Raw genomic sequence first — 57,671 nt, 5'->3', positions numbered from 1 at the left:
CGGCAGATGAAAACCGGACGTTGTATCCGGATGTGATGGTCATCGCTATTGACTCCATTTATACGCCTATTCGCAATGTGAAATATACCGTTGAGAATTTCCGCGTGGAGCAAAAGACCGACTACGAGAAACTGATTCTGGAAATCACGACCGACGGCTCTATTCATCCTAAAGAAGCATTGAAAGAAGCTGCGAAGATTTTGATTCATCATTTCCTCTTATTCTCTGACGAGAAAATTGCAGCCGAGACTGTGGATGTGGAAGGAAATGAAGAATTTGATGAAGAGGTGCTTCACATGCGTCAATTACTTAAAAGTAAGTTGTCCGATATGGATCTTTCCGTTCGTGCATTAAACTGCCTGAAGGCAGCAGATGTCGAAACCTTGGGCGAGCTTGTTAAATTCAACAAGAACGATCTGTTGAAGTTCCGTAATTTTGGTAAAAAATCTCTGACGGAATTGGATGAGTTACTGGAGAGTTTGAACCTTTCATTTGGGATGGATATAACAAAATATAAATTAGATAAAGAGTAAGTATAGCGATGAGACATAATAAGAAAATAAATCATTTAGGTCGTACAAACACTCACCGTGATGCGATGTTGTCGAATATGGCCTCTTCTTTGATCAAACATAAGCGGATTTTTACAACAACGGCGAAAGCAAAAGCGCTTCGTAAGTTTGTAGAACCTATTATCACGAAGTCAAAAGAAGATACCACTCATTCCAGACGTCTCGCGTTTAAAGTTTTACAGAATAAATATGCTGTGACGGAATTGTTTAACGACATTGCGCAAAAAGTAGCGGATCGTCCGGGAGGTTACACGCGTATTATCAAAACGGGAGCTCGTTTAGGTGATAATGCAGCCATGTGCTTCATCGAATTAGTGGATTATGATGAAAACATGTTGAAGACAGCTACTTCAAAGAACGCTCCCAAGACAAGACGTTCACGCAGGAAGTCTTCGCCTTCGGAGGCACAACCGGCGACGGCGGCCCCTGCAGAGGCAGTAGCGGCGCCAGTACCGGAGGCTGCTCCGGAAGTTTCAACACCCGAAACTGAAGCGCCGGCTGTAGAACCTAAAGCAACGGAAGAAGAAAACAAGAGTGCGGAATAAGAACGCATGATGTGTAAGAACCTGAATACCTTTGTGTTCAGGTTTTTTTATGCGGTTTCGTGAAGAAAACTTTCTCTTTTCCCGAAAAGGAATCGTTTTTAGTGTTTTTTGGGGTGGGCGCCCTTTTTCTGTGATGAAAAAAAGTGTACCTTTAGGCGCCTTTAATAGAAAGGGATTAATGGGCTTTACAGAGCCTTTTCCTGTGTTTTTATTTATAATAGGTAAAGTTCTTTTAGTAATAACATATTTATAAAATTGTTTAGTATGGAAATTGCAAAGATTGTAGGAAGAGAAGTTTTGGATTCTCGTGGTAATCCGACAGTTGAAGTAGACGTGTATTTGGAATCCGGCGCTTTTGGTAGGGCAGCAGTCCCCTCCGGAGCATCAACAGGTGAAAATGAAGCCATCGAACTGCGTGACGGCGATAAAAAACGTTATGGCGGTAAAGGAGTTTTGAAAGCGGTTGAAAATGTGAATAAGATCATCGCTCCGGCCCTTATCGGCGTGAGCGCGTTGAATCAAAGAGGCGTTGATAAAATATTACTTTCATTGGACGGGACAAAAACGAAATCCAATTTAGGAGCCAATGCTATCTTGGGAGTCTCTCTTGCCGTTGCAAAAGCGGGAGCCGATTACCTGGGCATTCCTTTGTATCGTTATATCGGCGGAACCAATACCTATGTTTTGCCGGTTCCGATGATGAATATCATTAACGGCGGATCTCACTCGGACGCTCCGATTGCTTTTCAGGAATTTATGATTCGCCCCGTAGGAGCTCCTTCTTTTAAAGAAGGCTTGCGTTATGGAGCTGAAGTATTCCATGCACTGAAAAAAGTACTTCATGACCGTGGCTTAAGTACGGCTGTCGGTGACGAAGGTGGTTTCGCTCCTACGTTGAAAGGTACCGAAGATGCTCTGGAATCTATTATCAAGGCGATCGAAATTGCCGGATATAAACCGGGCGTAGACATTAAAATCGGTTTGGATTGCGCATCTTCCGAATTCTATAAGGACGGTATCTATGACTATTCCAAATTTGAAGGCCCTACGGGAGTCAAACGTACTTCTGCACAACAAGCCGACTATTTGGCTGAACTTATCTCCAAATATCCGATTGACTCTATCGAAGACGGTATGAGCGAAAACGATTGGGATGGTTGGAAACTGTTGACCGATAAGATCGGAAGCAAATGCCAGTTGGTAGGTGATGACTTGTTCGTTACCAACGTGGAGTACCTGAAGAAAGGTATTGAATTGGGCTGCGCCAACTCTATCCTGATCAAAGTAAACCAGATCGGTACGTTGAGCGAAACATTGGATGCAATTGAAATGGCGCACCGCCACGGATATACTTCCGTTACTTCCCACCGTTCAGGCGAAACGGAAGATGCAACGATTGCCGACATTGCCGTTGCTACCAACTCAGGCCAGATCAAAACCGGTTCATTGAGCCGTTCCGACCGTATGGCTAAATACAACCAATTACTCCGTATCGAGGAAGAACTTGGCGATTTAGCTGTCTATGGCTACAAAAGAGTAAAATAAGATTCTTTTATAGAATAACTAAAAGGCGGGTTTTGCAAGAAAACCTGCCTTTTTTATTACTAGTTGCGCTATTCTTCCGTTTTACGGATTAAAACGGAGACCGATCGAGAGGTCTATCTTGTTTCTAAAATCCTTCCCTACAAAAAATCAACACCAGGATAATTGAGTTGCATCGACTTTCGGAGGAGCAAAATAACCAATAATCATAAATCTATTTCGATCCATTGGTATTTCTCATACTTATTATATGATTCCAATTTCCTGTATGGAACAGGATAAATACGGATCATGGAGCCATCTTCTCTAAAGCCTGCGGTACAAACTAATTCTGTATAGGTTTTGGATAGTGATGGGTAGGTTTTGATTGTGACTAATACTTTGGTTAACATTTTTCATATATTTGTTAGCGGTAGGTCGTTAAGAAGCGTGGTTACGGCTTGGGCTACTCGACTTCGATGACACATACACGGCGATTTTTCAAAGCAGGTTAAGGCAACTCTTTTATTGGAGGCAAGAAGATCTATGATAATATGTAAGTAACTCCAATGGGCTTTTAAGGCTGTTTTCTCGTATGTCTCGAATAGTTTGTCATAATCGGCCTGGCAATGTAAATCTTGCCGCTCTTCCGACTCTATTCCTAATTCCGGTATATGGACATATTTGATCCCGACTCCTTTGCACGCATTAGATAATATAGCTTTCGAAAAACCGAATTTTCGACTGTAGGCATTTTTTCTAACATCACAAAGAACACGTACATTGTTCAAAATCAGTTTAACCAAATAGGCCTCTAAGCTTAGTCCTTCATACCCAATGGTAAATAGCATCGTTTCAGTTTTAGCTGCCAATTTCTTCTTCTGTTCAATTATTTTTTTTGGCTTCCTCGCTTGTGATTATATTAGGTGCAATAACGCTATTGATGGCAAAAAAGGGATAATTGATATAGGTATAACGAATTAATTGTTCTTGGGTATAACCTGAAAAGTCTCTCTTAATATCGAATAATTTTTGCCTGTCGAACAGTTCTATTTGGTCTAATAGATGAACTTCCGGATTTAACATGAATCCATTATGCCCGTCTATTTCTATTTCCTGAATCATTCCCTTCTGGCTTAAAACAGCAAGATCCTGTGCCGCTTGGAAAGAGTAACAACCATATTTATAAGGTACAAAATCAAAAGTGTTAGTTGTACTTCCTCGCGTAACTAAAAAGAGGTATTTTTGAATCATTCTTGAGGGGAGCTTCCTTTCAAACACCTCTAATACAGCCAAAAGTAACTTCCGTCTATAATATAACATAATACAAATATAATATGAAAAAAGAATTGTGTGTTTCGTTTTCCGCTTTTTAAGATGAATTTATTTACCCGTAAAAGTAAATCGAGTAGAAATCCAAAAGCAAACCCGGGGGGTATCCACCTCCCGGCCTTTTCAAACCCAATCCGCCGACCACCTTATTTCCACCCTCGCCTTTCAACTTACTGTTGTCGATATCGTCATTAATATGTAGTTGAAAAAATGACTCGGTAAATAGCGAGGCTAAAAATCATTCAATAATCTGATATATTTATCCTCTTCAAAAATATTCTTTTTGGCATCTTCAAGGATTTGTTTGTAAATAGTTGCCATTTTAAAAGCATTTCCTTTGGGCATATGAATATTCAACGACCACAACTCGTCGCCAACCACCGTACGGAAAGACACCGAATAACCATCAAAAATTAACGGGATAGCGCCTTTTGCTTTAAAATTGTCAATAAAGGATACCGTTTTATTGTATAATTTCTCCGCAAACTGATCACTAACGGCAAAAGAGAGGCCCTTAACATTATAAAGCCTGATCCTCTCCTCTTTATTATTTTTAAACCGTTCTTTTCCTTGTTTTTCCAACAGCTTCTTTTCGTCTGAAGTTAGAGGTTTCTCTCCCGGTTTCGAGCCAAAGGTAGAAGTAGGAGGGCCACTCAATGGATATTTCATTCCCGCTACTTCTTCCGCTTCTTTAAAATTAGTAATATATTTGACTTCCAAAATATATGACTTTTTTATTGAATCCATCAATAGGCGAAAACCGGAAGGTCCGTCATAACAATTACAATATTCAACAGTGGGATCATACAAAAATTCAACCGGAGCATTGTACCTCCCATAAAAAAGTTGTTCAACATCCTCTTTGTTTTCGATGTTGTACCCGTTTTCTATCCAACCCGTTCTATTGTACTCGATTGTTTTTAGAAAACGACCTCCGTTTATATGATCACCTTCCTGAGAAAATATTCCCTCTGCGAACAATGTATAAATAAAAACGATCAACAATTTTTCCATAATGATAAATTATAAAATGATTATCCGCATAGTGTCTGTTAAATATTTAACATTATGCAAATGAATTTATATAAATTCGTATTTTGCTGAATTACAATATATTTATAGTGTAAAATCAAAAAGAAACATTATGAATATTCTGATTTCATGCAACGTTTCCCTAATGAAGCTTCTTGTATAGATTATCTGAATGAACAGAGGGAACAATCCGGTATTGTCTTCAATCAATGTGGTCGTAAGGAGGGAGCATATCTGAGGACCCTACCAAACTAAATACTGCTATAGTGTACTCTCATCAACAAAATTCATTAATTCTGAATATGAAATAACAGACATCGTTCTGGCCAATTCATCTAAATTTTTCTTTGTGATTTTTTATTTGTTTATTTTTTTATAGGTTAATAAATAGCTTTATTTAAAATCTCTTTTTCTTATTTTTTATTTTGAAATTACAACAACACTCAATATAAATAAAACGAATATAGTTAATAATATACAAATAACCAATTATTAATAAGGAATTACACAGAAAAACAAAAAGTGAATTATTTTTTTATGTTTTGCAAAACCATTAAACTGAGTTTTAGATAATATATCAAAAAATATTTTTCACCGGATTATTTATGAGTGGATGAAATGAAATTGAGTTCAGGCAATTAGAAACTTCTTTTTATGGAGATGGAAGGCATCATCGGAATCAGGATAAATGCTTTATATTTTCCATTTTTCCGGTATACGGCATACGGATTTTCCCTGTTTGTTACGTTCAACAATGAAAACTGCCAGGTAAGGCTTCCGTGTTTGAGTTCCTTTTCAGTGGTATAATTGGCATCCAAACGGAAATAGTCGTTCAACCGGATATTGGGATATTGGGGAATATAATCGACGGAAAAGATCTGATCCGCCTCGCTGTAGCCGCTGGGAAGAGTCGGTAGTCCCATCCCCGGATACGTAATTTCCGGCACATAATACGGATATCCGGTATTGTATTGAAGTTGTATAGAAAATGTATGGCGATTCTTCGGCTTTTTACGAACTATATAACCGGCAAAAACAGACAGGTCATGCGGAGTATCATATTTAAAAGGATAGGTTTTACTCCCAAATGAACGCCTCGACTTGGATAATGTGTAGGATGCCCATGCTGAGATCCTATTCCCTGAATATTCCGCCATTAACTCCATGCCGGCCGAACTTCCCTTACCCTGTTCGTAGTCCGTGTGTGAATCCAGATAGTATTCCAAATCTTTTATCAAGAGAAGATTCCACATAGATTTATAATAGCCTTCGAGCGAAAAGCTGAAATTGGAGTTTGTATAATTTTTCCAGCCGATGGAGAATTGGTCGGATCGAGGTAAAATATTCTCTTGAAAAGGAATCCAGTAATCCGTTTTTGAATTGTAATCCATTTCATTCACTGTATGTATGGGCTGGAACATGCGGTCATAAGCCAACATGAGTTTGTTTTTTTCATTTACAAACGTGTTTGCTTTTATCCGTGGCTCCCAAACGAATTTACGAACTTCCCGGTTATCATATAGAGAAGCACGAAAACCCAAGCTGAAAAGCCATTGTTTGTATTTTAACTCATCATAAAGATAAGCGGATGCCTTGAATAGTTTTAAACGATCCGTATTATATTCAATTTGTTTCCTATCAACCAACCGAAACGTGTAGTCCGGCGTATAAAGCTGATAGGCTCCTTCCGTTCCATAATAAACTGTNCGATTGTTTTTAGAAAACGACCTCCGTTTATATGATCACCTTCCTGAGAAAATATTCCCTCTGCGAACAATGTATAAATAAAAACGATCAACAATTTTTCCATAATGATAAATTATAAAATGATTATCCGCATAGTGTCTGTTAAATATTTAACATTATGCAAATGAATTTATATAAATTCGTATTTTGCTGAATTACAATATATTTATAGTGTAAAATCAAAAAGAAACATTATGAATATTCTGATTTCATGCAACGTTTCCCTAATGAAGCTTCTTGTATAGATTATCTGAATGAACAGAGGGAACAATCCGGTATTGTCTTCAATCAATGTGGTCGTAAGGAGGGAGCATATCTGAGGACCCTACCAAACTAAATACTGCTATAGTGTACTCTCATCAACAAAATTCATTAATTCTGAATATGAAATAACAGACATCGTTCTGGCCAATTCATCTAAATTTTTCTTTGTGATTTTTTATTTGTTTATTTTTTTATAGGTTAATAAATAGCTTTATTTAAAATCTCTTTTTCTTATTTTTTATTTTGAAATTACAACAACACTCAATATAAATAAAACGAATATAGTTAATAATATACAAATAACCAATTATTAATAAGGAATTACACAGAAAAACAAAAAGTGAATTATTTTTTTATGTTTTGCAAAACCATTAAACTGAGTTTTAGATAATATATCAAAAAATATTTTTCACCGGATTATTTATGAGTGGATGAAATGAAATTGAGTTCAGGCAATTAGAAACTTCTTTTTATGGAGATGGAAGGCATCATCGGAATCAGGATAAATGCTTTATATTTTCCATTTTTCCGGTATACGGCATACGGATTTTCCCTGTTTGTTACGTTCAACAATGAAAACTGCCAGGTAAGGCTTCCGTGTTTGAGTTCCTTTTCAGTGGTATAATTGGCATCCAAACGGAAATAGTCGTTCAACCGGATATTGGGATATTGGGGAATATAATCGACGGAAAAGATCTGATCCGCCTCGCTGTAGCCGCTGGGAAGAGTTGGTAGTCCCATCCCCGGATACGTATTTCCGGCACATAATACGGATATCCGGTATTGTATTGAAGTTGCATAGAAAATGTATGGCGATTCTTCGGCTTTTCACGAACTATATAACCGGCAAAAACAGACAGGTCATGCGGAGCATCATATTTAAAAGGATAGGTTTTACTCCCAAATGAACGCCTCGACTTGGATAATGTGTAGGATGCCCATGCTGAGATCCTGTTCCCTGAATATTCCGCCATTAACTCCATGCCGGCCGAACTTCCCTTATTCTTTTTGTTACAAATCGACTCTAAAATAGCTGTCGTCCGGGAACAAAGATCCTGTCCTGAAGTCAGGCTAAAGGAATCAACCTGTTTCGGAACGGAATGTCTTAAAATTTATATTCCAAAGTTAGGCCGTAGGTCTGATTCTTCAAATAGTCTCCGAGAGTTGGTTTCAATCCCCATTCTCCGATTGATCCCAAGATGGGAGCAAATGCATAAAAACAGGGCAAACAAATAACGAAATTGTCTTTCTTAAAATGCTTTCGGAAAATTTAAACAGTTACTTATTATCCGAACTGCTTATCATAGTCGAAATCGAAGCGCTCGATACGGGTGACGCTAATACTACCATTCTTTTCTATTTCGAAAGTATAGGTAATATCGGTGGTACCAGCAGCGAATCGGTAAAACGAGGGAATGATTTTCCCGTTTTTCTTATCTTCGATCACTTTATAAGCCGCATTCCGGTCTTTTTGGAAAGCTTCCAGAAATTCATCCTGTAGTTTAGAATTATCTTTTACAAAAAAGGTCACAGTTGTCATATTCCTTGTCGGCTTTTTGGTCTTCGGATTTTTTTCGAAGAGGGCTTCTACATTCACATTTTGTGCCGTTTCACATTTTTTCATCAGAGCATTCAGATTTTCCTGTGCTTTTAAGCTGCCTACTACGCCTGCCATTGAGAGTGATAGGACGATAGCTAAAATAATACGTTTTGTTTTCATCATTCTGTCTGTTTTAATTTGTCCATGTATTTTTTTTCTATTTGATTGATATGTTGTTCCAGTTTTTCCATCTCTATCTCTTTTCCCAGTCGTTTTTCCGTAATATCACGAAGCTGCCGGCTGTTGTAATTGGCGATACGTTCTTCGTATAATTGGCGGGCAATCTTTTCTGGAATCTCCGTACGTACTCCATTCCTGACCCTATAGCTGCCGGCATATGGGTTAAAATCGTCCGATTTCATTTCCCCTCGGTTATTCAAAACCAGAATCAATAATAGGGAAGCGGCGATCACAAGACCTGCAATCAGATAATATTGGGCAGAAAAGATTTTACGTACGGGCTTAACTTTCCCCATACCGGTTGTTTCACAGGCAATGCCTGTTTCGAAATAGTCGAAAAGGGGTCGGTAGGGTTTCCAATATTCCGGCAAATTCTTACGCGCAAAGAATTTGTACAATTCCTGTTCTTCCGCGTTAGATGTTTCTCCTTCGAAGAAACGTTCCAATAGTTTTTCTATTTGTTGACAGTCATTTGATTGCATCTTGTTATATTTTTAAGAACAGTTCTTTCACTTTCTTCCGGGCCCGTGAAAGATTGACCCGTACATTTTCCGGCGTACTGCCGGTTAATTCGGCAATTTCCCTTATTTCCAAACCGTCTACATGTTTCATCCGGAGAATGACTTGCTGGAGTCCGGAAAGTTTTCCCATGATATGCTCCAGATGGTTTATTTCATCTTTTTTCTCTAATATCATGTATGGATTTTCTTCGCAACTCAACTGGGAAACCGAGTTGGAAAGCGGCACTTCCCCATGCAACCGGGATGCGTTTAATCGATTTAAACATACGTTTCTGGTCATTCGGATGGCAAGCGCCTCCACGCTATGGTAACGATCCAGTTCTCTCCGGATATTCCATAATTTAAGGAATACCTCCTGAATCGCATCTTCCACATCCTGCGGATTATCCAGCAGTCGACGGGCATAACCCGCCAACTTTTTCTGTAACGGCGACACCTCTGTCTTAAAACGCTCCTTTTCCATCCTATAAATTAAGACAAATGAAACCGGAAAACATAACATGAAATGACGAGTTAAGTCCCTGATATTGCTTAATAATATTTAAAACCTCTTTCACTTCGTAAGCCCCCGCTCAAGTACATATATGTATTTTGGATTATCAGTGTTATAACTCTCAACTATAACGGTTCTATTTTATAATATGAGTGCAATTGTTAGCGTGCCGTCATACGTATAGGTACGGGTCAAAGGACCGGTGGATACTTGGGTCGGTCGCCCGAAAGCGTTCTCCGCTTCTAACTTTCATATGGAAGTTTGGTATGACAAGCCGGAAGATTCTGTTCTGGCCACCTTTATCTCCGTCAGGTACCCGTTCTGATACGTATAATTCTCCAACGCCCATTGTAAGTGTAAGACTTGGCCAACCTTAAAACTTATATCCTATATTCAAGCCGTAAGTCTGATTCTTCAAATAGTCTCCGAGAGTTGGTTTCAATCCCCATTCTCCGATTAATCCTAAGGTATATTTGTTGTTGTATTCCAAAGTAGTGCCCGCAGCAATACCTGTATCAAACCTTTCCGGGCCATCTCCAGAATAAAAAGTATTTGTTTTGGTCTTTCTTGTTATCCCATCTTTAAATAAAGTATTGTCTTCTTTAAGTTTCCCGCCGATTCCATAACCGGCATATCCTCCTCCGCTTAAGTAGTGACGCATTAATATTTTTATTTTGTCTGTAATTAATTGATTATTAGATTTATTTAGTTGCTGTCTATGGCTACAAAAGAGTAAAATAAGATTCTTTTATAGAATAACTAAAAGGCGGGTTTTGCAAGAAAACCTGCCTTTTTTATTACTGGTTGTGCTATTCTTCCGTTTTACGGATTAAAACGGAGACCGATCGAGAGGTCTATCCGGGATAGGTTTTCTCTTTCGTCATCCGGCAAGGTGACTTTTTGTGAATAGCCCTGTTCTTCGAAAGTATAGCTCGAGAACGTTCCGACTACGGCCGATAGTTGGAAAAGGATCGCCAGATTTTCCGACAGGCCTGCCTCATAGCCCAAATCCATAACCAAGCCGAATGTGCCGGCCGTCAGTTTCCCGGACCTGCCGCTGCTGCTTCCTTTATCCAGGTATGATAGGTATCCAGCCGAATAATTCATGATAAAAGCGTTTTTCTTTGAAAAACTGAGGAATCGCATGGCGAAAGTAGGGCCGATAAACTGGGTCGTCGTCTTATCTTCCATTTGCGTACCCATAACCCTTCCGTTGGCTGATGCCCGGAAAAGGGCGTATTTCAAACCAATCCCGAAGAGGTCGTTAAAGTAATAGTCGAAGTCCGCGCTTAGCTGAAAACCGGATTTTAAGCCTTTCAGGTAATCTTTCTGCTCCGGATTATCACTCACTAACTTCCCCGTCCTGTAGCCCCATCCACCGGCTAAACCCAATTTTACCGGTTTAAATACTTTTGCTTTCACCTTTTCTATTTCTTCCGCAGATAAGTCGGGTTGCGCAAAATACGCCCGTTGGTAAGACACAACATCCTTCCGGGTGATCAGCGTTTCTTTTGGTTCTCCTTCCTGCTTAAAACTGAAATAAAGATACTGGTCATCTTCCTTGGTTATTTTACAATTCAGGGAGTCTCCCCCGGTAGTCACCAATAAATCCTGGGCGTTTGCTAATCCGATGGATAGCAGGCATAAAACGCCGAATAGTAAGCCTATTCTCATTTTTTCTTTTTCTTTAAAATAATTGCGTCAAATTCCTGTTTCCCATATTCGCGTCCAACCTGTTCGATTGAAGGGCGGCCGACAAGCACTCCCAATGAAAGGCCGCACCGGATATAATATTCATTCCCCTTCTTTATTTCAATCGGAAGCTCCTCTCTGGCTTCAGTCGATGCCCAGAGGGTTGTTTTCCCCTCTTGGGTGATCCGGATCGTATCGGCCGAATTCGTTTTTACCCGGCAGATGGTGGAGTCTCCCAGATGTAGGTCATAGCTGATTAACGCCCCGGTTCCGCCATACCGGTAGACATAGAGCAGGGCATAGTCGGCTCCTTCGATCGTTGAGGCATTCCTGTTTTTGATAAAAGCGGAGTCTATCTCCGTTTTCAGAAGCCTGGCGACAATCCGATGGCAGCTACTCGCAAAGCCGGGCAACTTATGTTCCGTGATAACCAATGTATTTCCTCCCGCCTTACGGGCTTCAATCTTTGCACGTTCGAGTACCTGCTCATAAGAGCATTGAGTCGTAAAGCCGGAATCCGAGATTTTGATTTCGCCAAGTTCCTGTATAATAGGAGGGAGGGAATCTTCTTTTTCAAATACGTAGACCTCTTCATTAAAAGGAAGAGCTGAATAATTCGCTGTTTGTGCAAGGCTTGTACGAACCTTCGGCGCACAGGAAATCAGGGATAGAATGGTAATGGATAAAAGCAGGGTGAGTAACGTTTTCATGTCGTTTTTATTCATAACGGACTAATAAATGATTTAACAGGTTTTATTTATTAACTACAATAGTCTTTCACCTTTCGCCCAGTCTATAATTACAAATTCATACAAAATACCGGCGATGTATCGATCAAAGACCGCTATAAAAGTATAGTAATTTTTTATGTCGGACAACTTTTCAATGTGGACAAAATCGCCTGCTCGGATTTTTTTATTTCACTTATAACAAGAATGTTAACTCCTTCAGGTGCTGTCGGCAAGTGGACAAACTTACTTTCGGAGCCGAATAAGCGTCTCCTCCGAAGTAAAGCCTTGCCTTTTCTCCCGCCGGAGTCAGGTCGACTTCATAACTGCCGTTTAAGTAATAACGGAGAAGTTGGCTATTATTGTATTGCTTGATCTCCATATTTGTTCTTTCTCCCGAACCGTTATAGGTAAAGGAGGCGGCGTAGTTGTTCTCCGTTAGGGTTGCCGGCCGTTCAAAGGACGTATAGGTTGCCTGCTGTAGTTGGGTCGGAATGGCGTTCCCGCTCAAGTCGATCCCTGTCACAGCATACGGCTTGGCTCCCCCATAAGAGAAGGTTCCCGCATCGCTCCGGGAAGCCAAGTTCCCGTTGGCATGGTAACTATATGTGCTTGACGGATCCGATGCAGCGCCGGAAGTCAACGAAGTGGCTGCATAGACGTCGGTAAGCCGGTTTAATTCGTCATAGCGGAGCTGCTCGAACTTGCCGTACTTATTGTCTCCCCGGGCTTTCAGATTGCCCGTTGCCGGATCGAACAGCGTTCCGAAATCCTGTATTACCGTCCCGGAGGAAGTGACCGCCTTGCGGCCCGTAGGAAGTCCGTAGCCATCATATGATAAGTACGGGTTATATGGGGAGTAATAATAAATCCGGAGTAGACCAGTGTCGGTTGCCCGAAAGCATTCTCCGCCTGTAACTTCCATGGAAGTTTGGTATGACAAGCCGGAAGATTCTGTTCTGGCCACCTTTATCTCCGTCAGGTATCCGTTCTGATACGTATAATTCTCCAACGCCCATTGTAAGTGTAAGACTTGGCCAACCTTAAAACTTATATCCTATATTCAAGCCGTAAGTCTGATTCTTCAAATAGTCTCCGAGAGTTGATTTCAATCCCCATTCTCCGATTAATCCTAAGGTATATTTGTTGTTGTATTCCAAAGTAGTGCCTGCAGCAATACCTGTATCAAACCTTTCCGGGCCACCTCCAGAATAAAAAGTATTTGTTTTGGTCTTTCTTGTTATTCCATCTTTAAATAAAGTATCATCTTCTTTAAGTTTCCCACCGATTCCATAACCGGCATATCCGCCTCCACTTATTACCAATTTTATATTATTAGAAATATTGAAGCGGTAGGTAAGCATAACAGGTATTTCAAAGTAAATACGGTTTTCCGTCATTTTGTAGCTTGCATAAGGTTCAAAATCAATATTCTCTGGCTGTTCTCCATATTCAACATGGCCATTTACAATATAACGGATTCCCGATGCTTTGTAACCCTTACTAATCAACATCAATGACGGCTGTAATCCCCAGTGATCATTAAAATAATGATCCAAGCCTACTCCGAATTGGTATCCCGGTTTCAGATCGGAATTTTTCCAACCGCTAACCCGGCTGAAATTCATACCGGCTTTTGCATGCCAGGATACCTGGCTATAACCGGGTAATGCGGGAAATAAAAATAATAGAAAAACAAAGACTCTTTTATTCATAATATTTATTTAGTAGTGATACATTAATATTTTTATTTTGTCTGTAATTAATTGATAATTAGATTTATTTAGCTCAAGTTTTTAACGCATCAGCAGTAATATCTATTCAACAAAATATGTAAAAGGGAGTGTACATGACCATCTAATAATGGAAGATCCATCAGGAGTGTCAAAGGCTCTATAAAAAGTACTAAAACTTGCATCTATGGCGTTTGTATAAAAAAGACGATGACCATCTGTTGCGTATTGTCCTGAAAATCCCCAAGGGAGAGAATTTGCATCCATCCAGTCATGGGAAGAAGCACCTTCTTCATTATGGATGTATACATACGTTTTACCCTCGATTATAAATTGCATATTAGTTTTTGTTTCGCTGGAATAATTAACCCATCCAAGCCACGTTTTCTTTCTGAATGAAATTTCCAGTTTTAAATTCATCTTAAAATTAAATCCCGGTGTACCATATGGGTTCGAAAAATCTGGTGGTATCGGATTTATATTTCCTTTATTGCTTTTGCGACCAATTTTAAATCTTAACTTTCTATCGCCGTCTTTATCCTTAAACCACCCAGAATCAATTTCCTCTCCTATAAAGTCACTATTAATACTACCATAAGCAGTTGCTCTCGTTGATATCATTTTTCCTGGAGTATAATATGCTTGTCCAGTTATCTGTAAATCTGAATAAGATGTGATATTTTTCAGATTCTTCACTTCGTCACCTATAATAATTAATCCGTCAGCATTTGCAATAATCGCTTTTTCTTGCTCAATCATAGGTATATAAAATCCCATATCCTCCTTATACATGGGAAAATAAAGATATCGATCATATTTCTCCTTAAAGGTCATATAGGATACTTCCGTTTCATCAACATTCTCAATATCTTTCATCGCCTGTTCATAGATTTTTTGAAGAGAATTAAATTCCTCCAAGTTCGTTCCCCAAATCAATCGTTCTTTTTTAGACATTTTTTGTAGTTCTCCAATAACTTTTTCATAAGCAGCTTCATCTTTAAACCTAAGAACAAATTGCTCTTGTTGAACGGCTGTCTTAAGAGTTGATTTCGTACCCGTAAAATCTTTTAAATTCACCAATTCAAAATCCTTAATTTGTTGTATATCTGGTTTTACGAACTCGTTTTCATTATTACAAGATAAAAATGAAATTAATGCAACAAATAGTACAAATTTAAATGTTTTTTCCATAATCTGAATTTTTAAGTTAATTATTAAAATTCTATTTTACAACAACTAATTCTTTAAGTAAACATTAGCTTTCCTATTGAACGAGATAAATAATTAAGTTATTCGATAGTGAAAGATCCCCTTAGGTAATCTCCCCACTGATTTTCCAATTCTAATTGATAATTACCTGATCCATTTTGGCTCAGATCGATGATAATTAGTTGAGTCTCCGTTCTTGGAACGGTTTCTTCATAAATGACCGAAGCCTCTTTAGAGATACGTACCGTTATATCCGACCGTTGGGTATTACTTTGAATAAAAAGTTGAGAACCATTTATCCAAGCTCGTAGAGGGTAGGTGAAAAGAGAAGAACGCGACTGATGGTCTTCACTCCAGGAGCCTTTTTCAAATTCCACATCTTTGGAGTCCATTGTCCTTGCCGACAGACTCTGATTTATTACTCCACAAAAACTAAGTAGGGAGATGAAGCCTACCCATAGAAAATGTTGAATAGTACTTTTCATATGCATATATATTTATAAGTGAATAAAGCAATATGTATTTTACCTTATTAACAGGTAAATGATACGAGATAAAAATATAGACAATTTTTATTTCTTATTCATTTTTCAGGTGGACAAAAAGTGGACAAATTTCAAAGAGTTTGAAATATTAATAAGCTAATTACAAAATGTTTAATTAAAAACAGACCTGCCTGCAAGTGGACAACCATTTTACCAGGCCGTCCAAAATGTGCATTTGAAAGGATTAAAATTCCCAGAGGAAAGTTTCGACCGATCGTTTGTCCGCAAGAAAATGGAAAGATTGTTCGTTGATATGGTCACGGATCCGTTGTTTCCTTTTGGTCACGGAGGCGGGAGCTACCGACATCAGGGTAGCAATGACCGACAAAGGTAATCGCAACTTGATCAGGCAGCAGTATTGTATATCAACCGGAGAAAGCGTGGGAAACGCTACCTGTAACCGTTCGGTAAAATTATCATATAATAGATTGACCGACTTTATGATCTCCACCCATTGCTCTTCTTCTATCCGGTGGATTCCAGACCTAAGGTCCTTTAAGGCTTCTAATCTTTCTTCCAACAGGCTGGTTAGCTGTTTTTCACGACGTAAGAATGTAGTTGTCCGTGCCGCTACAGATTCCATGATCTTTGCATTATCGGCCTCCTTGATTTGTAAGGAATGAAGATGCGCCTGTATCTTTTCTTGTAATTCCTTGTTCTCCTGTTGCAACCGATCGTTTTTTCGCTGCATTTCCGCTATCTCTATCCAATGTTCGTCCGCTTCAGATCCTTCTTCCTGTTGGAAGGAAAGAGATTCTATCAGTTCCTTGTTATGCTGGATAATCATTTCATTTTTATATACCTCAGCGGAATAGTCTTGTATTTTCTTTTCAATCCGACGGATATATTGCTCTTTCCTGAATAATTTACGCTGGTAGAACGCAAAGAGGCAGATCGCAAAGAGAAAGACAAGCAATGTTCCTTTTGTCAATTTATCTTTTTCCATTATCAATTGATTATTGACATTGAGTAACTTCTCATGATCGTATTTTTTCTGTATCTCCAACAATTCCTTTTGGTGTGTAATGTGTTGAATAGAATCGGCATAAGTGAGATATAGCTCATTGTAATCGATTGCCGCCTTGTAATCTTTCCTCATTTTTTCCAGATTATATAAATACCAATAAGCCGACCAAAGAGTGTAGATATTATCCGCTTCTAATGCTTTCTTTAAATAGTAGACTGCCGAATCATTGTTTCCTATACGCCGGTAAATATCCCCCAAGGATAAATCCGCTTGGGCCAGATGCCCTAAATTGTATTTGATGCGAACCGTTTTTGCTTCTTGCAGGGATTCAATCGCTTGCCTGGATTTTCCCAAACGTATGTAAGCTCGTGAAATTTCCCCTTTCGCAATCGCATATTCCCGGTAATTTTGACTCTCTGCCGCTATCTTCATTGCTTCCTGATAAAAATAGGCCACACTGTCCCATTCTTCATACTGTCCATAGACACGTCCCAAATCCGATAAGCAGCGGGAGATCGAAGAACTATCTTTCGATTGGACCGCATAGTTATAAGCCTCTTTTAACCATGGTTTTGCCTGATCTTTTAATTCGGAACGATAAGCATAGTTCATTCCCAAATTAGAACAAATCTGTGAGAGAAAATGATAATCAGTTGTCTCAGTAAATTCCCTGGCCTGGAGATAATAGGAGACGGCTTTCTCCGGTTGATTCAAATCGGTGTATACCTGGCCGGCATAGAACAGGGCTTTCGCCTTCCTTTCAGGATCTTTTTGTTTTTCAAAATAGGAAAGTGCCCGGATGATTAAAGAGTCGGAAGTATGTTTGATGTAATTTTTGTCTTCGGCTTGGGTGACCAGTAAACACCAGGTGGCGTAGTTCTCTTTCGAGAGTTTTTCGGGGGAGGGAATCCGTTTCAGAAGGCGTAAAGCGCTGTCCGGATGAAGATCCATAATCTTTTCCGCCTGTACCAATCCGGATGGCTTTTCCGGACTTTCACGGCAAGAAAAGGTGTAAAAACCAAGTAAACACAGAAAAAACAAATCATATAGAAATGTTTTCAGTCCCATTTGTAGCTAATAAGCAGTCAATTTATGACGCAAGATAGTAAATTATTCGTGACATCCTAAAACAATACTCTTGGTAAATAATTAATTTAAAGAATCAGCACAATTTTAAAGGTGGACAAATTTTGGATTTCTAAAAACGTAATTCATGTGATATTAGCGATTTAAGCGAAATAAACTCGTCCGTAAGTGGACAAGCATTTTACCTTTATTCAAAAAAAGACTTTTAACCGGATTATTTATAAGTGGATGGAATGAAATTGAGTTCGGGCAATTTCCTCCTCCTTGCTTGATATGATTTTTTTGTTGCAACTGAATTAAAAAAGGGTTGATGCTTTTGATTCCCTTATTAGAATGAGTATGCAATTAGAAACTTCTTTTTATGGAGATGGAAGGCATCATCGGAATCAGGATAAATGCTTTATATTTTCCATTTTTCCGGTATACGGCATACGGATTTTCCCTGTTTGTTACGTTCAACAATGAAAACTGCCAGGTAAGGCTTCCGTGTTTGAGTTCCTTTTCAATGGTATAATTGGCATCCAAACGGAAATAGTCGTTCAACCGGATATTGGGATATTGGGGAATATAATCGACGGAAAAGATCTGATCCGCCTCGCTGTAGCCGCTGGGAAGAGTCGGTAGTCCCATCCCCGGATACGTAATTTCCGGCACATAATACGGATATCCGGTATTGTATTGAAGTTGTATAGAAAATGTATGGCGATTCTTCGGCTTTTTACGAACTATATAACCGGCAAAAACAGACAGGTCATGCGGAGTATCATATTTAAAAGGATAGGTTTTACTCCCAAATGAACGCCTCGACTTGGATAATGTGTAGGATGCCCATGCTGAGATCCTATTCCCTGAATATTCCGCCATTAACTCCATGCCGGCCGAACTTCCCTTACCCTGTTCGTAGTCCGTGTGTGAATCCAGATAGTATTCCAAATCTTTTATCAAGAGAAGATTCCACATAGATTTATAATAGCCTTCGAGCGAAAAGCTGAAATTGGAGTTTGTATAATTTTTCCAGCCGATGGAGAATTGGTCGGATCGAGGTAAAATATTCTCTTGAAAAGGAATCCAGTAATCCGTTTTTGAATTGTAATCCATTTCATTCACTGTATGTATGGGCTGGAACATGCGGTCATAAGCCAACATGAGTTTGTTTTTTTCATTTACAAACGTGTTTGCTTTTATCCGTGGCTCCCAAACGAATTTACGAACTTCCCGGTTATCATATAGAGAAGCACGAAAACCCAAGCTGAAAAGCCATTGTTTGTATTTTAACTCATCATAAAGATAAGCGGATGCCTTGAATAGTTTTAAACGATCCGTATTATATTCAATTTGTTTCCTATCAACCAACCGAAACGTGTAGTCCGGCGTATAAAGCTGATAGGCTCCTTCCGTTCCATAATAAACTGTATGATCGTGTTTTATTTGATGCGTAAAAGATATTCCTCCGCCGATTTCAGTTAGTAAGGAAGAATTTCCATTTTCCATTTTTTGGCTGAATCCCGGGNCGATTGTTTTTAGAAAACGACCTCCGTTTATATGATCACCTTCCTGAGAAAATATTCCCTCTGCGAACAATGTATAAATAAAAACGATCAACAATTTTTCCATAATGATAAATTATAAAATGATTATCCGCATAGTGTCTGTTAAATATTTAACATTATGCAAATGAATTTATATAAATTCGTATTTTGCTGAATTACAATATATTTATAGTGTAAAATCAAAAAGAAACATTATGAATATTCTGATTTCATGCAACGTTTCCCTAATGAAGCTTCTTGTATAGATTATCTGAATGAACAGAGGGAACAATCCGGTATTGTCTTCAATCAATGTGGTCGTAAGGAGGGAGCATATCTGAGGACCCTACCAAACTAAATACTGCTATAGTGTACTCTCATCAACAAAATTCATTAATTCTGAATATGAAATAACAGACATCGTTCTGGCCAATTCATCTAAATTTTTCTTTGTGATTTTTTATTTGTTTATTTTTTTATAGGTTAATAAATAGCTTTATTTAAAATCTCTTTTTCTTATTTTTTATTTTGAAATTACAACAACACTCAATATAAATAAAACGAATATAGTTAATAATATACAAATAACCAATTATTAATAAGGAATTACACAGAAAAACAAAAAGTGAATTATTTTTTTATGTTTTGCAAAACCATTAAACTGAGTTTTAGATAATATATCAAAAAATATTTTTCACCGGATTATTTATGAGTGGATGAAATGAAATTGAGTTCAGGCAATTAGAAACTTCTTTTTATGGAGATGGAAGGCATCATCGGAATCAGGATAAATGCTTTATATTTTCCATTTTTCCGGTATACGGCATACGGATTTTCCCTGTTTGTTACGTTCAACAATGAAAACTGCCAGGTAAGGCTTCCGTGTTTGAGTTCCTTTTCAATGGTATAATTGGCATCCAAACGGAAATAGTCGTTCAACCGGATATTGGGATATTGGGGAATATAATCGACGGAAAAGATCTGATCCGCCTCGCTGTAGCCGCTGGGAAGAGTCGGTAGTCCCATCCCCGGATACGTAATTTCCGGCACATAATACGGATATCCGGTATTGTATTGAAGTTGTATAGAAAATGTATGGCGATTCTTCGGCTTTTTACGAACTATATAACCGGCAAAAACAGACAGGTCATGCGGAGTATCATATTTAAAAGGATAGGTTTTACTCCCAAATGAACGCCTCGACTTGGATAATGTGTAGGATGCCCATGCTGAGATCCTATTCCCTGAATATTCCGCCATTAACTCCATGCCGGCCGAACTTCCCTTACCCTGTTCGTAGTCCGTGTGTGAATCCAGATAGTATTCCAAATCTTTTATCAAGAGAAGATTCCACATAGATTTATAATAGCCTTCGAGCGAAAAGCTGAAATTGGAGTTTGTATAATTTTTCCAGCCGATGGAGAATTGGTCGGATCGAGGTAAAATATTCTCTTGAAAAGGAATCCAGTAATCCGTTTTTGAATTGTAATCCATTTCATTCACTGTATGTATGGGCTGGAACATGCGGTCATAAGCCAACATGAGTTTGTTTTTTTCATTTACAAACGTGTTTGCTTTTATCCGTGGCTCCCAAACGAATTTACGAACTTCCCGGTTATCATATAGAGAAGCACGAAAACCCAAGCTGAAAAGCCATTGTTTGTATTTTAACTCATCATAAAGATAAGCGGATGCCTTGAATAGTTTTAAACGATCCGTATTATATTCAATTTGTTTCCTATCAACCAACCGAAACGTGTAGTCCGGCGTATAAAGCTGATAGGCTCCTTCCGTTCCATAATAAACTGTATGATCGTGTTTTATTTGATGCGTAAAAGATATTCCTCCGCCGATTTCAGTTAGTAAGGAAGAATTTCCATTTTCCATTTTTTGGCTGAATCCCGGGGCTTCCTGTTTATTCCTGTAATAATTGAAATTATTCAGGCTTGTATAATAAATCTTACCTGATAAGGATAGGTTGGCGCTTAATTGAGATTTACTTCGGAGTGAGGTCATGAATGTATTCCATCCATAACCATATTTCTCCTTATACTTTTCTTTTGTAAAATCATCCTTCTCATGATTCATCCCGTATAAATCGTCATAGCCGGAATAAAGTTGCCAAGTCAAATTGTTTTTATCGTTTATTTTCCAAGCCAGTTTCCCGTTTAAATCATAAAAGGAGATCATGGCATTTCCTCCGCTTCCTTCACCGGAAAGTTCCATAAAGCCATTGTACAGCAAATCGAGGAAAGAACGCCTCCCGGTAATGAGATAACTTAACCGGTCTTCGACGATAGGGCCTTCGGAAGCAATACTGCCTGCCAGAATACCCAGGGATGCCGAATGATGATACTTTTTGAAATCGCCTTCTTTCAAATCGACGGAGACTACGCCGGAAAGTTTGTCTCCATACGGGGCAGGAATGCCTCCCTTGTATAAATCTACGGAACGGAGGGCGTCAGAATTAAAAATGGAGAACAATCCGAATGTGTGGTTTTGGTTATATACCGGGACATCGTCCATCAGATAAAGTGTTTGGTCGTTCGTTCCTCCCCGGATATTTAATCGGGAAGAGCCTTCCATTCCTGCTGATACGCCGGGAAGAAATTGTAGTGTTTTTATGACATCCCGCTCCCCGAAAAATAAAGGAGAGAGTTGCAATTGCCTGATATTAATCCGCATGTTTCCCAGGCCGCGACTGTCGATATTCTTACTTCTTGCTTTTACCACGACTTCTTCCAGAAGTATCGGCTCTTTGAAGGCTGAATCACGAACCGTCAGTTGGGCAGAGACGGACAGGCTTGTGAGGCAAAACAGCGTAAACAAATTTCCCTTCATCTTCTCAATGATCATCTACAGGCAACCCGAACACAAAGTTTACTTCATTCATACCGGCAAATATGCCTAACCCGTTCTCCACATTCGTGTAAACTCCGTTCGGCTGGTAGAATACCGATGAAATATCTTCATCATACACAATCCTGTATTTTTGCTCATACAGGCTTTTATTGTATTTATCATACTCGGAGCTTGCCGTCATCAATTTGATCCGGATTCCGTTTTGCGAACCTTCCGGGTTATAATTACTCCCGTCCGCCACATAATTAGGCGTTAAAAGAAGTTCGGTAAGATGTGGGATGTTCTTGTTCTTGATCCGGAGGAATCCGTTGTAATAGATGGAACCCACGGTTTCATTCTTAGCTCCCATACCCGCTACACTATTTAATTTATCCACCAATACATTATTCGTGTACAGTTCATTATACTGGACGACCTTTCCGTTTTCAAACAACTGATAGGCCGTTATCCAAAGATACGTTCCTTCATTTTGAGGCCACTCGAAAGAGTCCAGCTTAACAATGTATTGGGATGTATCCCAATATTCCTTCCCGGAAAAAAAGCTCGCCCGGCAATGGATTGCATCCGGGATGCCGGTCTGTGCTTTTACCGTCTGCAATCCTTCATGGATAACCTCAATGGAATAAGTGGCCCCTGCTTGGGGATTGTACTGCATTACAAAAATGGAATCCGGACAGATAGCATCAAACAGGATTATGCCGTTTTCCCTGAGTACAACATGTGAACCGGTTAATCCTTTAACGATATAACTGCCTCCAGAATCCATTAATTCATACAAATGGATTTGAATGGGCTTACCGGGACTTAAATAACCGTTGACAACAATACGCTGTTGCTCTTTTACGAAAGATTCTCCTATTTCATAATCCACAGAACATGAGATAAAAAAAAGAAAGATAAAGCAGTATCCGAAAAATTCCAATCTCATTTGGTTGACAAGTTAGAACGGAATCCATATCGACAATTGCCAATCCCGGAATTTTCCTGATTTAATATAGTCTGTCTTTATTGTATTCATCAGGCCGTACTTATAGCTTATACCAAGCTCGAAAAGCTTGAAATGATAGGCCAGTTTACCGACAAGCGGTACGTCAAATTCATTATTACTGCTTTCACCGTCCTGTTTAAAATAGTAAGTAGGTTCTATGCCTGCACCGATGCTCCATGCTTTATAGATAGGATAATTGGCTGTCCCGCCGGCGGAGAGGAAATAATATTGTGAAGAAGCTTCGTAAAGAGGAGGTTCAGACAATGAATTACTGTAGGAAGAGTGCCATGATTTGATTCCCAGATTCGCATCTAAGTCGACGAATAAAGGAAGCACTTCAGCCGGACGGATACGAAAACGGTAACCAATAGAAAAATTAGATTTATAATCGACCTCGCTAAATTTTATTTTTTCTTGGGTTGACGGATTTATATCCGTATTCAGGCTACCTAGCCCCACACCGACGACAAGGCCGGACTCGATCTGGCCCTGCACATGTAATGACAAAGCACAGAAAACCGTAAGTAAAACCAATAATTTCTTTCTCATATTTTTAACTGTTTTCCATATTATTATAGACTTATAAAAAAATTCCATACCTTTATCGATCGTTTTTCAAAGGCTTTCATTCGCCTGCAAACTGTAAGAACACGTATTGGGCTAAATAAATCAAGCGAATATACAAAAATAGATTGCATAAAAGAGGATAGACAAACCTAAATCTACCCCCTTATTCTTTTTGTTACAAATCGACTCTAAAATAATATTTAGTAGCACCACACTCGGCACCGAAACCTTGGAATTGCACATACATCAAACCAGTAAATGGAACTGGTACCCCATTATCATATATTCTCGCCCACAAATAATCATGCGAAGAATAACCCGATTTATGGTAAGTTGCACCAGGTTCCCATCCCAATATAGTTTCAGAACTGTAATTATACCATGCGCCTAAAAATCCTTTTTTTCTGAAACAAACCTCAATCTGGATCTCCTGTAAGACTCCTGGAGAAGTACCTGGACGCACATGGGTATTTACCCAAAGTTTACGATCATTACATCTTACTTCTGGAAGCTTATTTAGTGGATAATCCGTAGTTGCTTTGGTTGTAAGAGTTGTATAATTTTCCTCAATTGGAGCTATTCCTAAATCTATTAATTGCTTATAAGAGTGGATATCTGTAAGATTAACGACTTTCCCATTAATTATAACTTCTCCTTTTGAATTTAATAGCTTCGCAATATTCTTATTGCTAACAGGCAAATATGCTGAATAATCGTCTCCTTCTTCAGGAAAATAAAGCATTGAATATTTCTTCTTAAATTCCTCATAACCACCGGGACTATCATAATACTCCTCAGCTTCATTCATCGCATTTACAAAATCATCATAGATGGAATGAAATCCATCGTCTTTTAAAGTTATATCTTCAGCAGAATCTATAATGTCATTATATACATTTACATTGTCACTTGTATATGGCATTAACTTCAACTTGCTTATGTTTACTTCTTGGTAGGAGGCCAATTTTGTGACGGCATCCTTAAACGCCGCCTCATTTTCAAAAGTTAAAACATCATTAACTTTCGTTACCTGAAGATTTAACTCCGAATTAAATACTGTAATTTCCTTTGAGTTCTCCACGTTTGTACCCAAAACGTCCAGGTCTGATTCACTGGAACATGCACCCAAGATCAGACACAATACAGGGATAATAATCTTTTTCATATTAGTTTAATATTAGGCCTTCTTATAGCTTCAGGCATTGCTTATATTTAACATCATTTTTAAATCCATTGGTATTCTTTATTAAAACATTTAATGTATAACAAATTAACAAATAACGTCTTTGCATAAAAGTGCTATCCCTTTATCACAAAGAAATCATAAAATATCCGCTCAAGTAATCTCCCCATTGATTTTCCAATTCCAACCGATAATCTCCTGCCCCGAATTGACTCAAATCAATTATAATCAATTTGGTTTCCGATCTTGGAACAGTTTCTTCATAAATAATAAAGCCATCTTTAGATATACGAATGGTTATGTCCGAACGTTGGGTTGTACTCTGTATAAAGAGCTGCGTACCGTCGATCCAAGCTCGTAGAGAAATGGTGGGAAAAGAAGATTTACTACCTTCTCTCCACTCTCCTTTGTCAAATTCCACATCTTCGGAATCCATTGTTTTTGCGGATAAATTCTGATTGATAACTCCACAAAAGCCAAGTAGGGAAATGAAACCTACCCATAGAAAATTTTGAATAGTACTTTTCATATGCATATATTATATTTATAAGTGAATAAAGTGATATGTATTTTACCTTATTGACAAGTAAATGATACGAGATAAAAATATAGACAATTTTTATTTCTTATTCATTTTTCAGGTGGACAAATAGTGGACAAATTTCAAGAAAACGAAAGTGACAATATATTGATAATAATGTGTTTGATAAAAAATAGACCCACTTAGAAGTGGACAAGCATTTTACCTTGCCTTCCGTAAGTAGCGTATCGGGGAGAGATCCGGAAGAAAATTACTTAAAATTCCCAGAGGAAAGTTTCAATCGATTGCTTATTTTCAAGAAGAGAGGGTGAGCACCTGCTAATCCGTTCACGAAGCCGCTGCTTCCGTTTGGTGACGGAGGCAGGCGAGACCATCATCAAAGAGGCAATAATAGAAAGAGGAAAACGCAATTTTATCAGGCAACAATATTGTATGTCATTAGAAGAAAGAGCCGGAATGACGGCTTGTAGTCGCTCCGTGAAGTTATCATAAATCAGGTCGACGGCTTTTATTATCTCCGGCCACTGTTCATCTTCTATCCGGTGAATTCCGGAGCGGAGGTCCTTTATGGCCTCTAATCGTTCTTCCAACAGGCAGGTTAGCTGCTTTTCACGACGCAAGAGTGTAGTGATCTGTGCAGCTATAGTTTCCATGGCCTTTACATTATCCGTCTCCTTGATCTGCAAGGAGCGAAGATACATCTGTATTTTTTCCTGCATTTCGTTATTTTCCTGTTGCAACCGCTCGTTTTTCCGCTGTATCTCCGCTATCTCTGTCCGGCGTTCATCCGCCTCATGTCCTTCTTCCAGTTGAAAAGAAAGAGATTCTATCAGTTCCTGATTACGCCGGATAATCGCTTCATTTTTATATAAATCGGTGGAATAATCCTGTATCTTCTTTTCAATCCGATGGATATATTGCTCTTTTCGGAACAATTTACGCTGGTAGAACGCAAAGAGAAGAATGGCAAAGAGCAAAATAAGCAATACCCCCTTGGTCAATTTATCTTTTTCTATTTTCAATTCGTTGTTGGCATTGAGCAACTTCTCATGATTGTACTTTCCCAGTATCTCCAACAATTCTTTCTGATGGGAAATCTGTTGGATGGAATCGGCATAAGCAATATAAAGCTCATTATAATCGATTGCCGCCTTGTAATTCTTCTTCTTCTTTTCCAAATTATATAAATACCGGTAGGCAGCCCGCAAGGTGTAAATATTATCCGTTTGAAGAGATTTTTTTAAATAATAGATTGCCGAATCGGACTTTCCCATTTGCCGGAAGGTATTTCCTAAAGATAAATTCGTTTGGGGTAGATATCCCAAATTATATTTGATGCGTATTGTTTTTTCTTCACGTAAGGACCTAATTGCTTGTTCCTGCTTTCCCAGATGTAGAAAGGCTTTTGATATTTCCCCTTTCGCTATGGCATATTCCCTCCAATTATGGCTTTCGGCTGCAATCCGCATGGCCTCCTGATAAAAATAAGCAACGCTGTCCCATTTCTCGTATTGTCCGTAAATGCGTCCCAATTCCGATAAACTATGGGCAATGTATGAACTGTCGTCTGCTTTGATTGCATAGTCATGCGCTTCTTTTAACCAGAATGTAGCCTGGTCTTCCATATCAGGACGATAGGCATAGTTCATGCCCAAATTGGAACAAACCAAGTAGAGAAGTGTATAATCGATCGACCTCGACAGAACCTTTTTCGCCTGGAGATAATAGGAGACAGCTTTCTCCGGTTGATTCAAATCGGTGTATACCTGACCGGCATAGAACAGGGCTTTCGCCTTCCGTTCAGGATCTTTTTGTTTTTCAAAATAAGAAAGTGCCCGGATGATCAAAGAATCAGAAGTATGTTTGATGTAATTCTTGTCTTCGGCTTGGGTGACCAGTAAACACCAGGCGGCGTAGTCCTCTTTCGAGAGTTTTTCGGGGGAGGGAATCCGTTTCAGAAGGCGTAAAGCGCTGTCCGGATGAAGATTCATAATCTTCTCCGCCTGTTCCAGTCCGGATAGTTTTTCCGGGGCATTACCACAGGAAAAACTACACAGGAAAAGTAAACAGAAACAAAATATATCGGTAAGAAAAGCCTTCCGTCTCATTGGTATCTCATAATGGAGTTGGTTTACGACGCAATATAATCATTTTTCAGCTACCTGCATAGCAACTTTGTCGCTCTCTTTGCGGAAGGTGTTCCTATCTATCCTTTTTTTCTTTCGTTTCTTGATGAACAGGTATAATCGGTTATGGGAAGGCTCGCGCCGAATAGGGTGGCGAAAAAGGCCAGAACTCTACCGGGCAAACCTAAGATATTATGTAAGTTGAATATTTTCTGCCGGATGCCCGTATGTTTCGGTCAATGGAAACGAATGCGTTTTTTAATCGCTTTACCCTGACTTTAATTTGAGGAGATTTATACCGGACGGATGAGGCCGATATCTTTATTTCCCCGGGAGAAACAGATATGGAGTATTTCTATTCTAAGGTAATACTGCCGGTAATACCTATTTCCTCGACGAAACTGCTGTCGTGGGAGATGACCAACAGGCTGCCACGGTAATTTTTGATGGTCCGGCTCAGTACTTCCAGACTGGAGAGGTCGAGGTTGTTGGTGGGCTCGTCCAGGATAATCAGGTCGGGCGTTTGATTGCTGATCATGAGACAACAAAGGTACAGTCTCATTTTTTCCCCGCCGCTCAACCGGTTGCACGGCTTGTCTATACTGTTGGCTGGAAACAGGAAGCGGTGCAGCCTCAGGCGGACTTCATGTTCGGGCAGGTGCTGGCGGTTATGCCTTCCGGCAAGTTCCGCGACCGTAAGATCTACGTCGACCTCCGAATAATTCTGGTCGAGATAAATCCGGTTGAAGTCCGTCCGGTAGATTTTGCCGGAGGTAGGGCAGAGGTCGCCTGTGAGGAGTCGGATGAGCGTTGTTTTGCCTGTGCCGTTATCGCCTAAGATATGGATCCTGTCGTTGCTGGACAGACGGAAATCGAGTGGCGATTTCCATAATTCCTTTTCCGCTTGATAGGCAAAGTTGATCTGTTTGGCCTCGACAAGCAGTTTGCCGGTGTGGAGAGACGCATTGTCGAAGTCTATTTTCAGTTCCTTCAGGATACCCCGTTGTTGTCTTAGTTCCGCTATTTTTGTTTGGTTGCCGTCTATGATTTCTTCCTGTTTCTTCTGAAGCCTGGAGGCTGTATTTTCAGACGAATTGGTCAGTGTCTTCTTGAAGATGCGAGGTACTTCCGATTTGTTTTTCTGTCCTTTGGCCAGTCGTTTCTCTTGGCGTTGTTTGACTTCCTGCGCTTTTTTGCGCGCTAACCGGAGTCTTTTCTCCTCCGAATCGATCGTTGCATCTAACGCATTCTCTTCAATTTCCTTCTGTTCTTTATAAAAAAAATAATTTCCTCCGTACGCTTTCATGCCCTGTCCGGACAGTTCATAAGTGAAGTGTAGCAGGTTGAGTAGCGTTATATCGTGGCTGACAACTACCAGGGTAGCCTTACTCTCCTCGATGTATTGATATAGGAGCTTCCTTCCCGTATGGTCGAGATGGTTGGAGGGTTCGTCCAACAGGATGATTTCCGGATGATGGATGGTTAAGCCGGCCAGGAAAACTTTTGTCTTTTCTCCGCCGCTCAAGGTATCCATCGGCGTATCAAAGCCGATGGTTGACAATTGCCAGTAAGACAAAGCCGCCCGGCATCTGGCCTCGATGTCCCAGTTGTCAGCCAGCGTATCATAATCGGCCGGATCCAGGCTTCCTTGGGTAATCGCTTCCAATGCGGTCAGTTCCCGGTTCACCCGTAACGCTTCTGCGACAGATTGGTTGAGGGTTCCGGTGTGTTGCGGAATGTAATAAGGTCGGGAAGGCGAATAAACGCTTCCTTCCGCCGGTTGCAGGATGCCGGCCATAAGGCGGAGCAAGGTCGATTTACCTACGCCGTTATCACCGACGACGGCGATTTTATCTTCTTTTCCTACGGCGAAATTAAGATGGCTGAACAACGGGGCTTGGTTTGGATAGTGATAAGTCAAATCACTGATAATAATACTCATAATTTACAATTAATAGAGCCTGCGCATACAGGCGGTTAAACCGAATAGATTTCAAGCGGCGAAAGGTGTCGGTTTGATAAACCAACTATTAATTGTTCATTCTCATTGGAGTATTTTTAAATTCAACGGCAAAGATAAGGAAAAAAAATAAAACTGCACGTGGAAATCATTCCCAATGCAGTTTTAAGCTAAGAGCCTGTCTTTTCTATTCGATGAAGGACGGTTCGCCCTGTATCCTGGATACGATGTCGAGGACTTTATCCACTTCGAGGGAATCTCCGTAGATTGCCAGCGATTTGCCTCCTTCACGGCCGGCAATGCCGCCGGACGCGAAAGGAACGACCTTAACGTCGCCGAACAGCTTGATCGCTTCTATCTCCGTGAATATCTCCGCATTTTTGTGAACGACAATTTTCGGAATGAAGTTCACTTTCTTTACATCCTGCGAAAGGATGGCCTCGTATTCCTTCAGGTCTCCGCCCACTTCTTTTTCCAAGCCGATCGGGACGATCAGATGGCCTTGCCCTTCTCCGGAAGTATAAGGTTGCAGTTTGCCGACCGTTCCGCCATCCTTGGCGGCGGCGGTGACTGCAGCCTGCTTTTTCTCATAATTCAACAGGTTACCGCCCTTAAACACGATATCGTCCTTCTTCAGGGCCGCTAATGCATCCGGGTAGCTCATTTCAACCTGCTTGCCATTTACGAGTATGATTTCGGGCACTTTATCGGCCCCGAAGTCCACTTGTTTCCCTTTCGCCGGAGTCATATTGCCCGTTACGAAACTGCCGTGGGACGTTTTTAAGCGGGCTAACTCTTCGGCAATATAGGTATTGGTCGTCCCCCGGGTAATGATAATGATACCTGAGTCCAACTTCTGTTTGACCAGAGGATGGCGGGCGATGCCTTTCGCTATCAGTCTTTTTCCTTCGGATACAGTCAGGTTTATACCCGCCATGACCTCGTTGGGCTTTAAGGAGAAGTCCGACGGGCTACTTGTTTCTTCTTTCATTTCAGTTTCTGTTGTTTTATGGCCTCCACATGCCGTGAGCAATGCAATCACCGCTATTGCCAGTATATTTCTTTTCATTTTTTAATCCAGACATTCGTTATATCTCCAAAAACAATTTTATGATACGCTCCGACTTCTTTATAAGCCTCTGTAAAAAAGTTTTTATTCTTTTCGCTGTAACATTCTTCCGGATCAACAGTTAGGGTCTGAGCAAGCGTACACTCGATAATAAGTTTCGCCTCTTTATACGATATTTTTCCTGAAGGCGTCTCTACCGGAGTCAAGGTCGATTCTTTCATTTTATTCGAATCACGACCTGATTTCTGTCCGAAAATCATATATTGGTCCCTATATTTTTCCTCAAAATAGGTCATGGTATAGGTTTTCTCTTTCAAGATGATTTCCAGAGTGTATCTGCTGGCTCGTAATCCGCAGAAAGTAACAGGTTTACCCATCAATAATCCGACACCTCCGTCACTGGCCACCATCGAATTGAAATGAGTTGCCGTTCCTGATGTAATCACCGTATTGTCTTTACCGACCAGTTTAAAAATACTTTCGGGAATTTGTTCGGGCGTTATCTCCCTGAACAAATCCTCGAAGGTTTTATCTTTTATATTTACATCCGTTGTGAGTACGCTGTCGGATGTTGTTTTATCGGAAGTTTCCTGGGCCGTTTTTCCTGCGTTGTTACAGGAGGCGAAGAGAACAATGAAGGATAAGAACCAGATTTTTTTCATTGTTATGTCCGATTAATAGCTAATTTATGTACTTGATTTTGGAAGCATCCCGAGGTTTGGCTTCCGGCGTTTCGTTTTTGTATCCTAATGAAATGGCAAGAATAACTTCATAATCCTCGGGCAATTCCAGGGAGTCGGTTATCTCCTTCGCTTCGGGAGTCGTGAGTAATCGTCCCAGGCCTCCCAAGGGACAAGTCCCTAAGTCCATCGATTCGGCTGCCAGCATGATGGTTTGGCTCAATATGCCGCAATCCAAGTCGGCAGAGGGATTGTTTTTATCTTTGGCAATGACGATTACAGTCGGGGAATTGTGAAAAATGCCGGCATTCAATGCCTTTATTTTATCCAGGATTTCCACCTTCTGGATTACCCGTATTTCCCATGGTTGCTTGTTGTTGGCGCTTGGTGCATTGATAGCCGTTCGGAGCAGGGTATCGATTACCTCCTGCGGAACCTGTTCCGGTTTGAAGGAACGGATGCTGTGTCTATTCAATATGGTTTCTGCCACTATTTGCTTTTTGTCGGCTTCTTTCGCTACAGGAGATTCTCCCTCCGGTGATTTTGGAGTACAGGAAGCTAATATTATAGCTGCTGTAAGAAATAAAAAATTCAGTTTCATAAATCTTTAATTATTTGTTGAATACTAAGGATGGGAGTAATCGGCAAAGAACCGATTACCTTCATAGGCAAAAATAAGAAAAACAAGGGTATATCAAAAGAAATCTACTTTTTTTTAGGTAAGTTAAGAAAATAAAATGACCTGTCCGGAGGATTTGGGAAAACTACCCGAGCGAACATAAATCTAAAAGTTTGCCCTGTTTAAACTCTTTAATTGGTTATGTATTTTTGCTTTTTTTGTATTTTTAGTTCTTTGCTTTTCGATGTTTTTTCGATAAGAGAGCGGATTGATGCCTGTTTTGCTTTTGAAAAAATAAGAAAAATAATCAGCCGATTCAAAGTTGAGTTTGATTGCAATGTCCTGAATTGACAGTTCGGTACTGCTTAATAAATCTTTTATTTTGCTAAGCTTCAATTGTAGCATGTATTGGTGAGGAGCAATACCTGTATATTCTTTGAAAAGTTTGCGAAAACTAGAATAGCTCATATTAATAGATCGGGCAACGTCCTCGGGGGTGAACTTATCATAGATATTCTCTCTCATCAGAACACAAGCCTCCTGAATTTTTTGCATATGTACCGATGCATAGTCCTGATTCTTGTTAATCGAATAAATCAAACCGATTGTGTGCATAATGATTCCTGCCAAAACCGATTGAAAGCCGGCTTTCTGTCCTCTGGCACATTCGATCATTTCAGTGAAATTATTGACTATTTGTTCATTAATGCCTATATGAAAGATGGGATTCGTTTTATTTACGATATTATTTAACAAAGTTTCGAAATAATCACCTTTAAATGTCGTCCAATATTCATCCCATCCAGTATTGCTATACGGTTTATAAGTATGCCATTGCCTGGGAAAGAGGAAAAAAGCATCGCCTTTTGCTATCTTCTTCTCCGGGCAGGAGGTCGAAAAAAAGATTCCCTCTCCTTCTATGATATAGACTAACGCAAATTCGTCAATAATTCTTCCGCGATCAGGATTAAAAGTATATCCGATGGGATGTCCTTTGAGGGGGTAGGAATCTTTTTTGTCAATAGATTGAAATCCTACGCCGCTGATAGACATTTTCCATATATTTTCATCGCCGTTTGTTGGCAAATATTTTATAGCATTATGTTTACTTCGGTTAAAAATCGTTTGACTCATGTTTCCGATGTATTTAAGTAATGTTCTTCTTTGTTTATTAATTAGGTTAGCGTTATTATCACCACTTTTCTCTTTTAGGAATTGTACATGTGGCTTTCACCGCATACAACAATATTTCGGAAATTTAAATTCTCTCTATTAAAACCGGCGCAAGCCAGATCTGTCGCCTTTACTGCAAAGATATGGAAAAAGTATTTATCAAAAAGCAATAAAAAAATATCATTTTCTCCGGATGTTAGAAGATATAAAAAGATACGTTTGTGAATAAACATTACTTAACCTAATAAATGTGTATCTTATGAAGAGACTAATTTTATTATTCTTTTGTTCCCTATCTGTGGGTTTACAAGCATTTGGCCAGTTTTCTGTTTCAGGGAAGGTGGTGGAGGCCAGTGGTATTGAATTACCCGGAGTAAACGTTACAGTGAAAGGCCAGACGGCTATTGGTACAATAACTGGTGCAGATGGAGCATTTACTTTAAATGTTCCGAATGGTGGCAGCAATACCGTATTGCTTTTTTCTTTTGTCGGGTACATGACCCAAGAAGTAAGGGTGGGCAACCAGACGTTTTTGAATGTTCAATTGGCGGAAGATACCGAACAGTTGGAAGAAGTGGTAGTGGTAGCTTATGGTACGCAGAAGAAGAAAGATTTGACTGGCGCTATGACGGCGGTTGATTCAAAAATAATAGGGGTACAAAATACTTCTTCTGCATCTAAGGCTTTGGAAGGACAAGTTCCCGGTTTACAAATTTCTACTGTAGATGGGCAACCGGGTTTGGATGCAGCGATCCGGGTTCGTGGCGTTGGATCTGCTAACTTAAATAGTTCGGCTGCTTTAATTGTTATTGATGGAGTTCCCGCACAAACGGATAACCCTTTGGCTAATATCAATCAGCAGGATATTCAGAGCATTTCTGTGTTAAAAGATGCTGCTTCCACAGCCTTGTATGGTTCACGTGGTGCCAATGGCGTTGTTTTGATTACCACAAAATCAGGAGTGAAAGGAAAGACAAAGATCTCTTTTGAAGGGCGCTGGGGATTCAATCAGGCCGGACCGTTTAATATTGATAAAATAGATGATGCCGGTGAGTTTTATGAATATGCATGGAAATCCATCTATAACTCTGTTCGTTATGGAGTAAGCGGTTCAGGGTTACCTCAGAATTTCCAAACAAATGTACAAAGTCCGAATATGTCTCATGAAGAAGCCGCTCAGTTTGCAAGTGCTCACTTATTTGACTATTCAAATTCAATGACGAACTTTCAACGGAATACATTGGGAAACTGGATGCTATATGATGTACCAGGCGCTATTTATACTCCGACCGGAAGCGGAACAACTGCTAGCTCTACTATGTCCGGAGCTTACTTAGTGGGAACGGATGGGAAATTAAATCCAAATGCCCGTAAATTGTTTGATGCTAATGAATATACGGATGCTCTTTTGAAAAATCGGTTCCGGCAGGAATATAATGTTTCTGCTACTGGAGGGAGTGATAGAGTCGATTACTTCATGTCATTAGGCTATTTGGAGAATCCATCGTATATTTCTAATTCGGAGTTTAAGCGTTATAGTGGTCGTTCTAATGTGAATGCAATATTATACGATTGGTTTAAAGTTGGGGCAAATGTCGGTTACACGCGTACTGTAACACAATCTATGGCAACTACATATGGGACTGGACGTAATGCAGGTTCTAATGCAGGGAATGTCTTTCGTACGATTAATGGACAAAATCCATTAAAAGGATTGTATGCCCGTGACGAAAATGGTAATATAAAATTAAATGCGGATGGATCCAAAATGGTTCATGTGCAAGCGGGCGATACGTATTCTCCATTAGGTCCTACGGTTGGTCAAATATACGGAATGAATTTATTGGAGGCTATGGAGAAAGATTTGGCACAGGTTGAAATGGATAACTGGACCGCCAGGACTTATGCGGATTTGAGGTTTTTGAAAGACTTTAATTTTAGGATTAATTTTTCCTTGGATAAATCCAATAAGATGCTCACTAAATATAAAAATAGTGATACTGGCATAGGAGAAGGGGTAGGAGGTATGAGTAAAATTGCCACTTCTTATATGGTTTTAAACGCACAAGAATTATTGACGTATAATCGTGAATTTGATAAATTCATCATAGATGTCTTGATCGGACATGAATATAATAACTATCAAGATGAGAATGTAAATTGGGGGTCAGGTTATGAATTAATACCAGGATTTCTTTCTTCTTCAAATTTTGTAAGTCGGTATGTGAATGTAACTGGAATGGATAATCCTGGTTATGGAAAGAACATAGTACGTATGGAAAGTTATTTTGCAAGAGCGAATTATATATATAATGATAAATACTATCTATCAGGATCTCTCCGTAGAGACGGATCTTCCAAGTTTAAATATTCAGAGGATCGCTGGGGTACATTTTGGTCCGTAGGTGGAGGCTGGAGAATTTCATCCGAATCTTTTATGGAACCGGTAAAAGAGTGGTTGGATAATATGAAATTACGTGCAAGTTATGGTGTTATTGGTAATCAGAGTGGCATCGGAAATTATAGTGGTTACCGTACTTGGGGCTATGGGGCAAAATATACTTCGACAACAAATGGTACAGGTACGCCTGATACCTATACATTATCTGTGGGAGGTTTCGTAAACGACCGTTTAACGTGGGAAAATACAAAAACATTTGATATTGGCGTTGATTTTTCTCTATTTAATCGAGTAAATGGAACAATCGATTATTATAATCGTTTAACAGATAACTCCTTTTGGAATGTTCCGGTTTCTTATCTGGCAACCGGTCAGGCTACAATTCAGCAAAATTCAGCTTCTGTTCGAAACAGAGGTATAGAAGTTGAATTAGGTATTGACATCCTGAAAACAAAAGACTTTAAATGGAACCTGTCTTTAAACGGAACTCATTATAATGCTGTTCTGGCAGATATACCAGAAGGTTCGGTGGCTTTGGATGAAAATGGCGGCTGGGAGGCAAGTTTTGAAGGATGGAGTGCTACCGGCACTTCAAGCGGTAGCTATGTAAGTTATTATCGTGGGGTTGGAAAAGATCTGTATAATATGTATTTGTATAAGTATGCAGGTGTAGATCAAAGTACCGGTTTACCGTTGTTTTATCACCGTGTGACTGCTGCCGAAGCCGCAAATAATACATACCCGGGCTACACAAAAGGACAAAGTGTTGCGGTTACAAATTATAATTTAGCAGATCGTTATGAGGTCGGAGATGCAATTCCCGATTGGATTGGAGGCCTATCAACAACCTTTGCCTATAAAAACTTTGATTTAACCGCAGTAGTCAGTTATCAATTAGGTGGTAAGTACCTGAGTGTTGAATATGCTAATGGTTTGTATATTTCGCAAAGCCTCGGAAACAATTCGTTAGCTCATGATTTGGTAGGGAACACTTGGAGTCCGGAAAATACGAATGCCAAATATCCGATGCAATGGTATGGTACGTCTACTTCCTATACGGATGGAGCAACGTTCGGTAGTTGGAAATATACCGACATGGCATTATTCAATGCAAGTTATTTGAAAATGAAAAATATTACATTGGGGTATACTGTACCAACCAATTTTTTGAGTAGGTGGAATGTCAGTAGACTTCGCGTATTCGCCTCAGTGGATAATTTGTTTATGATGTCAGCAGCACCAGGCATTGATCCCAGTATGTCTTTGACCGGTGGTATGGAGGTAGGGTCTTATACTTATCCGGATATGCGTACATTTATTTTAGGTGTAAATTTGGATTTCTAATTTGATAAATCAATAAAAAAGAGATGAATATGAAAAAATATATTTTTAGTCTATTTGCAGGGGTGCTATTGTCGTCTTGTGCAAATCAACTAGAGGTTACTCCTCCTAATCAGATTATAGACGAACAGATTAAAGAAATTCTTGCTTCGGGAGATGAAGAAAAAATTAAATTAGTGATGAAAGCCTTGGCGGAGAATCTTCCAACAAATCTAATAAGTAATAGTTCTGTTTATTCGGGTGGTTTTGCCAGTAGCATAGAAAATCACAATGTCGGGCAAGACATATTGAGAAATGTAAGAGGAAATGACATCGTATACACAGATAAGTTAATGTCAGGTTCGGTAGGTAATGCATACAATTTACAAGATTTCTGGGAGGCAAATCTTACAACTGAGAACTATTGCTATTGGTTGTTGGGGGCGACAGTTATTAATAATGCAAATAAGATCTTGGGTTACCTGGATGAGAAAACGATCGGGGACAATAATACGTTGAAGGATTATCGGGCACGTTGTTTGATTGTACGGGCTTATGGCTATAATTATCTGATGGAAAACTATCAAGATGCTTATTTACTGGGAGGTTCAGAAAAACTGGGCTTGTCTATTTATGATACGTATGGTTATAATGATCCGGTTGCTCGTTCTACATCTAAAGAAACATATGAATTTATCAAGAAAGATTTGAACGAAGCAATTACTTTGTTTAAGCAAGCTGTAGCAAATGATGGTTATACAGATGCTAAAGATGATTTGGATTGTGGAATTGCTCAATTTTTACTTGCCCGTGTTTCTGCCTGGACGGGAGATTGGGCAACTGTAATTACAGCATGTGATGACCTCTTGAAACATTATCCGGATTTGATTGCTAAAGAAAACTATGGCGTACAGAACGCAGTCGTACGTGAAGTAGAAGAGAGAAATGTAGATGGTACGCCTGTAAGAGAATTTCGGGCTGATGATAATGCCTTTTTTAATATTACAGTAAATCCGGAATGCTTTTTCGGATTCGTAGATGGAACAAATGCTCAAACATACCAATTTGCTTATTTCAATACATTCTGCGAATCGAGCGGCGGAATGGGACTTGGTTTTATGCGTATTGATGAACGGTTGTATAATAAGTTAGATAATAATGACCTTCGTAAAGGATTGTTCATGACAGATACTTTGACATTCACCTATATGGATGAGAAAGCAACAAAGGCTACAATTCCGGCTTATACGAACTTGAAATATGCGGCTACAATTGCTCGTAATAACTCCGAAAGGAAAACCGGACGTGTAAACACGGACCAACCGGTATTCCGTACTTCTGAAGTTCTTTTAATGAAAGCTGAAGCTTTGGCTCAACAGAATGATGAATCAGCAGCAAAAACTGTTCTTAATCAATTATTGGCTGCGCGGACAAAAGCTAATTCTACTCCGTTAACCTGTGATACCTATTCATCGATGAAAGGAATGAGTGTTTTACAGATGGTTCAATTTCAGACTCGCATTGAACTGTGGGGTGAAGGAGGGCGTGAATTCTATAATAATAAGCGGTGGGCTATTCCGGTAGACCGTAGTAATTCTGCTAATCATGTAAATACTGGTTCTATTTCCGTAGAACACATGACTTTGGAAATACCTTCGCAGGAGCTAAGTACTAATCCTTTGTGTGTCCAAAATTGATTATAAAGTCATGTTAAAAGTCATTCGCTTATTAACTAAAAAATGATAACTATGAATAAACGCAGTCATAACTATGAACGAATGGATTCATAACTATGAATGCGCGCATTCATAGTTATGAAATTTTTACAGGATTTTCTTTTGATACAGCCCTTTCTCCATCAGAATAAATTTATATCTGTCATTCCAAAATCTATAAAAGCTGTACAATGTCTGTTTGATACTTTTTTAAAGAAAGAAGATAAGTCCTGTCAGAATTTTAATAATTAATATCAAAAGCTTAAGGCTGTATTGAGAGATCGTGAATAAATTTGTTCATACATAGTAATTTTATCCCGTTAACCCCATGCAAAGAAGATCTTTTATTAAACAAAGTATATTCATTACCGTTGGTTCTACTATTGCTTCGGATCTGTTTCTATTTGCCAACAATACGGAAGCTCCACAAGTTAAGAAAACGCTACGTAACGCTTTCGAATCTTTTCGTAATCCGGCATCCTGCTATCGTCCGTTTGTACGTTGGTGGTGGAACGGAGATAAGGTAGAGGCTAAAGAATTGGTACGTGAACTGCATCTGTTGAAGGATGCAGGTATTGGAGGAGTAGAGATTAACCCGATCGCTTTCCCTACGACAGGTGATGATCTGGGTAAAAAGTCTCTTTATTGGCTAAGCGACGAATGGATAGAGATGCTTCAAGTCGTTTTCGATGAAGCGAAAAGGCTGGATATGACTTGTGATCTGATTGTCGGTTCCGGATGGCCGTTTGGCTCCGAGTCGCTTGAGAGGAATGAGCGGGCGCAGGTGATGATTCTATATGCTGAACCGGTCGAAGGAAAAACTGTTTTTGAAACATCACAATTCAATATATTTAAAGAAATTGATCCCGGAGTTACTGTCCCGAATCCTTCACGTACTTGTTCGCTGGTTTCTTTAAAACTGGTGCCGGATCCGATGAGTAGTCTGGATCAGGTAGTCGATTTGTCCTCTCAGTGTAAAGACGAAGTGATTCGTGTAGATATACCGGAGGGTAAATATGTTTTTTACGCGTTGGTGAAATTCGATTCGTTTGCCAGTGTGATTAATGGAGCGCCCGGAGCTGCCGGTCCCATTTTGAACCATATGGACGAGAAAGCTGTGTACAAGTATCTGAAGCATATGTCTGGTACGATAGAGCAAAAAACCGGGCCGTTGTCCCGATATCTTCGCGCTTTCTTTACCGATAGTATGGAGCTGGAAGGGTGCAACTGGACGACCGATTTGGCCGAAGAGTTCCGTAAACGGAGAGGTTACGACCTAATGCCTTGGTTACCCTTCACAATGTTTAAGGTAGGACGATTAGGCGCAGTAGTGGATGATAAATACGGTGCGGCGAAAACTCCGGAGTTTGAAGAAGAGGTGAAACGCGTCCGGTTTGATTTCGAACTGACTAAGGCGGAATTGCTTTATGAGCGTTTTACCCAAACCTATTTGCGTTGGTGCCGTGAATTGAACGTTAAATCGCGAGCACAGGCATACGGCCGTGGTTTCTTCCCTTTGGAAAGTAGTCTCGGTTATGATATTCCGGAGGGAGAATCGTGGACAACCAACTGGTTGAAACATCGTTTGGGAGAAGAAATGGGTGATGAAGACTATCGTCGCGGACGGGGATATACGATGATTAATAAATATGTCTCCTCGGCTGCGCATCTGACCGGTAAAAGGGTTGTTAGCGCGGAAGAGATGACGAATACCTATATTGTTTTTAATGAGACCTTGGAATTGTTGAAGATCGGCTCGGACATGAGCGCCATTTCCGGAACGACTCATTCCGTCTGGCATGGCTTCAATTATTCTCCACCCGAAGCTCCCTTCCCGGGATGGGTCCAATATGGCTCTTATTACAATGAAAACAGTACCTGGTGGCCCTATTTTAAATACCTGAATGACTACCGCGCCCGTTTGGCCTCACAACTGCAACAAGCGGATATGTGCACCGATATAGCCTTACTCCCGGCTAATTATGATATGTGGGGGGAAATGGGGGTACAGACTGATCCGTTCCCGGAGAAGCTGAATATCCCTTACACCTCTCTTATTTGGGAAGCCATCCATAAGAACGGTGGTGGAGCCGATTATGTAACCGAAATCATTTTGAAGGAGGCCACGGTTGAAAAGGGCAAACTTTGTTACGGGAAAAAGAAATATGAAACTTTATTCCTGATAGAAGTTACCAGTACTTATCCCGGTACATTAGACAAACTTTATGATTTTGTCTCTACCGGCGGCCGGGTTTTCTGTATCGGAAAATTTCCTGATAAATCCCTTGGATTGAAAGATTACCGGCAAAGAGATCAGGAGATTCGCGAAAAAGTGAGCCGGTTGAAGTTATTTACCGACCGTTTCGTCTTACTCGAAAAGCCGGTAGATAATAAATATCTGGAATGGTATACAGAGGTAATGGCTAAATATAGCATACCTCATTATGTGACAGTCAGCAAACCCGATCGATTCTTATTACAAAACTGTTATCAGACGGATGATAAAAACCATTTCTTTTTATTTGTCAATGCACATATGCATGAGGAAAGACAGACGGAACTAACTTTTCCAGGGGAGCTCACCAAAGGCCGGCACGGCTGGATTTGGGATCCTGTAACCGGAGATAAATACCGGATCAATCTGAAGAACGGGCGTTTCCTGTTGGATTTAGGACCGGCCCAAACCTTGTTGATCGTATTTAACAAAGAAGGAAAAGGCAGGGATTGGAATCCGTTACCTCGTTCGGGAAAAAATTCCTTGTCGGTGGACCATTGGGATGTCGAATTGCAACATGGACGTGAAAACCGGACGGAAACCATCCATATGGATACATTGAAGGATTTGAAAGATACGGAATATGTCAATTTTATGGGAAAAGCGATCTATCGTACCAAGATTCAGGTAAAAGATACAAACCGGAAAATACTGAATTTAGGGAAGGTCTGGGGACTAAATGAACTGTTTGTAAACGGCAAGTCTTGTGGAGTGAAATGGTTTGGTTACCGTATTTATGATCTCACGGATTTTCTAATAAAAGGAGAGAATGAGATCGAAGTACATGTGATTACAACAATGGGGAATTATATGAAAACCTTAAAAGACAATCAAACCGCTCAGAAATTCACAATCCTTAAAAGCAAGGATCAGCCGATCCAATCCATGGGATTAATCGGACCTGTCGCTATTTATTAACCCGACCTGTAAAAACGTTATGAATATGAATAAATACAAGTTTTTTCTCCTATCCTTGGCTTTAGGCTGTCTGGGGCCCTTGGCTGCCAAAGATTATCCAGCTTCTCTTTTTGGTGTTAAGTCGAACGGAACGACTTTAAATACAACAGCTATCCAAAAGGGCATAGATTACATTCACGCTCAAGGCGGCGGACGATTGGTCTTCTATGTGGGACGTTATCTGACCGGCACGATTCAATTGAAATCGAACGTGACGATTGTGTTGAATGAAGGAGCTGTATGGGTCGGTTCCCTGAATCCTTATGATTACAATTTGGAAGATCCCCATTCTTGTAGCCTTATCTATGCTGATGGACAGGATAACATTGGTATTATTGGTAAAGGCGTGATAGATGGACGGGGCCGTGAAGTTTCTTATAATATTATCGACCAGGTGCAAAAAGGAATATTGGATGATTCTTTGAAACTGGATCGACCTGCCAGGAGAAGACCGAAGGGAATTTACCTATATAATTGCAAAAACATCCAAATAAAAGAAATAATGGTAAAGAACGCAGGTGAGTGGGTACAGTTTTACGACCATTGTGAAAACCTGGCGATCGATAGTATTACGGTAGACAGTAAAGCCTATTGGAATAACGATGGGCTGGATATAGGGGATTGTAAGCATGTTCGGATTACGAATTGTTTCATCGATGCTACGGATGATGGCATTTGTCTAAAATCGCACGATCGGAAATCATTTAATGAGGATATTGAGATACGCAATTGTGTAATTCGTTCGAGTGCCAACGGCATTAAATTCGGAACCGTTTCGGCGGGTGGTTATAAAAATATACGTATTATCAATAATAAGGTGTATGACACCTTCCGTTCTGCTATTACCATTGCTACGCCTGACGGAGGTTTTGTAGAAGATATACTGGTAGACAGCCTTTACGCTTATAATACCGGTAATGCTATTTATCTCCGGATTGGCGCCCGTTGGAACAAAGGGGATATCGGTAAGATGAACAATATAACCATCCGGAACCTATATGCAGAAATTCCGGCTGGTAAACCGGATGCCGGCTATACGTATGAGGGCCCTGTAGAAGATAATCCTCGTAATATTTCACCGGCCAGTATCATCGGATTGGAAGGAGGGCATGACATTACCGATGTGATCCTGCAGAATGTCGAAATAGTATACCCCGGAGGAGGAAATCCCCATTATGCTTATAGAGGGCTTACACCTGCAGACCTGGACAGTATTCCTGAAATGGCTAAATCTTATCCTGAATTTTCCCAGTTTAAAGAACTTCCCGCGTGGGGATTCTATATTCGTCATGCGCGCAATATCCTGTTTGATAATGTTACCTTAAAAGCGCTGAAACCGGACTATCGGCCGGCGATTGTCGTGCAGGAAGCGGAAAATATTACGTTGAAAAAGGTAAAATACAAAGAACCCGGAGGCAAAAAGAAACAAGTGTTTGTTTATAAATCCAAGGGAGTAAAAGAATAAGAAATAAACGATTCAATCTAAAAGAGAGTATGATAATGAAAATAAAAGTAGTCTTGTTCATTTGTCTGTTTCAAGGCATATTATCCTTGTCTGCCAAAGATTACTACGTTACTGATTTTGGCGTAAAGGCGGATGGCATTACCTTGAATTCCAATTCTATCCAGAAGGCCATTGATTTTGTGAATGAACAAGGGGGAGGGCGTTTGGTTTTTACTTCCGGCAACTATCTGACAGGAACGATCTATCTGAAATCGAATGTGACCCTGCATTTAGAAACCGGAGCGACTTTGCTGGGTTCTACTAATCCCTGGGATTATGTAAAAGACCCGTATATCAAATGGATGTCTATGATATTTGCCGTCAAACAGCAGAACATCGGAATAACCGGAAAGGGTACGATTAACGGGCGGGGTTTTGAAACAGCCAATAATATGGTCTCTTATATTCATCGTGGCCTATTGGTTGATCCGTTAAAATTAGATCGCCCGAATGAAACGAACCGTCCGCAAAATATCTATTTCCGCGAATGCGAGAATGTAACGATCAAAGACATTACCTTGCGTGATCCGGCCAGTTGGAATCAGACCTACGATCAATGTAAAAATTTATTGGTGGATGGTATCTATGTGGATAGTAAATCCTATTGGAACAATGACGGCATTGATGTAGTGGATTGTGACGGGGTCGTTCTTCGAAATGCTGTAATAGATGCTGCCGACGATGCTTTTTGCTTTAAGTCACACGATGTAAATCATATTTGTCAAAATGTGGTGATGGAAAACTGCGTAGGACGTTCCAGTGCGAACGGCCTTAAATTCGGAACCGTTTCCCGGGGAGGATTTCGTAATTTCAAAGTGAAGAATATGACTATTTACGATACATATCGTTCGGCTATCACGTTTGCTGCGGTCGATGGCGGGTTGATTGAGAACATAGAAGTGGATAGTGTCCGTTCCATTCATACGGGCAATGTGATTTTTTTGCGTATCGGCGACCGGTGGAGCAATGGGAAACAACCGATGATGAAAGATATTGTGATTAAAAATGTTTATGCGGAGATCCCTATGGATAAACCGGATGCGGGATACAATTATGAAGGTCCTATTGAAGACCTTCCCCGTAATATTTCTCCGGCCGGTATCGTGGGTTTGCCGGATCATAAGATACAGAATGTAACTCTGCAAAATATCGAGATTGTTTCGGTTGGAGGTGGCAATCCTTACTATGCTTACCGGGGACTTACTCCTGCAGAACTGGATAGCATACCCGAAATGCGGACTGCTTATCCTGAATTCTCCCAATTCAAAGAGTTACCGGCGTGGGGTTTTTATATTCGTCATGCCGAAGGAATTACGTTCGATAACGTTACTTTCAAAGCCTTGAATAAGGATTATCGTCCGGCGGTTGTCCTGGACGATGTGCAAGGTGCGAAGTTTAAAAAGATGAGGTTTGAAGAACCGGAAAGCGTAGGGAAAAAGCAAATCTTCCCATATAAATCGAAAAATGTAGTGATTGAATAAGTAAAAACTATAGAGCGATGTATAAAAATAAATTTTTGATAAGTGTAATAGGTTTATTTATAATTGTTTCCGTCCTTTCCGCAAAGGATTATCAGGCCTCTATGTTCGGAATTAAATCGGACGGAATGACGTTGAATACCCGCTCGATCCAGCAGGCAATCGATTTTATCAGCGAACAGGGTGGAGGAAGGCTGGTTTTCTATGTGGGCCGTTATCTGACGGGCTCCGTCGAATTGAAATCCAATGTTGTTATCCGGATAGAAGAGGGGGCTGTTTTAGTAGCTGTTCCGTCTGTCTACGATTTTAAAGGCGTTGAAGGTCATACGGCGTTGATTTATGCGGAAAAGCAACAGAATACAGGTATCGGAGGCAAGGGAGTCATCGAAGGGAACGGGGATGCCGTTAAGGCAAGTGTGGACGAGCAGATGCAAAAAGGATATCTGAAAGGAGATGTATCAGCGTATGTGCCTTCCCTGATTTATTTGAAGGACTGTGAAAACGTTCAGATGGAACAATTGATTTTGCAGCATGCGGGTAATACGTCGATCGTTTATGAGAATTGCCGGAACGTGAGCCTTTCCGATTTGATTGTGAATAATCAAACGACCGGAAAGAAAGCCGTATCCGTTTCCGGTTGTGAAAACTTGAAAATGACAAACTGTTATTTTGATACTACAGTTACTCCTCTTGAAAGTACCGGCGATTCCCAAAACCTAACCTTTATTAAATGTATTACTCCGGATGGGAATCCGGTCTCCTGTGATAAATAAGCGATGGAGGATGTACACCTCATTCAGAGTAACCTATAGATAAACAGCATTCAATTTATGAAGCGATTACATTCCATTCAGAAATATCCGTATGTCTCTACGTTGCCGTATTTGAGTGCTATCTCCGTGCGGATCACATTGACCTGTTCTTCTTCCAATGATTTGAATTCTATTTGGTTATAGCCATGTTTGAGTATATTAGCCGGTAGAAGGAATGCATATTCTTTCTGATCTCCTTCCAATCCTCTTTCCCTGTCATACAGTTTGGTATAGGAAGTTTTTTCCTGATTAACTCGTTTGCCGTTGATCGTTAGCAGAAGAGAAGCCGGCCGGCTGGTACGGAAGAAGAGGATGGCTTCTTCCGGATACAGTTCTTCTACTTGGTCGCCGATATAAATAGCCGCCGATTTCCTTTCTTTGTTCATAATCCGGAGAGGGAGCGGAGTGTTTTGTTTGATTTGATATTGAATGACTCCGTCGGAAAGCGCATAGATCTTGTTTCTTCCTTTTAACGTTTCTAAAGATCCTAATTCCTGCAACATCTGGGGCATCATGACGCGGCAGACTTGGCCGCCTTCTTCAAGATGCAACTTTCCGTCATATACGGAATTGTATTCGCCGAAATAATAGTTGAAAAGGTAAATACCGTCGGCTCCCTGTGACAGAATATACGAACACATACCCCGGTGCATCCCTTGCGACCAAAATTCACGCGGTTTATAACCTCCGTCGTCGATCGAACAATAGAACGGGATATTCAGATCGTTCCCTAAATCCTTTCGGAATTTGGCAACCGGCATGGCCGGATCCCCGCGCCAGTGAATGCCGATGCTGATAAAGTCTAATAACCCTTCTTTCAACCATGTCCGTATATCCAGCCCTTTCATCATATTCTCCTCTACGGTAGGTGCCACACGGGCGGAAAGTAAGATTTTCTTTCCACGGCGCTTGGAGACCTCATCCGCCTTTTTGCGGATATCCCTGATCAACTGCGTCATCAACGGTGCATTCTGCGGTCCGGTACCTGATTTGAAATAAACGATAAAACGCATGAAATCCAAATCGTAACCGTCGATCATATCATATCTGTCCAATTGCTCGGAAATAATGGCGAGTTTCCGGTCGCGTACTTCTTTGATGGCAAAGTTCAGAGCTCCGCCGCTATTATACCCTTGTGTCGTGTCATTCAACCAATATTCCGGATGTTTAATCCAAAATTCGGAATACAAGATCGGACAGCGGGTCGTCGTGTCGTTAAAATGAAGGTCGTTCATCCGGTAAGTGATAAAAGCTTCCATCCCTTTTGCTTTGGCTCGGGTCAATGTTGCCTTGATCAGATCGGTACCTGCGATTTTAAGATTCAGATGATTTCGGTAATATTTGAGAAAATCGCGATATTGAGCCGTATCACAACCGCAATCTAAAGTACCGTTCAGATCATTTCCCATTACATGTCCGTATCTTGAGTCCACGTAAAAGAAATCGCTTCCCGAACACATCATATAGGTTGTAACCTGCGAATTGGCAACCATATCGACACATGAATCCAGGTCGGCTATCGATAATGGGCGGTGTTTAAACCATTGGTTGCGGAGTAAATCCGAACCATCGTTGTTATGGATAATCCGGTAAGTACGTTTTGCTTTAGTAGTAGGTATACAGGCCGCGAAAGCCTGCATACCTGTAAGAAAAAACAGTAAACAAATAAAAGTGTGTTTATTGTGTCTCATGAAATTATTCCAGTTTGATAGTGAATAGGGGTGTTTGTCTTTAGGCATCATTTTTTTGTTCTTTTGGAATGCTTAAAGTTAACGAATGCATTGCAGATGCAAATGTGTTTTTTGTCGGAATTATATAGATATTTGACTAAATAAAACGGTTTTTTTACCTCAAAAATCACTCTTTGTTACTGGGATATGATTGGTGTAGTGAATAGATCCTCCCATATAGTTAGAGATGAGAGGGTAAATAATAGGGATACTCTTGGCGAGTACCCTATTAAAATGAAGTAGAGCAAGTGTTTATGAAAAAATGTTTCTGTAACCGACTGCCGAAAAGACCATCTCCTGGGTATTCAAGTTGTAATCTTTGGTCTTTTCGTTCCACATGCCATAAACAGAGTGAATAAGGATTGACCTGTTGTTTTCCCTGCAATTCCAAGGCACTTCGTCTCATAGCCGTAGAAACAACGATTGCTAGCTAAGGATCCGGTCTATCAGGGCAATTTCATCGACCGTAAACCGGCTGTTGTTCGTGGCCTGTATATTGTCCATTAACTGAGATACTGAACTGGCACCAATTAAAACACTGGCCACACGAGGATCTTTCAATAGCCAGGATAACGACATTTCCGCCAATGTCTGTCCACGTTCTTTTGCTACTTCATTCAATTGCCTTACCTTATCGATTACTTTGTCCGTTACTTGTTCACGCTGTAAATGACCTGTATTTTTCGCCGCTCTTGAATCATCGGGTATCCCATTCAAATATTTGTTTGTCAGCAGTCCTTGTGCAAGAGGAGAAAAGGCAATCAATCCTATTCCTTCCTTTTCCAGCAAAGGAAGTAAGGAGGGTTCCACCCAACGGTCCAACAGAGAATAGCGATCCTGGTGGATTAGGCACGGAACTTTATGTTCTTTAAGGACGGCAAGCGCCTTGGATGTCCGCTCGTCATTATAATTGGAAATTCCTACATACAACGCCTTTCCCTGGCGGACAATATCAGCCAAAGCGCCCATTGTTTCTTCCACCGGAGTTTCCGGATCGGGGCGATGGGAATAAAAGATATCCACATAATCCAGGCCCATCCTTTTGAGACTCTGATCCAGACTGGCCATTAGGTATTTACGACTGCCCCATTCCCCATAAGGCCCCGGCCACATGTCATAACCGGCTTTTGTGGATATGATCAGTTCATCCCGATAAACGCCAAGACTCTTTTTCAGGATATGGCCGAAATTCTCTTCCGCCGAACCATACACCGGCCCGTAATTATTCGCCAAGTCGAAATGAGTGATACCATGATCAAAAGCCGCATGGGCAATCTTGATGAAATTTTCAAACACATCCACACTCCCGAAGTTATGCCATAACCCAAGTGATATCTCAGGCAATAAAATTCCACTCTTTCCACAACGACGATACGGCATTTCTTTGTAACGATTTTCTGCTGCTTTATAGTTTTCCATGATTCGGTCTTTCTATAGGTTTGATGAACAAAAATACAATAAAAATTAAAAATCGGATGCAATAAGTTACGACAATGGTTTCTTTTCATAAAACTCCGATCTTAAATGTTTGAATCTCATTAAACTACTCTTTTTTAGTATCTTTGCGGTCATGAAAACGATTGAAACGACACAGATATTATCGAATCTGGGCATTGAAGCCCTGAATGAGATGCAGGTTGCGGCCAATGCGGCTATCCTGAAAGCGGAGAATACGATTCTGTTATCACCTACCGGCTCGGGTAAAACCCTGGCTTATTTATTGCCGATCCTGCGGTCGATGGCAGACAGTTTGCGCGTGCAGTGCCTGGTTATCGTACCTTCCCGTGAACTGGCCTTGCAGATCGAGCAGGTGTGGAAGAAAATGGGAACCGGTTATAAGGTGAATGTTTGTTATGGCGGGCATTCGATTGAGACGGAATTGAATAACCTGAGCAATCCTCCGGCTTTATTGATCGGTACGCCCGGACGCTTAGTCGATCACCTGGAGCGACAGTCGTTCGATCCGTCCGGTATCCGTACGCTTGTGCTGGATGAATTCGATAAGTCGTTGCAGTTAGGTTTCCAAGAGGAGATGCAGAAGATCATCGGGCGATTGACCGGTTTGCGGAAGCGCGTCCTGCTTTCGGCGACTTCGGAGGTGGAGATCCCGGACTTTACGGAAGTGACTTATCCTGAAATACTCGACTTTACGCAGGAAGAAGAGAATGATAAGTTGTCGCTCCGAAAGGTACTTTCGCCTGACAAAGATAAGATCGGAACGCTGTTTGAACTGCTTTGTTCGTTCCGCTCCGAACCGGCGCTGATCTTTTGCAACCATCGTGAGGCGGCGGAGCGCATCAGTGACTTGCTGACGGAAAAGGGAATCCAAACCGGATATTATCACGGCGGAATGGAACAGGACGACCGCGAACGGGTATTGATCCAATTTCGGAACGGCAGTCTGAACTATCTGGTTACGACCGATCTGGCGGCGCGCGGGCTGGATATTCCGGAAATGAAACATGTGGTTCATTATCATCTGCCGTCCAAAGAGACCGACTTTACCCACCGGAACGGGCGGACAGCCCGTATGCATGCGTCCGGTACCGCTTATATCCTTTGGTATGCCGGCGATCCGTTGCCGGAGTATATACCGGAAACGGTGGAGCGACTCGAAGTGGCTGCCGGACAGCCGCTGCCGGAACGCCCCGAATTTAAAACCGTTTATATTAGCGGAGGCAAGAAAGATAAGATCAATAAAGGCGACATCGTCGGCTTCCTGATTCAAAAAGGAGGCCTCTCTTCCGCCGATTTAGGGCTTATCGAGGTGAAAGACTTTAGTTCCTTTGCCGCCGTACGTGCCTCGAAAGTCCGGTCGTTGCTGACGGCGATTGAAAACGAGAAGATGAAGGGGAAGAAGTACAAAATACAGGTAGCCCGTCCGGTAATCCGTCCCGAAGATAAATGATAAATGAACCACTGTCTTTATTATTCTTTTGTTCCCTACCCGTGGGTCTACAAGCATTTGCCCGGTTTTCTGTTTCAGGAAAGGTCGTTGCGTTGATGCCAGTGGAGTTGAATTGCCTGGAGTAGCAATTTAAACTATGAAGATTCAGATGGAGATCAGGATGTCGATCGAAAGTTGAATTGCCTGGAGTAGCAATTTAAACTCCTGTTATGTTCGGCGGAAGCAGATGACGGAAGGATGGTTCTTATCTCTTTCAATCAATTTAAACACCTGTTATGTTCGGCGGAAGCTCCCGCTTCCGTCGGTGATAAAAGCGAGGCTCCCGCCTCGCAATGATTCTCTTTTTTAAAGGATAGGCAAAGCAGTATCTTTTCTTCTTCATTAAATTGTCTTTTCTTTTTCTTTAAGAGGAGTCAAAACGAATAATTATATGATATATGTATATGTGTTTTTTTCCTGATTTCTATAGATTTTTGACTAAAAAAGGGAAGAGGCTTTTCCTCAACTTATTTATTGTTTCGGGTAGGCCTCTTCCTATCAAATCTCGTTATTGTTTATTGGATGATTCCATATAAACCCCAAAATGGGTGACAATTTATTTTGCCGGTAATGAAATAACTCTATTTTTTACTTTCGAAATGATAAGTCCCGGAACCTATCTCGAGTTCAAGATATGAGTCTGTTTCTTTTATTTTTCCTGCTAATTTAGTTGTATCTATTTGGAATTCTTTTGGAATTCTAACTAAAGCTGAAGTATTTCCCGGGAGAGTAATGTCCCAGCTAAATATTCCGTTTTTCTTTTTCCATGCACTCTTAATCTTTCCATACATCGAATCATAAGAGGCAGATACATAATCGAGGCCTTCCGGAAAGACCGGACTCATCAGTAACTTTTTATACCCCACGGATGAAGGATCATTCTTTATACCGGCTAAGTCTTCATAAAACCAAATAAGTAAATCTCCAAGCAACATCACATGATTACCGGAGTTCATAGCAGGGTCGGCGGTATCTCCGTTCCATAACTCCCAAATAGTGGTAGCTCCTTTTTGAATCATATACCCCCAACTCGGATAAGTTATATTTGTTGCGATCTTATAAGCTAAATCGGTACGTCCGTATTCGGTGAGACCGCGCATCAAGTGCTGGATACCAAGGACACCTGTACTTACATGTCCGCCAAAATCCTTTTCCGTTTTTTCGACGATATTGTTAAAAACTTTACTTTCGTATCCTTCCGGAACCAAACCTAAACGCAAAGACAAAATATTGGCCGTAACTGTATTATTATCATATTGAGCCGTCTCCTCATTGAAGAATTTCTTATTATAAGCTTCTTTCAATTTCGCTGCGAGTTCCTGATAATGGGGTATATCCTCTTCTTTGCCTGCCAGCTTGGCAAATTCGGCCATCCGGTTAAGAAGACTATAATAAACAGTGGTACTTAAAACTTCGCCATTTGTCTTTCTGGCAGGATCTTTCGAATGGATTAATTCTTGTGACTCCGGCGGCATACACCAATCCCCATAAGTGTCTTTCACAATTAAATTGTCTTTCAACGCCACTTCTTCCATATGTTCCATCCAGTGTTTCATGGCCGGATAGTGCTTTGTAATACCTTCCATATCTCCAAAATGATGATATAACATATGTGCGACATAGAAAAAAGCGGAAGGCCAGGTCACGTCATCATTATATGCCGTCCAGTATTTAGGTGAGATAACCGAAATGCTTCCTTCCTCATTCTGAGAGTCTTCAATATCCTGCAGCCATTTTTTATATAACAAAAGGTTATCAAAAACAAATGCTTCTCCATAGGCGCCTGTAGCACGGTCACCCAACCAACCAAGACGTTCGTCACGTTGTGGGCAGTCGGTCGGCATGCCTCTGTAATTTCCACGAATACCCCAATAGGCATTTTTATGTATTTGATTGATAATCTTATTGGAAGTTTCGAAATTACCCGTTGTCTTCATTTGATCATAAATAACCTGTCCGGTGAAAGCGGATAATTCCGGTTTATAATCAATTCCGGAAATTTCCACATAGCGAAATCCGTGATAAACAAAAGAAGGATGCCAAGAGAAGGATCCGTCTTTCGCCGGTATGTAAGTATCTTTTGCTTCCGCCGACCGGAGATTAGCTACGTAAAGCGTACTATCGGGATTTAATGTTTCGGCAAATCTCATGACAATCGGTTGGTCTTTCTTTCCTTTAAGATCAATCTTCAACCAGCCTACCATGTTTTGTCCCATATCAAGTATATATTTATGATCGGAACGTTCGGAAATTGAAATGGGTTTAACCTCGTCTTGTATGCGGATATTCGGATTTTGCTGTGCCGTTAACTCACCTCCGGGATTAGGCATAAGATCGGCTTGCTTCCAGGCGGAATCATCATATCCGTTTGTATTCCATCCGGTTAATTCCAAGGCGGCATTATATTCTTCTCCGTCGAACTCATTGTTCGCTACAATAGGGCCTTTGGACGTGACCTTCCAAGTCGCATCACTCAATATGACGGTTGTAGAGCCATCGGTGTGTTCGATTTCCAACTGTGCCAACAAGCTCGGTAGTCCAAACGTCTTCATACCTGGGATTCGCATGGAAAAGAAGCGTCCGTTCCCTACGATGACTCCGAGTGTATTTTCCTTGTTTTGAATAAATTTAGTTACATCATATACATTATAATAAATGCGATCCGTATAAAGAGAGGGCATTGGTGCGAAAACATCTTCGCTGATTCTTTTTCCGTTCAGATAGGTTTCGTATGAGCCTAAACCACTGATATATAAAACGGCTCTTTTTACTTTTTGTCCCACGGAAAATTCTTTACGTAAGTAGCGGGCGGCGAGTCGTGTCTTTTCTTTGTCCGTTTCTCCCGGATTTGTGAGTCCTTTTTCTCCAATCCAGTTCGCCTTCCATTCCGAAGAATCCAGGAAAGCCATCGACCACTGCTGAATTTCGCTCCAATTACTTTCCCCCTGATTAGTGCCTACTTTGACACGCCAGTAATATAATCCTTTGGACTTTAGCGGACTACCGGAATAGGGCACAAGTACCGATTGGTCGCTTTTAATGACACCTGAGTTCCAGATTAAATTCTGTTCCGTGTTTAATTGTTCCGGAGATTCCGATACTTGGATTTGATAAGAAGTTTGTATCAGGTTCTCTTTGGAGGAAGCTATTTGCCATGTAAACCGGGGATGGGGGATACTGATTCCTTCCGGGTTTTCCTGATTCTCCACTTGGAGATTTTTTACACCGACCGTTTGGGGAGGATTACATCCAGATAGTAAAACAGTCAAAACCATAATAAAGAAAAGAAATGTGTTTTTCATATATATAATTATTTAATTATTGTGATCTTTAGAATGGACAAACTTACATAAAAAACTACAAATCAGAAATATATTTAATAAATAAACCATATCTCAATAAAAAAAAGTACTTGATTAACCTTATCTAAATGAATGCTGTGTAATAAAAAAGGAAGATTATAGATGATCTATAGTCTTCCTTTGTTTTTTACATGGTTTTATTTGGATTTTAAATGCTGTTTTTGCAATGCATAGTTTTAATTATTGTCCGCTCCATGGGTTTTGATCTGATTCGGAAATAGCATTATTATTAAGAATCTCCATCTGAGGAATCTGACAGAAAAAACGATAATCGTTAGATTCTAAAAAAGCAGATGGTTCGGTAGCGGATACATTATAGCCATTCAAATATTGAAGCCCCCATACATAATGTCCGCCCGGGTTTGATTTTGATTCCCCATAACGGACTAATCGCTTTTGCAAGCGGACTAAATCGTAAAATCCTGATTGTCCTTCGCAAATCAGTTCTTTACGGCGCTCAATGTAAATTTTTTCCAATAAAGCGTCACCGGAAGTGTTTGTTGTTGGAGTCGCATTACGGGCTGTTTGCAGGCGATTAAGCAAGGCTAAGGCTTCCGCTTCATTTCCTTTATGGGCTGCGGCTTCTGCCATAATTAACAGCATTTCGGAACCGCGCATTAAACAGACTTCAGGGCGGGTGGCACTTCCAATCACGCTTCCTCCGTCTTCTCCATAGTGCTTATATTTGTCGAAAGCCCATTTTGTACTTATTTCTATATTTGCATTTTTAGTACGTTTCCAGAATTGGTAACGGTCTTCCGTTTTCTCGAATAGAGCTTCGAATTTACTGTCTGCAAAAAAGCAAATAAATGAATATATAGGGCCGTCCGAATAACCTTCTCCATAACTTTCATCCTGATTATACCAAAAATTAAACTGGGTGCCGCCACCTAAGTTATTATCTGTTGTGTATTTCATGGCCCATACGACTTCCGGATATCCGCCTGATATCATATCATCGAAGCCAGAGCGGTATTGTTCGCGTGTCATCAAGCTGCTATGATTGTTGTAAACAGCCTTGGCTTCCGTGTAAGCATTATCCCAATTTTGCATAACCAGATAAACGCGAGCTAAAATACCGGAACAAATTTCAGCATTAATCAACCATAGCTCTTCAGGTTCGTAATCAGCAAGTAATGATTTTGCTGTGGTTAAATCCGATACTATCTGGGTATATACTTCTTCTACTGTAGCAAATCCTTTATGAGCATCATCATTTGAAGAAGTACGCAAAATAACGCCTCGTTTATTCTTAGCGATCACATAGGTCTGTTGAAAATTTTGGATCAAATGGAAATATTCAATCGCACGTATAGCCAGGGCCTGCCCTTTAATCTGTTTTTTATCCGTTTCATTTCCATCTGCCTCTTCTATATTAGTCAATATAATATTAGCCCGGTTAATAACGTTATAACACATTTTCCAAATATGGGCGGAATTACCGTCTGCCTGCGTCTTTTGATTGGAATATTGATATGCGGTTAATTGATCACCTCCCATATTCGTATGGCATATAATATCGGAACCTCCGAGATCAACATACATCTGGAAGCCGGGGAGACCGGCATATACCCGGTCTGTTCCATCCGAATTAAATAACAACTGCTTGTAAGTAGAGGTTAATACTTTATTTAATTGCGATACATTTTTCAATACTTCTACATCGGATATATCAACAAAAGAATTTGTACTCAATTGATCTTCACAGCTTATCAATATAAAACTAATTAAAGTAATAAATGCGAAAGATATCTTTCTAACTAATCTTTTCATAAGTGTTTTTTTATAATGTGATTTGAATACCGAACATATAGAGTCTCCTTGAACCTTGAATACCATTATCTGTTTCAGCATTTCCATTGTAACTGTTTCCCATCACGCCTGTTTCAGGATCCGAATGGCGATCGGCCGCCGGTCCGAATGTAAGCAGATTGTTTCCGGTTACATACAAACGCAGATTTTCAACCATTGCTTTTCTGCTGATTGACTTTGGTAAAGAATAACCCAATGTTAGATTTCTTAAGCGCCAATAATGATTGTCGAATACAAAATTAGTGGCGTACTTAACCGTAGCGCTATATTGTGTATAAGACCAACGGGGAATTGTTTTATCCGCATCACCCGGTTGTTTCCAGCGATCTTGAATAAGATCTTGTACCATACCTACACCCGGACGGTTCATAATGCGTTCTTTATAATTATAATCGGACATTTTGGAACCATAAGAGTAATACCACATAAAGGAAAGGTCAAAACCCTTATATTGTACATTATTGGTAATGGAACCAAACAAATTGGGTATGGCAGAGCCACAATATACGAAATCGGAAGTCAGTACTTCCGCCGTATTCTCCGTGCGTTTCCATCCCCCATTTCCATCCCGGATCAACCAACCGGGTAAGCCGGTTTCCGGATTTGCGCCGTCATATTGTGGAGCTATGAATTCATAAATGGATTTACCTTCTTCCATCTTATACGTACAAGCTGTACCGGCATAAGTATATGCTCCCGTCGGTAAATAAGTAACCTCATTCTTCAGTGTACTTAGGTTCGCGTCAATATCCCATCTAAAGTCTTTTGATCTCAATACATTGGCATTCAATGTGATTTCAAGGCCGCTATTACGCAAATCGCCTATATTCATATTATAACCGGAAGCATTCCCTACTTGGGCAGAAATCGGTAATTCTTTATAATATAATAAATCATGGGATGTACGGGAATAATACTCAATCGTACCGTTAATGCGGTTAAATACGGAGAAGTCTACTCCGACATTCCACTGTTTATTACTTTCCCATTTCAGGTCGGGGGTAGCATAAGTAGCAGGCATTAAACCGGGTTGGAGATACAAATCGTCTCTGGTATAGGTGCCCTGGTATGCATATAGCACTTCACCGCCGGCTTTACCGTTACTTGCGTTACGAACAATCAATTTGTCATTACCTGTCGTACCGTAGCTGCCGCGAATGGATAAATTGTCTAACCATTTTACATCTGCCAAGAAGCCTTCTTTAGAAAGCCGCCAGGATGCTCCTGCCGACCAGAAAGTTCCCCATCTGTTGTCAGAACTAAAACGGGAAGAACCATCCTCCCGGACAGATGCGGATAAATAATATTTACTTAGAAAATTATAATCGATTTTCCCAAAGAATGACAATAATGCGTATTCATCACGCCCACCGGATACGCCAAAATTCTTGGTGGTATTTGACAATTCATACTTACCTAATTCCATAATACCGTCTCCCCAACCTTGCTCATAGTGGGAATTCCAAGCATACCATTCCTGTCCTAATAAGCCGGTAAAGGTATGATTTCCAATAGTCCAGTCTCCTGACAATAGATTATTCCACGTCGTAGAAGTTTGATTGAAATCATAGCGACTGGCATAACCACCGTCAGCCAAAATAGAAATACCGTAAGGGGCCGTTTGAGCACTTCCATGGACTGCAGATCCATAGGACATAGATCTATACCAGTAGTCATCTATGTTGATTGCAGACCTGAATTTCAGATTATACGGTAATTTAAATTCCGTATAATATTGTGATGTTATAATATGCCCCATGTTACAGTCAAAGCTGTCATCATTATCATTATCCCAATAATCCCCGGAATTATTCAGGACCTGGATTCCGAAGAAATTATTAGTATATTTACCATAATCATACATTCGTTTTCCCGATTTTTCAGAGTAAACCCAATCTGTATTGTCTGCGTTACGTAACCAGGGAGAAGACAATGTAGTAGTAAAATTACATGCCCGGCTTACTCCGCCCGAAAGGTTCTGCCGGTGACGTGAATAGGCCAGGCTACCTCCCATATTCCACCAGTCTTTAATCGTTGTGTTTATATTTGTACGGAAAGAATAACGTTTATAATATTGACGATTTCCATAGCCAAGGTCATCCAGATAACCTCCGGAGAAAAAATAGGAAGTTTTTCCACTGGAAGACTGTCCGCTTACATCCACGCTATAATCCTGGCGCAGTTTGCGTGAAAAAACAGCTTTGTACACATCCCAGTCACTTTCTTTCCAGGCATACTCTAAATTAGGGTTCATGTAGGGATTCCCATTTCCGTCATGCAGGACATAATTCTCAT

General features: G+C 40.4%; 42 protein-coding genes and 4 pseudogenes (2 of these 46 running past the window's edge). 13 read left to right on the top strand and 33 right to left on the bottom strand.

The annotated features are described in order from the left end of the window. The 3 genes and pseudogenes from BQ8014_RS15520 to eno all read left to right on the top strand — a co-directional run. A pseudogene (locus tag BQ8014_RS15520) lies at positions 1-533 on the top strand (DNA-directed RNA polymerase subunit alpha) (its annotated part extends 343 nt beyond the left edge of the window); the annotation flags it as partial. Positions 534-541: 8 nt separating this feature from the next. Further along, a complete protein-coding gene (rplQ, locus tag BQ8014_RS15515) occupies positions 542-1,117 on the top strand; it encodes a 50S ribosomal protein L17 (protein WP_080905150.1) in 576 nt (191 codons plus the stop codon). Between the two features lie 264 nt (positions 1,118-1,381). Beyond that, positions 1,382-2,662, top strand: coding sequence for a phosphopyruvate hydratase (eno, locus tag BQ8014_RS15505; protein ID WP_080905148.1), 1,281 nt, complete (start codon positions 1,382-1,384; stop codon positions 2,660-2,662). A gap of 203 nt (positions 2,663-2,865) precedes the next feature. On the opposite strand, the gene BQ8014_RS15500 is transcribed toward eno, so the two are convergent. From BQ8014_RS15500 to BQ8014_RS15490, 4 genes are all read right to left on the bottom strand, one after another. Next, the gene (locus BQ8014_RS15500; RefSeq protein ID WP_200814406.1) at positions 2,866-3,051 is read right to left on the bottom strand and encodes a hypothetical protein; all 186 of its coding nucleotides are present in this window, start codon (positions 3,049-3,051) and stop codon (positions 2,866-2,868) included. A 3-nt stretch (positions 3,052-3,054) separates the two neighbouring features. Further along, entirely contained in the window at positions 3,055-3,489 is a 435-nt protein-coding gene (locus BQ8014_RS19795; protein ID WP_234998065.1) for a DUF488 domain-containing protein, read from the bottom strand. 34 nt (positions 3,490-3,523) lie between these two features. Continuing rightward, on the bottom strand, positions 3,524-3,934 hold the full coding sequence (locus BQ8014_RS19790; protein ID WP_234998064.1) for a hypothetical protein: 411 nt from the start codon (positions 3,932-3,934) through the stop codon (positions 3,524-3,526). A gap of 267 nt (positions 3,935-4,201) precedes the next feature. Beyond that, entirely contained in the window at positions 4,202-4,984 is a 783-nt protein-coding gene (locus BQ8014_RS15490; RefSeq protein ID WP_080905147.1) for a hypothetical protein, read from the bottom strand. 147 nt (positions 4,985-5,131) lie between these two features. Here BQ8014_RS15490 and BQ8014_RS20125 point away from each other — a divergent pair. Further along, a pseudogene (locus BQ8014_RS20125) lies at positions 5,132-5,227 on the top strand (IS1595 family transposase); the annotation flags it as partial. A 413-nt stretch (positions 5,228-5,640) separates the two neighbouring features. Here the strand turns inward: BQ8014_RS20125 and BQ8014_RS15485 are convergent. Continuing rightward, positions 5,641-6,648, bottom strand: a complete 1,008-nt coding sequence (locus BQ8014_RS15485) for a TonB-dependent receptor (RefSeq protein WP_080905146.1) — start codon at positions 6,646-6,648, stop codon at positions 5,641-5,643. 311 nt (positions 6,649-6,959) lie between these two features. On the opposite strand from BQ8014_RS15485, the pseudogene BQ8014_RS20120 reads away from it, so the two are divergent. After that, positions 6,960-7,055, top strand: a pseudogene (locus tag BQ8014_RS20120) (IS1595 family transposase); the annotation flags it as partial. Between the two features lie 413 nt (positions 7,056-7,468). On the opposite strand, the gene BQ8014_RS15475 reads toward BQ8014_RS20120, so the two are convergent. The 12 genes from BQ8014_RS15475 to BQ8014_RS15415 all read right to left on the bottom strand — a co-directional run bounded on the left by BQ8014_RS15475 (position 7,469) and on the right by BQ8014_RS15415 (position 17,748). Continuing rightward, entirely contained in the window at positions 7,469-7,753 is a 285-nt protein-coding gene (locus BQ8014_RS15475; protein ID WP_139785140.1) for a hypothetical protein, read from the bottom strand. A gap of 544 nt (positions 7,754-8,297) precedes the next feature. Next, the gene (locus BQ8014_RS15465) at positions 8,298-8,735 is read right to left on the bottom strand and encodes a DUF5024 domain-containing protein (RefSeq protein ID WP_080905142.1); all 438 of its coding nucleotides are present in this window, start codon (positions 8,733-8,735) and stop codon (positions 8,298-8,300) included. After that, positions 8,732-9,274, bottom strand: a complete 543-nt coding sequence (locus tag BQ8014_RS15460) for a hypothetical protein (protein WP_080905141.1) — start codon at positions 9,272-9,274, stop codon at positions 8,732-8,734. The genes BQ8014_RS15465 and BQ8014_RS15460 overlap by 4 nt, the downstream gene beginning before the upstream one ends. 4 nt (positions 9,275-9,278) lie before the next feature. Continuing rightward, positions 9,279-9,776 carry an RNA polymerase sigma factor gene (locus BQ8014_RS15455; protein ID WP_080905140.1) on the bottom strand — a complete coding sequence of 166 codons (498 nt, stop codon included), beginning with the start codon at positions 9,774-9,776 and terminating at the stop codon, positions 9,279-9,281. Positions 9,777-10,179: 403 nt separating this feature from the next. Further along, positions 10,180-10,467 (bottom strand): hypothetical protein, encoded by a 288-nt coding sequence (locus BQ8014_RS15450; RefSeq protein WP_080905139.1) that lies wholly within the window; start codon positions 10,465-10,467, stop codon positions 10,180-10,182. A gap of 161 nt (positions 10,468-10,628) precedes the next feature. After that, positions 10,629-11,480: a hypothetical protein gene (locus tag BQ8014_RS15445; protein ID WP_080905138.1), complete on the bottom strand. Its 852-nt coding sequence runs from the start codon at positions 11,478-11,480 to the stop codon at positions 10,629-10,631. Further along, positions 11,477-12,223, bottom strand: a complete 747-nt coding sequence (locus BQ8014_RS15440) for a hypothetical protein (protein WP_080905137.1) — start codon at positions 12,221-12,223, stop codon at positions 11,477-11,479. The genes BQ8014_RS15445 and BQ8014_RS15440 overlap by 4 nt, the downstream gene beginning before the upstream one ends. Before the next feature lie 199 nt (positions 12,224-12,422). Continuing rightward, a complete protein-coding gene (locus BQ8014_RS15435; RefSeq protein WP_080905136.1) occupies positions 12,423-13,238 on the bottom strand; it encodes a hypothetical protein in 816 nt (271 codons plus the stop codon). A gap of 31 nt (positions 13,239-13,269) precedes the next feature. Further along, positions 13,270-13,941, bottom strand: coding sequence for a porin family protein (locus BQ8014_RS15430; RefSeq protein WP_080905135.1), 672 nt, complete (start codon positions 13,939-13,941; stop codon positions 13,270-13,272). A 102-nt stretch (positions 13,942-14,043) separates the two neighbouring features. Next, positions 14,044-15,150, bottom strand: coding sequence for a DUF4848 domain-containing protein (locus tag BQ8014_RS15425; RefSeq protein WP_080905134.1), 1,107 nt, complete (start codon positions 15,148-15,150; stop codon positions 14,044-14,046). A 98-nt stretch (positions 15,151-15,248) separates the two neighbouring features. After that, complete coding sequence (locus BQ8014_RS15420; RefSeq protein WP_160150107.1) at positions 15,249-15,653, bottom strand: DUF3244 domain-containing protein; 405 nt, start codon at positions 15,651-15,653, stop codon at positions 15,249-15,251. A gap of 244 nt (positions 15,654-15,897) precedes the next feature. Further along, entirely contained in the window at positions 15,898-17,748 is a 1,851-nt protein-coding gene (locus BQ8014_RS15415) for a tetratricopeptide repeat protein (protein WP_080905132.1), read from the bottom strand. Positions 17,749-19,527: 1,779 nt separating this feature from the next. Here BQ8014_RS15415 and BQ8014_RS20115 point away from each other — a divergent pair. Continuing rightward, positions 19,528-19,623, top strand: a pseudogene (locus BQ8014_RS20115) (IS1595 family transposase); the annotation flags it as partial. 413 nt (positions 19,624-20,036) lie between these two features. On the opposite strand, the gene BQ8014_RS15405 reads toward BQ8014_RS20115, so the two are convergent. The 11 genes from BQ8014_RS15405 to BQ8014_RS15355 form a co-directional block, all read right to left on the bottom strand. After that, positions 20,037-22,136, bottom strand: a complete 2,100-nt coding sequence (locus BQ8014_RS15405) for a TonB-dependent receptor plug domain-containing protein (protein WP_160150106.1) — start codon at positions 22,134-22,136, stop codon at positions 20,037-20,039. Between the two features lie 4 nt (positions 22,137-22,140). Beyond that, on the bottom strand, positions 22,141-23,028 hold the full coding sequence (locus tag BQ8014_RS15400) for a DUF4249 domain-containing protein (protein ID WP_160150105.1): 888 nt from the start codon (positions 23,026-23,028) through the stop codon (positions 22,141-22,143). A gap of 69 nt (positions 23,029-23,097) precedes the next feature. Then, a complete protein-coding gene (locus BQ8014_RS15395; protein WP_160150104.1) occupies positions 23,098-23,694 on the bottom strand; it encodes an outer membrane beta-barrel protein in 597 nt (198 codons plus the stop codon). Positions 23,695-23,887: 193 nt separating this feature from the next. Beyond that, the gene (locus BQ8014_RS15390; protein ID WP_080905127.1) at positions 23,888-24,877 is read right to left on the bottom strand and encodes a DUF4848 domain-containing protein; all 990 of its coding nucleotides are present in this window, start codon (positions 24,875-24,877) and stop codon (positions 23,888-23,890) included. A 145-nt stretch (positions 24,878-25,022) separates the two neighbouring features. After that, a complete protein-coding gene (locus tag BQ8014_RS15385) occupies positions 25,023-25,424 on the bottom strand; it encodes a DUF3244 domain-containing protein (protein WP_160150103.1) in 402 nt (133 codons plus the stop codon). Between the two features lie 266 nt (positions 25,425-25,690). Then, positions 25,691-27,544, bottom strand: coding sequence for a tetratricopeptide repeat protein (locus tag BQ8014_RS15380; RefSeq protein WP_080905125.1), 1,854 nt, complete (start codon positions 27,542-27,544; stop codon positions 25,691-25,693). A 373-nt stretch (positions 27,545-27,917) separates the two neighbouring features. Next, positions 27,918-29,504 (bottom strand): ABC-F family ATP-binding cassette domain-containing protein, encoded by a 1,587-nt coding sequence (locus tag BQ8014_RS15375; protein ID WP_080905124.1) that lies wholly within the window; start codon positions 29,502-29,504, stop codon positions 27,918-27,920. A gap of 205 nt (positions 29,505-29,709) precedes the next feature. Continuing rightward, on the bottom strand, positions 29,710-30,591 hold the full coding sequence (locus BQ8014_RS15370; protein ID WP_080905123.1) for a hypothetical protein: 882 nt from the start codon (positions 30,589-30,591) through the stop codon (positions 29,710-29,712). After that, positions 30,588-31,253, bottom strand: a complete 666-nt coding sequence (locus tag BQ8014_RS15365; protein WP_080905122.1) for a flavin reductase — start codon at positions 31,251-31,253, stop codon at positions 30,588-30,590. The genes BQ8014_RS15370 and BQ8014_RS15365 overlap by 4 nt, the downstream gene beginning before the upstream one ends. A gap of 19 nt (positions 31,254-31,272) precedes the next feature. Then, positions 31,273-31,872, bottom strand: coding sequence for a nitroreductase family protein (locus BQ8014_RS15360; RefSeq protein WP_080905121.1), 600 nt, complete (start codon positions 31,870-31,872; stop codon positions 31,273-31,275). 183 nt (positions 31,873-32,055) lie between these two features. Beyond that, entirely contained in the window at positions 32,056-33,024 is a 969-nt protein-coding gene (locus tag BQ8014_RS15355) for an AraC family transcriptional regulator (RefSeq protein ID WP_080905120.1), read from the bottom strand. Between the two features lie 298 nt (positions 33,025-33,322). On the opposite strand from BQ8014_RS15355, the gene BQ8014_RS15345 reads away from it, so the two are divergent. The 6 genes from BQ8014_RS15345 to BQ8014_RS15320 all read left to right on the top strand — a co-directional run bounded on the left by BQ8014_RS15345 (position 33,323) and on the right by BQ8014_RS15320 (position 45,486). After that, a complete protein-coding gene (locus BQ8014_RS15345) occupies positions 33,323-36,808 on the top strand; it encodes a SusC/RagA family TonB-linked outer membrane protein (RefSeq protein WP_080905118.1) in 3,486 nt (1,161 codons plus the stop codon). A 29-nt stretch (positions 36,809-36,837) separates the two neighbouring features. Then, entirely contained in the window at positions 36,838-38,481 is a 1,644-nt protein-coding gene (locus BQ8014_RS15340; RefSeq protein WP_080906001.1) for a RagB/SusD family nutrient uptake outer membrane protein, read from the top strand. Between the two features lie 346 nt (positions 38,482-38,827). Continuing rightward, on the top strand, positions 38,828-41,692 hold the full coding sequence (locus BQ8014_RS15335) for a glycosyl hydrolase (protein ID WP_080905117.1): 2,865 nt from the start codon (positions 38,828-38,830) through the stop codon (positions 41,690-41,692). 25 nt (positions 41,693-41,717) lie between these two features. After that, complete coding sequence (locus tag BQ8014_RS15330; RefSeq protein ID WP_080906000.1) at positions 41,718-43,196, top strand: glycoside hydrolase family 28 protein; 1,479 nt, start codon at positions 41,718-41,720, stop codon at positions 43,194-43,196. A 35-nt stretch (positions 43,197-43,231) separates the two neighbouring features. Beyond that, positions 43,232-44,716 carry a glycoside hydrolase family 28 protein gene (locus BQ8014_RS15325; protein WP_087880516.1) on the top strand — a complete coding sequence of 495 codons (1,485 nt, stop codon included), beginning with the start codon at positions 43,232-43,234 and terminating at the stop codon, positions 44,714-44,716. A gap of 17 nt (positions 44,717-44,733) precedes the next feature. Then, the gene (locus BQ8014_RS15320; RefSeq protein WP_080905115.1) at positions 44,734-45,486 is read left to right on the top strand and encodes a glycosyl hydrolase family 28 protein; all 753 of its coding nucleotides are present in this window, start codon (positions 44,734-44,736) and stop codon (positions 45,484-45,486) included. A gap of 77 nt (positions 45,487-45,563) precedes the next feature. On the opposite strand, the gene BQ8014_RS15315 is transcribed toward BQ8014_RS15320, so the two are convergent. Beyond that, positions 45,564-47,216, bottom strand: a complete 1,653-nt coding sequence (locus BQ8014_RS15315; RefSeq protein ID WP_080905114.1) for a glycoside hydrolase family protein — start codon at positions 47,214-47,216, stop codon at positions 45,564-45,566. A gap of 465 nt (positions 47,217-47,681) precedes the next feature. Beyond that, a complete protein-coding gene (gene mgrA / locus BQ8014_RS15310) occupies positions 47,682-48,674 on the bottom strand; it encodes an L-glyceraldehyde 3-phosphate reductase (protein ID WP_080905113.1) in 993 nt (330 codons plus the stop codon). Between the two features lie 151 nt (positions 48,675-48,825). On the opposite strand from mgrA, the gene BQ8014_RS15305 reads away from it, so the two are divergent. After that, positions 48,826-50,163, top strand: a complete 1,338-nt coding sequence (locus BQ8014_RS15305; protein WP_080905112.1) for a DEAD/DEAH box helicase — start codon at positions 48,826-48,828, stop codon at positions 50,161-50,163. A gap of 620 nt (positions 50,164-50,783) precedes the next feature. Here BQ8014_RS15305 and BQ8014_RS15300 read toward each other — a convergent pair. The 3 genes from BQ8014_RS15300 to BQ8014_RS15290 all read right to left on the bottom strand — a co-directional run. Continuing rightward, positions 50,784-53,504, bottom strand: a complete 2,721-nt coding sequence (locus tag BQ8014_RS15300) for an alpha-L-rhamnosidase (protein ID WP_080905111.1) — start codon at positions 53,502-53,504, stop codon at positions 50,784-50,786. 240 nt (positions 53,505-53,744) lie between these two features. After that, positions 53,745-55,337 carry a RagB/SusD family nutrient uptake outer membrane protein gene (locus BQ8014_RS15295; RefSeq protein ID WP_080905110.1) on the bottom strand — a complete coding sequence of 531 codons (1,593 nt, stop codon included), beginning with the start codon at positions 55,335-55,337 and terminating at the stop codon, positions 53,745-53,747. A gap of 10 nt (positions 55,338-55,347) precedes the next feature. Next, positions 55,348-57,671, bottom strand: the 3' portion of a protein-coding gene (locus BQ8014_RS15290) for a TonB-dependent receptor (RefSeq protein ID WP_234998063.1). It continues 1,171 nt past the right edge of the window; 2,324 of the gene's 3,495 nt are visible here — the last part of the coding sequence; its start codon lies off the right edge, out of view — the gene reads right to left on this strand; it ends in the stop codon at positions 55,348-55,350.

Origin of the sequence: Parabacteroides sp. Marseille-P3160, assembly GCF_900162725.1 — a bacterium.
GTDB lineage: Bacteria > Bacteroidota > Bacteroidia > Bacteroidales > Tannerellaceae > Marseille-P3160.
This window is presented reverse-complemented; position numbering and strand designations above follow the sequence as displayed.

What these genes read in the sequence shown, in the direction of transcription:
- rplQ (WP_080905150.1), top strand. Translation starts at nt 542, where the DNA reads ATGAGACATAATAAGAAAATAAATCATTTAGGTCGTACAAACACTCAC.
- eno (WP_080905148.1), top strand. Translation starts at nt 1,382, where the DNA reads ATGGAAATTGCAAAGATTGTAGGAAGAGAAGTTTTGGATTCTCGTGGT.
- BQ8014_RS15500 (WP_200814406.1), bottom strand. Translation starts at nt 3,051, where the DNA reads ATGTTAACCAAAGTATTAGTCACAATCAAAACCTACCCATCACTATCC.
- BQ8014_RS19795 (WP_234998065.1), bottom strand. Translation starts at nt 3,489, where the DNA reads ATGCTATTTACCATTGGGTATGAAGGACTAAGCTTAGAGGCCTATTTG.
- BQ8014_RS15490 (WP_080905147.1), bottom strand. Translation starts at nt 4,984, where the DNA reads ATGGAAAAATTGTTGATCGTTTTTATTTATACATTGTTCGCAGAGGGA.
- BQ8014_RS15475 (WP_139785140.1), bottom strand. Translation starts at nt 7,753, where the DNA reads ATGGGACTACCAACTCTTCCCAGCGGCTACAGCGAGGCGGATCAGATC.
- BQ8014_RS15465 (WP_080905142.1), bottom strand. Translation starts at nt 8,735, where the DNA reads ATGATGAAAACAAAACGTATTATTTTAGCTATCGTCCTATCACTCTCA.
- BQ8014_RS15460 (WP_080905141.1), bottom strand. Translation starts at nt 9,274, where the DNA reads ATGCAATCAAATGACTGTCAACAAATAGAAAAACTATTGGAACGTTTC.
- BQ8014_RS15455 (WP_080905140.1), bottom strand. Translation starts at nt 9,776, where the DNA reads ATGGAAAAGGAGCGTTTTAAGACAGAGGTGTCGCCGTTACAGAAAAAG.
- BQ8014_RS15450 (WP_080905139.1), bottom strand. Translation starts at nt 10,467, where the DNA reads ATGCGTCACTACTTAAGCGGAGGAGGATATGCCGGTTATGGAATCGGC.
- BQ8014_RS15445 (WP_080905138.1), bottom strand. Translation starts at nt 11,480, where the DNA reads ATGAGAATAGGCTTACTATTCGGCGTTTTATGCCTGCTATCCATCGGA.
- BQ8014_RS15440 (WP_080905137.1), bottom strand. Translation starts at nt 12,223, where the DNA reads ATGAATAAAAACGACATGAAAACGTTACTCACCCTGCTTTTATCCATT.
- BQ8014_RS15430 (WP_080905135.1), bottom strand. Translation starts at nt 13,941, where the DNA reads ATGAATAAAAGAGTCTTTGTTTTTCTATTATTTTTATTTCCCGCATTA.
- BQ8014_RS15425 (WP_080905134.1), bottom strand. Translation starts at nt 15,150, where the DNA reads ATGGAAAAAACATTTAAATTTGTACTATTTGTTGCATTAATTTCATTT.
- BQ8014_RS15420 (WP_160150107.1), bottom strand. Translation starts at nt 15,653, where the DNA reads ATGAAAAGTACTATTCAACATTTTCTATGGGTAGGCTTCATCTCCCTA.
- BQ8014_RS15415 (WP_080905132.1), bottom strand. Translation starts at nt 17,748, where the DNA reads ATGGGACTGAAAACATTTCTATATGATTTGTTTTTTCTGTGTTTACTT.
- BQ8014_RS15405 (WP_160150106.1), bottom strand. Translation starts at nt 22,136, where the DNA reads ATGAAGGGAAATTTGTTTACGCTGTTTTGCCTCACAAGCCTGTCCGTC.
- BQ8014_RS15395 (WP_160150104.1), bottom strand. Translation starts at nt 23,694, where the DNA reads ATGAGAAAGAAATTATTGGTTTTACTTACGGTTTTCTGTGCTTTGTCA.
- BQ8014_RS15390 (WP_080905127.1), bottom strand. Translation starts at nt 24,877, where the DNA reads ATGAAAAAGATTATTATCCCTGTATTGTGTCTGATCTTGGGTGCATGT.
- BQ8014_RS15385 (WP_160150103.1), bottom strand. Translation starts at nt 25,424, where the DNA reads ATGAAAAGTACTATTCAAAATTTTCTATGGGTAGGTTTCATTTCCCTA.
- BQ8014_RS15380 (WP_080905125.1), bottom strand. Translation starts at nt 27,544, where the DNA reads ATGAGACGGAAGGCTTTTCTTACCGATATATTTTGTTTCTGTTTACTT.
- BQ8014_RS15375 (WP_080905124.1), bottom strand. Translation starts at nt 29,504, where the DNA reads ATGAGTATTATTATCAGTGATTTGACTTATCACTATCCAAACCAAGCC.
- BQ8014_RS15370 (WP_080905123.1), bottom strand. Translation starts at nt 30,591, where the DNA reads ATGAAAAGAAATATACTGGCAATAGCGGTGATTGCATTGCTCACGGCA.
- BQ8014_RS15365 (WP_080905122.1), bottom strand. Translation starts at nt 31,253, where the DNA reads ATGAAAAAAATCTGGTTCTTATCCTTCATTGTTCTCTTCGCCTCCTGT.
- BQ8014_RS15360 (WP_080905121.1), bottom strand. Translation starts at nt 31,872, where the DNA reads ATGAAACTGAATTTTTTATTTCTTACAGCAGCTATAATATTAGCTTCC.
- BQ8014_RS15355 (WP_080905120.1), bottom strand. Translation starts at nt 33,024, where the DNA reads ATGAGTCAAACGATTTTTAACCGAAGTAAACATAATGCTATAAAATAT.
- BQ8014_RS15345 (WP_080905118.1), top strand. Translation starts at nt 33,323, where the DNA reads ATGAAGAGACTAATTTTATTATTCTTTTGTTCCCTATCTGTGGGTTTA.
- BQ8014_RS15340 (WP_080906001.1), top strand. Translation starts at nt 36,838, where the DNA reads ATGAAAAAATATATTTTTAGTCTATTTGCAGGGGTGCTATTGTCGTCT.
- BQ8014_RS15335 (WP_080905117.1), top strand. Translation starts at nt 38,828, where the DNA reads ATGCAAAGAAGATCTTTTATTAAACAAAGTATATTCATTACCGTTGGT.
- BQ8014_RS15330 (WP_080906000.1), top strand. Translation starts at nt 41,718, where the DNA reads ATGAATAAATACAAGTTTTTTCTCCTATCCTTGGCTTTAGGCTGTCTG.
- BQ8014_RS15325 (WP_087880516.1), top strand. Translation starts at nt 43,232, where the DNA reads ATGAAAATAAAAGTAGTCTTGTTCATTTGTCTGTTTCAAGGCATATTA.
- BQ8014_RS15320 (WP_080905115.1), top strand. Translation starts at nt 44,734, where the DNA reads ATGTATAAAAATAAATTTTTGATAAGTGTAATAGGTTTATTTATAATT.
- BQ8014_RS15315 (WP_080905114.1), bottom strand. Translation starts at nt 47,216, where the DNA reads ATGAGACACAATAAACACACTTTTATTTGTTTACTGTTTTTTCTTACA.
- mgrA (WP_080905113.1), bottom strand. Translation starts at nt 48,674, where the DNA reads ATGGAAAACTATAAAGCAGCAGAAAATCGTTACAAAGAAATGCCGTAT.
- BQ8014_RS15305 (WP_080905112.1), top strand. Translation starts at nt 48,826, where the DNA reads ATGAAAACGATTGAAACGACACAGATATTATCGAATCTGGGCATTGAA.
- BQ8014_RS15300 (WP_080905111.1), bottom strand. Translation starts at nt 53,504, where the DNA reads ATGAAAAACACATTTCTTTTCTTTATTATGGTTTTGACTGTTTTACTA.
- BQ8014_RS15295 (WP_080905110.1), bottom strand. Translation starts at nt 55,337, where the DNA reads ATGAAAAGATTAGTTAGAAAGATATCTTTCGCATTTATTACTTTAATT.